Annotated in this window: 52 protein-coding genes, 1 other RNA gene, 1 pseudogene and 2 riboswitches (1 of these 56 running past the window's edge); of the genes and pseudogenes, 13 read left to right on the forward strand and 41 right to left on the reverse strand. The window is 54.3% G+C overall.

The genetic code is table 11. The annotated features are described in order from the left end of the window. Positions 1-285 precede the first annotated feature (285 nt). The 15 genes from DQX05_RS22470 to rpoE form a co-directional block, all read right to left on the reverse strand. Entirely contained in the window at positions 286-549 is a 264-nt protein-coding gene (locus tag DQX05_RS22470) for a pro-sigmaK processing inhibitor BofA family protein (protein ID WP_119795688.1), read from the reverse strand. Beyond that, positions 550-822: a DUF2508 family protein gene (locus DQX05_RS22475; RefSeq protein ID WP_119795689.1), complete on the reverse strand. Its 273-nt coding sequence runs from the start codon at positions 820-822 to the stop codon at positions 550-552. 155 nt (positions 823-977) lie between these two features. Next, positions 978-1,577 (reverse strand): recombination mediator RecR, encoded by a 600-nt coding sequence (gene recR, locus DQX05_RS22480; protein ID WP_119795690.1) that lies wholly within the window; start codon positions 1,575-1,577, stop codon positions 978-980. A 228-nt stretch (positions 1,578-1,805) separates the two neighbouring features. Further along, positions 1,806-2,117, reverse strand: coding sequence for a YbaB/EbfC family nucleoid-associated protein (locus DQX05_RS22485; protein WP_119795691.1), 312 nt, complete (start codon positions 2,115-2,117; stop codon positions 1,806-1,808). Between the two features lie 37 nt (positions 2,118-2,154). After that, a complete protein-coding gene (gene dnaX / locus DQX05_RS22490) occupies positions 2,155-3,924 on the reverse strand; it encodes a DNA polymerase III subunit gamma/tau (RefSeq protein ID WP_119795692.1) in 1,770 nt (589 codons plus the stop codon). Positions 3,925-4,052: 128 nt separating this feature from the next. After that, on the reverse strand, positions 4,053-5,201 hold the full coding sequence (locus DQX05_RS22495; protein ID WP_119795693.1) for an ATP-binding protein: 1,149 nt from the start codon (positions 5,199-5,201) through the stop codon (positions 4,053-4,055). Positions 5,202-5,380: 179 nt separating this feature from the next. Further along, positions 5,381-5,648, reverse strand: an RNA gene (gene ffs, locus DQX05_RS22500) — signal recognition particle sRNA large type. A gap of 43 nt (positions 5,649-5,691) precedes the next feature. Beyond that, positions 5,692-6,327: a hypothetical protein gene (locus DQX05_RS22505; RefSeq protein ID WP_119795694.1), complete on the reverse strand. Its 636-nt coding sequence runs from the start codon at positions 6,325-6,327 to the stop codon at positions 5,692-5,694. A 275-nt stretch (positions 6,328-6,602) separates the two neighbouring features. Further along, on the reverse strand, positions 6,603-6,800 hold the full coding sequence (rpmE, locus tag DQX05_RS22515; protein ID WP_005545715.1) for a 50S ribosomal protein L31: 198 nt from the start codon (positions 6,798-6,800) through the stop codon (positions 6,603-6,605). A 167-nt stretch (positions 6,801-6,967) separates the two neighbouring features. Continuing rightward, positions 6,968-8,260: a transcription termination factor Rho gene (gene rho / locus DQX05_RS22520; RefSeq protein ID WP_087441096.1), complete on the reverse strand. Its 1,293-nt coding sequence runs from the start codon at positions 8,258-8,260 to the stop codon at positions 6,968-6,970. Between the two features lie 289 nt (positions 8,261-8,549). Continuing rightward, positions 8,550-9,803 (reverse strand): UDP-N-acetylglucosamine 1-carboxyvinyltransferase, encoded by a 1,254-nt coding sequence (locus DQX05_RS22525; RefSeq protein ID WP_006679008.1) that lies wholly within the window; start codon positions 9,801-9,803, stop codon positions 8,550-8,552. A gap of 156 nt (positions 9,804-9,959) precedes the next feature. After that, positions 9,960-10,814: a class II fructose-1,6-bisphosphate aldolase gene (gene fba / locus DQX05_RS22530; RefSeq protein WP_119795696.1), complete on the reverse strand. Its 855-nt coding sequence runs from the start codon at positions 10,812-10,814 to the stop codon at positions 9,960-9,962. A gap of 247 nt (positions 10,815-11,061) precedes the next feature. Further along, positions 11,062-11,463 (reverse strand): response regulator, encoded by a 402-nt coding sequence (locus tag DQX05_RS22535; RefSeq protein WP_006679006.1) that lies wholly within the window; start codon positions 11,461-11,463, stop codon positions 11,062-11,064. Positions 11,464-11,679: 216 nt separating this feature from the next. Beyond that, complete coding sequence (locus DQX05_RS22540) at positions 11,680-13,281, reverse strand: CTP synthase (protein WP_119795697.1); 1,602 nt, start codon at positions 13,279-13,281, stop codon at positions 11,680-11,682. A 531-nt stretch (positions 13,282-13,812) separates the two neighbouring features. Beyond that, the gene (gene rpoE / locus DQX05_RS22545; RefSeq protein WP_119795698.1) at positions 13,813-14,358 is read right to left on the reverse strand and encodes a DNA-directed RNA polymerase subunit delta; all 546 of its coding nucleotides are present in this window, start codon (positions 14,356-14,358) and stop codon (positions 13,813-13,815) included. A 387-nt stretch (positions 14,359-14,745) separates the two neighbouring features. On the opposite strand from rpoE, the gene DQX05_RS22550 reads away from it, so the two are divergent. Beyond that, positions 14,746-15,900, forward strand: coding sequence for a S8 family peptidase (locus tag DQX05_RS22550; protein ID WP_119795699.1), 1,155 nt, complete (start codon positions 14,746-14,748; stop codon positions 15,898-15,900). 51 nt (positions 15,901-15,951) lie between these two features. Further along, positions 15,952-16,128 carry a hypothetical protein gene (locus tag DQX05_RS31045; RefSeq protein WP_182914875.1) on the forward strand — a complete coding sequence of 59 codons (177 nt, stop codon included), beginning with the start codon at positions 15,952-15,954 and terminating at the stop codon, positions 16,126-16,128. 94 nt (positions 16,129-16,222) lie between these two features. On the opposite strand, the gene tenA is transcribed toward DQX05_RS31045, so the two are convergent. The 6 genes from tenA to DQX05_RS22580 all read right to left on the reverse strand — a co-directional run bounded on the left by tenA (position 16,223) and on the right by DQX05_RS22580 (position 24,054). Further along, positions 16,223-16,915: a thiaminase II gene (gene tenA, locus DQX05_RS22555; RefSeq protein ID WP_119795742.1), complete on the reverse strand. Its 693-nt coding sequence runs from the start codon at positions 16,913-16,915 to the stop codon at positions 16,223-16,225. A 128-nt stretch (positions 16,916-17,043) separates the two neighbouring features. Continuing rightward, positions 17,044-17,148, reverse strand: a riboswitch (TPP riboswitch). A gap of 116 nt (positions 17,149-17,264) precedes the next feature. Further along, a complete protein-coding gene (gene cstA / locus DQX05_RS22560; protein WP_119795700.1) occupies positions 17,265-19,061 on the reverse strand; it encodes a carbon starvation protein CstA in 1,797 nt (598 codons plus the stop codon). Between the two features lie 126 nt (positions 19,062-19,187). Then, positions 19,188-19,940: a LytR/AlgR family response regulator transcription factor gene (locus DQX05_RS22565; protein ID WP_119795701.1), complete on the reverse strand. Its 753-nt coding sequence runs from the start codon at positions 19,938-19,940 to the stop codon at positions 19,188-19,190. Continuing rightward, positions 19,934-21,703, reverse strand: a complete 1,770-nt coding sequence (locus DQX05_RS22570; protein WP_119795702.1) for a sensor histidine kinase — start codon at positions 21,701-21,703, stop codon at positions 19,934-19,936. Before DQX05_RS22570 ends, DQX05_RS22565 begins: the two co-directional genes overlap by 7 nt. A 157-nt stretch (positions 21,704-21,860) precedes the next feature. Next, entirely contained in the window at positions 21,861-23,540 is a 1,680-nt protein-coding gene (gene argS / locus DQX05_RS22575; protein WP_119795703.1) for an arginine--tRNA ligase, read from the reverse strand. Between the two features lie 22 nt (positions 23,541-23,562). Beyond that, a complete protein-coding gene (locus DQX05_RS22580) occupies positions 23,563-24,054 on the reverse strand; it encodes a YwiB family protein (protein WP_119795704.1) in 492 nt (163 codons plus the stop codon). A gap of 600 nt (positions 24,055-24,654) precedes the next feature. Between DQX05_RS22580 and DQX05_RS22585 the strand changes: the two genes are divergently transcribed. The 4 genes from DQX05_RS22585 to DQX05_RS22600 all read left to right on the forward strand — a co-directional run bounded on the left by DQX05_RS22585 (position 24,655) and on the right by DQX05_RS22600 (position 27,868). Next, the gene (locus tag DQX05_RS22585) at positions 24,655-25,188 is read left to right on the forward strand and encodes an ankyrin repeat domain-containing protein (protein ID WP_259392179.1); all 534 of its coding nucleotides are present in this window, start codon (positions 24,655-24,657) and stop codon (positions 25,186-25,188) included. Between the two features lie 72 nt (positions 25,189-25,260). Then, positions 25,261-26,481, forward strand: coding sequence for an amidohydrolase (locus tag DQX05_RS22590; RefSeq protein WP_119795706.1), 1,221 nt, complete (start codon positions 25,261-25,263; stop codon positions 26,479-26,481). Positions 26,482-26,510: 29 nt separating this feature from the next. Further along, positions 26,511-27,014 (forward strand): nucleoside deaminase, encoded by a 504-nt coding sequence (locus DQX05_RS22595; RefSeq protein WP_119795743.1) that lies wholly within the window; start codon positions 26,511-26,513, stop codon positions 27,012-27,014. Next, entirely contained in the window at positions 27,005-27,868 is an 864-nt protein-coding gene (locus DQX05_RS22600) for a LysR family transcriptional regulator (protein ID WP_119795707.1), read from the forward strand. The genes DQX05_RS22595 and DQX05_RS22600 overlap by 10 nt, the downstream gene beginning before the upstream one ends. A gap of 412 nt (positions 27,869-28,280) precedes the next feature. On the opposite strand, the gene speB is transcribed toward DQX05_RS22600, so the two are convergent. Continuing rightward, the gene (speB, locus tag DQX05_RS22605; RefSeq protein ID WP_119795708.1) at positions 28,281-29,150 is read right to left on the reverse strand and encodes an agmatinase; all 870 of its coding nucleotides are present in this window, start codon (positions 29,148-29,150) and stop codon (positions 28,281-28,283) included. A gap of 36 nt (positions 29,151-29,186) precedes the next feature. Then, positions 29,187-30,014, reverse strand: a complete 828-nt coding sequence (speE, locus tag DQX05_RS22610) for a polyamine aminopropyltransferase (RefSeq protein ID WP_087441078.1) — start codon at positions 30,012-30,014, stop codon at positions 29,187-29,189. 401 nt (positions 30,015-30,415) lie between these two features. On the opposite strand from speE, the gene DQX05_RS22615 reads away from it, so the two are divergent. Together DQX05_RS22615 and DQX05_RS31050 are read left to right on the forward strand one after the other, a co-directional pair. Continuing rightward, positions 30,416-32,470 (forward strand): transglycosylase domain-containing protein, encoded by a 2,055-nt coding sequence (locus DQX05_RS22615; RefSeq protein WP_119795709.1) that lies wholly within the window; start codon positions 30,416-30,418, stop codon positions 32,468-32,470. Next, the gene (locus DQX05_RS31050) at positions 32,437-32,592 is read left to right on the forward strand and encodes a hypothetical protein (RefSeq protein WP_182914876.1); all 156 of its coding nucleotides are present in this window, start codon (positions 32,437-32,439) and stop codon (positions 32,590-32,592) included. The genes DQX05_RS22615 and DQX05_RS31050 overlap by 34 nt, the downstream gene beginning before the upstream one ends. A 20-nt stretch (positions 32,593-32,612) precedes the next feature. Here DQX05_RS31050 and DQX05_RS22620 read toward each other — a convergent pair whose 3' ends face one another. From DQX05_RS22620 to DQX05_RS22630, 4 genes are all read right to left on the reverse strand, one after another. Beyond that, complete coding sequence (locus DQX05_RS22620) at positions 32,613-33,824, reverse strand: CynX/NimT family MFS transporter (RefSeq protein ID WP_259392180.1); 1,212 nt, start codon at positions 33,822-33,824, stop codon at positions 32,613-32,615. A gap of 124 nt (positions 33,825-33,948) precedes the next feature. Continuing rightward, positions 33,949-34,626 (reverse strand): FadR/GntR family transcriptional regulator, encoded by a 678-nt coding sequence (locus tag DQX05_RS22625; RefSeq protein WP_119795711.1) that lies wholly within the window; start codon positions 34,624-34,626, stop codon positions 33,949-33,951. Between the two features lie 502 nt (positions 34,627-35,128). Beyond that, positions 35,129-35,356 (reverse strand): hypothetical protein, encoded by a 228-nt coding sequence (locus tag DQX05_RS30390; protein ID WP_147385225.1) that lies wholly within the window; start codon positions 35,354-35,356, stop codon positions 35,129-35,131. 488 nt (positions 35,357-35,844) lie between these two features. Next, positions 35,845-36,345: a YwhD family protein gene (locus DQX05_RS22630; RefSeq protein WP_119795712.1), complete on the reverse strand. Its 501-nt coding sequence runs from the start codon at positions 36,343-36,345 to the stop codon at positions 35,845-35,847. A gap of 138 nt (positions 36,346-36,483) precedes the next feature. Here DQX05_RS22630 and DQX05_RS22635 point away from each other — a divergent pair, with 138 nt between their 5' ends. The 3 genes from DQX05_RS22635 to DQX05_RS22645 all read left to right on the forward strand — a co-directional run bounded on the left by DQX05_RS22635 (position 36,484) and on the right by DQX05_RS22645 (position 40,141). Then, positions 36,484-38,460 (forward strand): M1 family metallopeptidase, encoded by a 1,977-nt coding sequence (locus DQX05_RS22635; protein ID WP_119795713.1) that lies wholly within the window; start codon positions 36,484-36,486, stop codon positions 38,458-38,460. 5 nt (positions 38,461-38,465) lie between these two features. After that, a complete protein-coding gene (locus DQX05_RS22640) occupies positions 38,466-39,287 on the forward strand; it encodes a carbamoyl transferase (RefSeq protein WP_119795714.1) in 822 nt (273 codons plus the stop codon). 230 nt (positions 39,288-39,517) lie between these two features. Next, positions 39,518-39,664: riboswitch (cyclic di-AMP (ydaO/yuaA leader) on the forward strand. Between the two features lie 3 nt (positions 39,665-39,667). Then, the gene (locus DQX05_RS22645; RefSeq protein WP_119795715.1) at positions 39,668-40,141 is read left to right on the forward strand and encodes a C40 family peptidase; all 474 of its coding nucleotides are present in this window, start codon (positions 39,668-39,670) and stop codon (positions 40,139-40,141) included. A gap of 340 nt (positions 40,142-40,481) precedes the next feature. Here DQX05_RS22645 and DQX05_RS22650 read toward each other — a convergent pair whose 3' ends face one another. The 9 genes and pseudogenes from DQX05_RS22650 to DQX05_RS22700 form a co-directional block, all read right to left on the reverse strand. Next, entirely contained in the window at positions 40,482-40,889 is a 408-nt protein-coding gene (locus tag DQX05_RS22650; protein ID WP_119795716.1) for a serine protease, read from the reverse strand. A 103-nt stretch (positions 40,890-40,992) separates the two neighbouring features. After that, positions 40,993-42,039, reverse strand: coding sequence for a DUF4097 family beta strand repeat-containing protein (locus DQX05_RS22655; RefSeq protein ID WP_119795717.1), 1,047 nt, complete (start codon positions 42,037-42,039; stop codon positions 40,993-40,995). Between the two features lie 1,220 nt (positions 42,040-43,259). Then, entirely contained in the window at positions 43,260-44,042 is a 783-nt protein-coding gene (locus tag DQX05_RS22665) for an exodeoxyribonuclease III (protein ID WP_119795719.1), read from the reverse strand. Positions 44,043-44,301: 259 nt separating this feature from the next. Beyond that, entirely contained in the window at positions 44,302-45,411 is a 1,110-nt protein-coding gene (locus tag DQX05_RS22670; protein WP_119795720.1) for a PsbP-related protein, read from the reverse strand. A gap of 675 nt (positions 45,412-46,086) precedes the next feature. Then, on the reverse strand, positions 46,087-46,425 hold the full coding sequence (gene ytxJ, locus DQX05_RS22675) for a bacillithiol system redox-active protein YtxJ (RefSeq protein ID WP_119795721.1): 339 nt from the start codon (positions 46,423-46,425) through the stop codon (positions 46,087-46,089). A gap of 776 nt (positions 46,426-47,201) precedes the next feature. Further along, positions 47,202-47,858, reverse strand: coding sequence for a DUF2306 domain-containing protein (locus DQX05_RS22685; protein ID WP_119795722.1), 657 nt, complete (start codon positions 47,856-47,858; stop codon positions 47,202-47,204). 271 nt (positions 47,859-48,129) lie between these two features. Continuing rightward, positions 48,130-49,112: pseudogene (locus tag DQX05_RS22690) on the reverse strand (iron-hydroxamate ABC transporter substrate-binding protein). Positions 49,113-49,857: 745 nt separating this feature from the next. Next, positions 49,858-51,393, reverse strand: a complete 1,536-nt coding sequence (locus tag DQX05_RS22695; protein ID WP_220483241.1) for an RNA-directed DNA polymerase — start codon at positions 51,391-51,393, stop codon at positions 49,858-49,860. A 375-nt stretch (positions 51,394-51,768) separates the two neighbouring features. After that, on the reverse strand, positions 51,769-52,623 hold the full coding sequence (locus tag DQX05_RS22700) for a sulfurtransferase (protein ID WP_119795724.1): 855 nt from the start codon (positions 52,621-52,623) through the stop codon (positions 51,769-51,771). A 326-nt stretch (positions 52,624-52,949) separates the two neighbouring features. Between DQX05_RS22700 and DQX05_RS22705 the strand changes: the two genes are divergently transcribed. After that, a complete protein-coding gene (locus DQX05_RS22705; RefSeq protein WP_119795745.1) occupies positions 52,950-53,399 on the forward strand; it encodes a GNAT family N-acetyltransferase in 450 nt (149 codons plus the stop codon). Between the two features lie 33 nt (positions 53,400-53,432). Here the strand turns inward: DQX05_RS22705 and DQX05_RS22710 are convergent, their stop codons facing one another. The 5 genes from DQX05_RS22710 to DQX05_RS22730 form a co-directional block, all read right to left on the reverse strand. Beyond that, positions 53,433-53,732: a hypothetical protein gene (locus DQX05_RS22710; protein ID WP_119795725.1), complete on the reverse strand. Its 300-nt coding sequence runs from the start codon at positions 53,730-53,732 to the stop codon at positions 53,433-53,435. 152 nt (positions 53,733-53,884) lie between these two features. After that, complete coding sequence (locus DQX05_RS22715) at positions 53,885-54,682, reverse strand: energy-coupling factor ABC transporter ATP-binding protein (RefSeq protein WP_119795746.1); 798 nt, start codon at positions 54,680-54,682, stop codon at positions 53,885-53,887. A 1-nt stretch (position 54,683) separates the two neighbouring features. Beyond that, positions 54,684-55,583, reverse strand: coding sequence for an energy-coupling factor ABC transporter ATP-binding protein (locus tag DQX05_RS22720; RefSeq protein WP_119795726.1), 900 nt, complete (start codon positions 55,581-55,583; stop codon positions 54,684-54,686). Continuing rightward, entirely contained in the window at positions 55,580-56,347 is a 768-nt protein-coding gene (locus DQX05_RS22725) for an energy-coupling factor transporter transmembrane component T family protein (protein WP_119795727.1), read from the reverse strand. The genes DQX05_RS22720 and DQX05_RS22725 overlap by 4 nt, the downstream gene beginning before the upstream one ends. Before the next feature lie 34 nt (positions 56,348-56,381). Continuing rightward, positions 56,382-56,981 (reverse strand): ECF transporter S component, encoded by a 600-nt coding sequence (locus tag DQX05_RS22730; RefSeq protein WP_119795747.1) that lies wholly within the window; start codon positions 56,979-56,981, stop codon positions 56,382-56,384. 592 nt (positions 56,982-57,573) lie between these two features. Between DQX05_RS22730 and motA the strand changes: the two genes are divergently transcribed. Further along, positions 57,574-57,671, forward strand: the 5' portion of a protein-coding gene (gene motA / locus DQX05_RS22735; protein ID WP_119795728.1) for a flagellar motor stator protein MotA. It continues 691 nt past the right edge of the window; 98 of the gene's 789 nt are visible here — the first part of the coding sequence; it begins with the start codon at positions 57,574-57,576; the stop codon falls past the right edge of the window.

Genomic DNA, 57,671 nt, shown 5'->3' on the forward strand with positions numbered 1-57,671 from the left:
GTCAATATGACCTCTTGCACAAACATCACTCGTTGTTCAGTTTTCAAAGAACAATTTTTCGCTCAAAAGCCGTCTATAAAGCTTCTAAAAGCCTTTATATTATTCTCTTTCGCGTCGTCGTTGCGTTCAGCAGCGACTTTTATAATATATCACATTCGAGCATTCTTCGTCAAGCATTTTCTTAAATCTTTTTTTCGATGTCTTTCGACATCTATCATCTGCTTGCCTCGGTCTCTCGAAGCGACGCTTATTAATGTATCACATAGGAATACAGCAAGTCAATAACTAAATCATAACCATTTTCAAGAAAATAATCGCCGCCAAACCGGGCACTCCAAGCAACCCGACCGTAGATAACGTGAACGGGTTGACAGGCACATATACGTCAGCAGCCAAGCTGGTCGCATTCACGATATATAGAAGCACGAAGGCCGCTGTGCCATGGAGGAGGAAGCTCAAGATTCCCCGCCAGGCGACTCGTTGGCGCAGCAAGACGAACAGCAGCGCAGCCGCCGATACGATGAGTACGCCAATCATCATCCATTTCATTTACGCCCACCCTTTCCCCAGCTCTAGCGCATGCAGCTTATCCCGTTTTGCTTTTTTGATTAACATCCCCACTCGCTTCTCGGCAGCCTCCAGCGTAAAGATCGCATAGTCGACCTCATCTTCACCGACTGCATACTGGAATCGGACATGGGCCCGTTCCCATTCCCGAAGTGCCCGTCTAATGTCATCCATCAGCTCTTCATGCTCGATCGCCTCCGCAACTTCCTGCTTTTGGACCTTGGAGAACCAACGCTTGATCGTCAGCCATCGCACGTTCCGTCCCTCCCCACTCCTTGGTATAACTAAGGTTATGGGAATCTGGACAAGACTAGAACCGAAAATGCTGACAAAAAGCCCCTGGCTGAATGCCAGGGGCTGAGATCGCTTATGCTATGATTATGCGCAGCCACAATGTTCGACGCATGAAGTTATTGAATTTCCCGCCGTCCCTCCAGCGCTTTGGACAGCGTTACTTCATCGGCATACTCCAGGTCGCCGCCAACCGGCAAGCCGTGGGCAATGCGCGTCACTCGGATACCGAAAGGCTTCACCAGGCGAGATATATACATCGCCGTCGCCTCTCCTTCGATATTCGGATTCGTGGCCAAGATCAATTCCTTAACCCGCTCATCGCTTAGCCGCTTCAACAATTCGGATAGACGGATATCCTCCGGCCCAATTCCCTCCATCGGAGAGATTGCGCCCTGCAGTACATGATAATACCCCTGGAACTCCTTCGTGCGCTCCATGGCCACCAGATCCTTCGTCTCCTGCACGACGCAGATTACGGACGAATCCCGGGTCTTATCCTGACAGATCCGGCACGGATCCGAATCGGTTATATTGCAGCATACCGAGCAGTATTGCAGATTGCGCTTCACGTTGACCAATGCTTTGGCGAAATCGATAACATCATCTTCAGGCATGCGGATGACATGGAACGCAAGGCGGGCAGCCGTCTTGGGCCCGATGCCCGGCAAGCGGGAAAATGCCTCGATCAACTTCGCGATCGGTTCTGGATAATACAAGGCTGCCTCTCCTTTTCAATGGCATAGGATGCAGACGCCGCTTCTCGCGAACCGGCTATCCGCGTGACAGACTCCGCAAAATCGAAATCTCCGTTCCTATAGGGCATATTCAAAAAGACCGGTTTTCAGCACGAAAGAGTGCAACAACTCAAAGCGGATTTCTGAATGTCCTCTACAATAAACAGAAGGGCATATACCGAATGGTATATGCCGAACATGTCGCCTTACTTAGAACAAGCCAGGAATTTTCATACCGCCTGTAAATTTGGCCATATCGTCATTTGCCAAATCTTCTGCTTTGGTCAGCGCGTCATTGACGGCGGTAATCACGAGATCTTGAAGCATTTCGATATCTTCCGGATCAACGACTTCTGGCTTAAGCGTAATGCTAAGCACTTTCTTGTGGCCGTTCACTTCAACGGTAACTGCCCCGCCGCCGGAGGTTCCAACTATTTTCTTGTCAGCCAGCTGCTCCTGGGCCTTCAGCATTTGCTCTTGCATCTTTTTAACCTGCTTCATCATTTGATTCATATTGTTCATCGCTGTAATTTCTCCTTTTTTACATAGAATAATATAATTACTCTTTTATGACAACGAGGTCTTCTCCGAACATGTGGAGTGCCTCGTCAATCCAAGGTTCTTGCGCCGGTTCCGCTTCGGAACCTTCCGGCTCCAGCCGGAACGCCGGCTCTTCCTTCTCTCCGGCAGACTTCTCCGCCGCCTCTTCCCAATCCTTCAGCATCATCGTATCGAGCTGATACGGCTTGCCGAACACTTCGGACAAGACGCGCTCAATCACCTGCTTGTTGTTGGGCTTCTCGGTCGTATCCCGGTGAATCGTATTTTTGAAGGCGACCAGCACCCGATCATCCAGTGCCGATACCGGCTCCCCATTGACAAGCCAAGCATGAATCGTGACGCCGGCTTCCTTCACCCGCTGCAGCGCCTGCCCCCAATTGGAGCGGATGCGGTTCGAGTCAGCGGAATCCTTCGAGGCCGTATACCGTTCGAAGTGAGGCGGCTGCTTCGCCATCCGCGATACCCGCGCAGGCGCTCTGGTGGCCGCTGGGGTCCGTTCGGCTTGTCCGCCGTCTGCCCGCCCATCCGGTATTCTCGCCTTCGCCAATTCATTCAGCTTCGCTTCTAATGACGCAACTTGACGCTGTAATTGTTGCACGACGGAAGAAGATCCCACCGCATCGGAACGATCGGCCTGCCGTTCAGCCGTTCCCGCCTCCGGTTGGCTGCTCAGCGCCCCCGGTTGGTTCTGCACGGCTAACTGCAGCAAGGCTACCTCGAATAACGTTTGCGGTTGCACCGCATATTTCATGTCTGTCTGATACCGGTTCAATGTGTCGATAATCTGGAACAGGCTCGCCGCTTCAAAAGCATCGGCCAGCTCCCGGAACGCTTCCACACGCGTCAGCCGATCCGTCAGCCCTTCTCCGTCCGGCACCATCTTCATCATCAACAGATCCCGGAAAAAGTAGAGCAGACTCTCCATGCACTTGTCCGCGCTCTTCCCTTCCTGCATCATCGATTCCACCGTGGCCAGCACGGATCCTACATCCCCTGCTTGAACGGCACGGGCGATATCCGCGAACTGTTCCTCCGGTATGCCGCCGGTGATGTCAAGGACTTGCCGATAGTCAAGACGTCCATCGGTGAAGGATGCCGCCTGATCGAGCAGGCTGATCGCATCGCGCATGCCGCCATCCGACAGCTTCGCGATATAGGTCAGACTGTCCCGGTCTGCCTCAATCGCCTCATCCCTGCACACTTGCTCCAGTCGGGCAACCTGTTCTTCTAGCGTCACTCTGCGGAAATCAAACCGCTGGCACCGGGAGATGATAGTCGCCGGCAGGCGGTGAGGTTCCGTCGTAGCTAGAATGAACATGACATGGGCAGGAGGTTCCTCCAGCGTCTTGAGCAGCGCGTTGAAGGCCTCCGTCGTCAGCATGTGAACCTCATCAATAATATACACTTTGTGGCGGACCTCGGAAGGCGCGTATTTGACCTTTTCCCGAAGATCGCGAATTTCTTCTACGCCCCGGTTGGATGCGGCGTCAATCTCGACGACATCCATGACCGCACCGGCGGTGATGCGCCGGCAGGCTTCGCATTCATTGCAGGGCTCTGGACCGGGTCCCTGTTCGCAGTTGACCGCTTTGGCCATGACCTTCGCAGCAGTGGTCTTGCCGGTTCCCCGGGGGCCACTGAAAAGGTAGGCATGCGAAAATCGCCGCTCACGCAGCGAGTTTTGCAATGTCTGAATGATATGCTGTTGTCCGACCATGTCACCGAATGACTGTGGCCGCCAAGCGCGATACAATGCAATATGTCCCATGCTGTAACCTCGAGAGCGTTTTTCTTATTATACTATATCACAAATTGTAAAAAAACAGCCATTCCCTCTCTTTGGCAATCAGGAAAACGGCTGTTCATGACTCCTATTATGTTCGAAAATCCCAGCGTTTATGGCAAAGGGAATGGGAAGTAGAGGGTGAATGTCGTGCCATAGCCTTTGCTCGATACCCGTATCGAACCGCCCAGATCATGAATAATGCGCTGGCAGACAGACAATCCTAGACCTGTGCCGTTCGCCTTGGTCGTGAAGAACGGATCGAAAATTTTGTCGATAATGTAACACGGGATGCCCGGACCCGAATCATGAATGTCGATCAGCACCCGCTTGCTCTCGTCATCCCGTCTTGCCGTCACATTCAACACGCCGCCTTCGCTCATCGCCTCGATACCGTTTTTGGCAATATTAATGAACACCTGCTTGAGCAGCTCGCGGTCACCGATGACCAGAGGCAGCGGCTCGTCCGCCTTGTAGTTGACTTGAACCGCATGGAGAACCGCCTCATTCTGAATGATAGGCAGAATCTCGCCCAGCACCTGGTGGAGATTCACCCGCTCTATCGTAAGATGCTTCGGCTTGCTCAGCAACAGGAACTCGCCGACCAACTCGTTAATCCGGTTAATCTCGGTCAGCATAATATCGGTGTAATGCACTTCCTTGATCATGCCATGCTCGTTGAGCTTCTTCTTGAACATTTGCAGGAAGCCCTTGATTGAGGTTAGCGGGTTGCGTATCTCATGAGCCGTGCCGGCTGCGATCTGGCCGATCATGGCCAGCCTGTCGCTCCGCTGCACTTGCTCTTCCAGCGAGCGCAGATTAGACACATCCTTGAACAACACGTAAGCCCCAACAATCTGGCCCTGGTCATCCCGCAGCACGTTCGAGTCCATCAGCAGATCATAGCGATCCGATCCATTGGTCCAGGGGACGGCATGATTATGTGTGACGACACCTTCCAGAAGCGACCGCTGCACAAGATGATATTCGGTCGGCATCTCGCCGAACAGGTCATTGACCCGGCGATGCAGCACTTCAGGCTTCACCCATCCGAGAATCCGGCATGCCATATCGCTAATATCCACCAGGCGGAACTGGACATCGAGAAGCAGGATGCCCAGATTGACGTCCTTCAAAAAAGCACCCGCAAACTGCTGCAGCAAATTCAGCTTCCCTTGCTCCTGATCCTGGCCCTCTGTCGATCCGGCAGAGGAGAGGGAACACGCTTGCTGAGAACCAAGAGACTGATTCAATTCCGTCATAGGCTCACCTCATCGTATTATTGCGCCCATCTCTACCGCTCCCTGATGATGCCGGGAGATACCTATAGTATTCCGTAAACGCAAAAAAAATCCTGCCTTATTATTAATATTTGAGCATATATTCATAAATGGAGAACAAAAAACACCGATTCGCTCGGTGTTGGATATTCGATATGGAACCGTGCACCTGTTATTGATAATTGTGATCCGAGCGGCACCCTCGTCTTACAGCTCAGGTCAGGCTTCCCTCCGGCACATGAAAAACCCTACTTATGGCTGCTTCCTTCCGGACCTGACCAGATTCATAGGTATCCATTGCGAAGGACCCGGCCGTCAACACCAAAGACGAATACCAAGCCTCACATCAACAAAACCTCTAACAGGAATTCAACCTCGCTATAGCGGATTGCGAGTTACAGGGCACCGCTACCTCCCCGTCTAGCACGGCATAACTTAGTATAGACGATCTGTGCCGAAAGTGCAACCAAAGTCAATTGTTTACAGCTTTCCGGCCCTCCGCCGGTTCATTCTCCGCATCGGCTTCGACATCTCTGAAGCCCCATAATACCAGCGTTCCGGCTGTGTTAATGAAGCCGTACAGCGCATATGCGCCTATATGCGTGTTGTCCAGCGGATACCCGCGCAGGATGGCACAGGTAACCAGCACCATCCACGCTGTCCCGAATACGATCCAGAACGGGCTCAAGCTCAGTCTGCGGCCGATGAACAGCAGATAGAGACAACCGAAGCCGATAATGATGCTGTACGCGACAAGCAGGCTCAGCCATGCCAGGGCCGGATTCGCGTCCGTCTGCTCCAGCCAGCCCCATGCCAGAAACGCCCCCTTGGCCAGCGCAAGCAATCCGTAGATGACGCCCCATATGACGAGCGCTCCTGCCATGGATAGCAGGCTCTCGGCTGCGAGACTGGAGAGCTTCGTCTCATGCGGGGGATGACTGCTACGTTCCGCCTGTGCCCAGGCTTGGTAGCGCCGCTTCCCCCATATTTCTACGGCGGGGGCCAAGAGCAGCATCGCTCCCGCCGCGAGAAGCAGCGTGGGGGACAGATCGCCGCGCAAGAGCCGGAGGAGATATCCTAAGCCGAATCCGAACAGCTTCTCGGCCATGATGTCACTCCTCCCCCGGTGCGGAGAGCCCGGCCTCGAAGTCAAGATTTACCGGGGCGGCAGGCAGGGACTATCCGATCTCCGGCAGCATATCGGTAACCGGGAGGTCTCGTCTACCTCATGGGGGCAGAGCCCGGTTATGAGCCAACCCGGCGGAGCGGTCTGCGGAGCCCGCAGCGGGTTGGACGGCTGCGCAGCGTCATCATATACATCGCGTCTGCATAAAAAAATAAACCCCCTCGCCGTCACCAGCAAGAGAGTCTAGATTTAACGTATTACATGCCATATTTCTTCTTAAATCTATCCACACGACCGCCTGCATCAAGAAACTTCTGTTTGCCTGTGAAGAACGGATGGCAAGCCGAGCATACCTCTACCTTCAGGTTTTCCTTAACCGAACCTGTTTCGAACGTATTGCCGCATGCGCAAGTTACCGTTGTAATGTGGTATTTTGGTTGAATCGCTTCTTTCATTCGAATTCACCTTCTTTCCGCCCTGAGCCCTTTGCGTGCCCAGAGTTATATAGAACAATAATGAATTATAGCACGGCCCGCCCAACTGCGCAACCAGAAAGTAGCGCATCGGGAAGAGCCCTCGCGTCTGTCGAGCAGCCCGGCGAAGCTATCTCAGCCGCTCTCTATCAGCTGACTGAAGTGCTCCGGGTGCGGCGCGTCGGCGTCGGCGTGTTGCCGTTCGTATCCAAGGTAGCCAAGAATTCCGTGTTCGTTTTCGTATCACGCAGCTTCTTCAGGAACTGATCGATGAACTCCGGCGTTTCGTTCATATTTTTCCGAATCATCCACAGCTTGTCGAGCTCTTCCTTCGACAGCAGCATCTCCTCCCGGCGGGTCCCGGAGCGTCGGATATCGATGGCCGGGAAAATACGGCGTTCCGCCAGTTTGCGATCCAGATGCAACTCCATGTTCCCTGTGCCTTTGAATTCCTCATAGATGATATCATCCATGCGCGACCCGGTCTCGACCAGAGCCGTCGCCAGAATGGTCAGGCTGCCGCCTTCCTCGATGTTGCGCGCCGAACCGAAGAATCGCTTCGGACGATGGAAGGAAGCCGGATCGATACCGCCCGACAGCGTCCGGCCCGATGGCGGAATAACCAGGTTATACGCCCGAGCCAGCCGGGTAATGCTGTCCAGCAGGATGACTACGTCCTTCTTGTGCTCTACGAGACGAAGGGCACGCTCAAGCACCAGCTCAGCGACCTTGATATGATTTTCGGGCACTTCATCGAATGTGGATGCCACGACTTCGCCCTTAACGGAACGCTGCATGTCGGTTACTTCTTCCGGGCGCTCGTCGATCAGAAGCACGAACAGCTCAATTTCAGGATTATTCTCCGAGATGCTGTTCGCGATTTCTTTTAAGAGAAGCGTCTTCCCGGCCTTAGGCGGTGCGACGATCAAGCCGCGCTGTCCCAAGCCGACAGGAGCAATCAAATCCATAATCCGTGTTGAAATGCGGGATGGGGAAGTTTCGAGCACCAGCTTCTTCTGCGGATAAAGAGGAGTTAATGCAGGGAAGTGCAGCCGTTGCGCGGCATCTTCTGGATTTTCGCCATTCACGGCATTGATCTGCAGCAGACCGAAGTAGCGCTCGTTCTCTTTCGGAGGACGGCACTTGCCTGAGACGACATCCCCCGTTCTCAGATCGAATCTACGAATTTGGGACTGCGAGATATAAATATCCTCCGCGCTCGGCAAATAGTTGATCGGACGGAGGAAGCCGAAGCCTTCCGGCAAAATGTCAAGAACGCCCTCCATGAACATGTAGCCGCCCTGCTCCGCTTGCGCGCGTAAAATCGCGAAAATCAATTCTTTTTTCTTCAATTGACCGTAGCCCGGAATTTGGAACTCCTTCGCCAGCTTGTACAATTCGGTCAACTTCTTCGTTTCCAAATCGGAAATTTGTAAATCCATGAATACAACTCCTATTCTGTTATAAAATGCGGACAATGTCGTATCAATAAGTCCATTTCCCTTATTCAACTCGGGAATACAGCAGTTGTTCTTTTATCTATGTCATTGTATTGATGGGCTGTTTCACCGGAAAGAAATCGTGGACGGAATGAAGATGAGAAGATGGTGGGCCAGAGGCAGCCAATTCTTCGTCATAGGTTGATATATCGTAGAAATAGAAATCTTGTTCTGTATGGATTGTGCCCATATCAATCTATTATTAACCTATCTTTACCCCAACAGAATCGATTTATTCCACCTGACGCCATACATCGGCGCCAAGATTGCGCAAATTGGACACGAGATGATCATACCCGCGGTCGATAAATTCCACTCCTGAAATCTCCGTGACATCGGTATCTACCGTTAAGCCGGCAATGACGAGCGCGGCACCGGCACGCAGATCGGAAGCTCGCACCTTCGCCGCATTCAGCTTCGTGCCTTCGATCACGGCGGTTCGCCCTTCAACCCGTATTTTGGCTCCCATGCGGGCCAGCTCCGGGACATGCTTGAAGCGGCTGCTGTATACGAGATCCGTCAGCATGCTCACCCCTTTGGCTTGCGTCAGCAAGCTGGTCATCGGGGACTGGAGATCCGTCGGAAATCCGGGATAGACAAGCGCCTTCACATCGATGCTGTTGTATTCGGGCTGGCCGATAACGCGAAGCGACTCATCGCCCTCAATAACGCGCACGCCCATTTCTTCCAGCTTCGCCGTAAGGGCTTCCAGATGTTTTGGAATAACATTGTCGATCAGAATATCGCCGCAGGTGGCCGCAGCCGCAATCATATACGTTCCCGCCTGAATGCGGTCCGGAATAATCGAGTGCGTGCAGCCGCGCAGGCTGTCCACGCCTTCAATGCGGATCGTCTCCGTGCCCGCTCCCTTGATGCGGGCGCCCATCGCATTAAGCAGTGTGGCAACATCTATAATTTCAGGCTCTTTGGCCGCATTTTCAATAATCGTAGTGCCCTTGGCGCGTGAGGCCGCAAGCATAATGTTAATGGTCGCCCCTACACTGACGACATCCAAATAGATTTTGGCGCCGCGAAGTTCCCGCGCGTAAATATGGACGGAGCCGTGATCGTTCGTCACCGTCGCGCCCAGAGCTTCAAAGCCTTTGATATGCTGATCGATCGGGCGAGGCTCGAAATTGCAGCCGCCCGGCATGCCGATGGTCGCTTCGCCGAACCGGCCCAGAAGCGCGCCCATCATATAGTAGGAGGCACGCAGTTTTTTAACGGGTCCATTGTGCATCGGTACCGAAATCATCCGCGACGGATCGATGCGCAGACAGGAACCTTCCCAGCTAACCTGTCCGCCAAGCTCCGTCAAGATCTCCATATAAGTGGCGACATCGCTCAGTTCGGGCAAATTATCCAGTACGACTTCCGTCTCCGCAAGGATTGCTGCAGGAATAAGCGCTACCGCGCTATTTTTGGCACCGCTGATTTGCACGGCACCCCGAAGCGGCCGACCGCCGCTAATCATTAACTTCTCCATGACAAGCCAGTTCCTCCCATGCGTTGCTGACAACCCCGATAGCCGGCGACATCCGGCTTATATCGGCTCCCCATAATGCAAAAAGGGAAGAACACCGGCGAACCGGTGCTATTCCCGCATTCGTAAACGTAAGTATTAACTATGGAATTGCGCTTGTTACGCCTGGTTGTTGCTGCCGAACAAGCGAATTTTGCCGCGAACGACTTCCACCATCGCTTTACGAGCTGGAGTCAAATACTTACGAGGGTCGATAACATCGGCATCCTTCGCCAACGCTTCGCGAATCGCTGCCGTACAAGCAACTTGGTTCTCGGTGTTCACGTTGATTTTGCCGGCACCTGCCGCGATTGCTTTGCGGATGGATTCGTCTGGCACCCCGGAACCGCCATGAAGCACAACCGGTACAGGAATTTTGGAAGCTACCGCTTCAATGATATCGTAATGAAGTTTTGGCTCGCCTTTGTACATGCCGTGAGCTGTACCTACCGCAATCGCCAGCGCGTCAACGCCCGTTTCTTCATAGAAACGGATTGCTTCATCCGAGTTAGCCAGCTGTGCGGATGCTTCATCCACTTCCAGGTCGTCTTCGACCCCGCCGATAGTTCCCAATTCGCCCTCGACGGATACGCCCATCGCATGAGCCGCTTTAACGACTTCCTTCGTCAAGCGAATGTTGTCTTCGTATGCATGATGGGATCCGTCGAACATGACGGATGAGAATCCTGCACGGATACAAGCCATAGCGACTTCAAATGTGCTGCCGTGGTCAAGATGCAAAGCGATTGGCAAGCCGGATTTCTTCGCAGCCGCTTGCGCCATGGCAACCGTATATTCCATTCCCATGTAACGCAACGCCCCTTCGGATACACCGAAAATAATTGGGGCATTCTCTTCCATAGCTGCTTCCGTAATGGCTTGTGTGAATTCTAGGTTGTTAATGTTGAATTGGCCCACCGCAAATTTGCCCGCTTTTGCTTGTGGCAGGAATTCGTTCATCGAAACTAATGGCATGGTCTCCATCCTCCTAAGAAGTTGTCTGTGTCTGTATTTCTTGTAGTTAGCCGACATCCAGTACGGTGTTATTATATCACATTTGCCCGTAAAAAAGTAAACAACCTCTTGACAAACCCTGCCTCTTCAAGACTGCCGTCAGACCGCCATTTCCACGCCTCGTCATTCATCCGTCCCCGCAAAACAAAGAAGCCGGGTGTCAGCGCCCAGCATCGTTCAAACCTATGTCATTGCCTTGTCTGTCGGGTCATGTCGTCATATTCGCCGGGTTCGCCGCCGAATGGTCCTGTTGAAGCGTCATGTTCACCGCCACTCTCATCTCATCAATGTCGAACGGCTTCGTAAAATGCATGATCGCGCCGAGATCGGTCGCTTCCTTGATCATATCCAGCTCTCCGTAGGCTGTCATCATAATCACTTTCATCTGCGGCTCCATCTTCTTAATCTGCTTCAAAATTTCCAAGCCGTCCATGCCTGGAATCTTCATGTCCAGCAAGACAATATCCGGAGATTCCTCACGCACGATGTTCAATGCAATCTTCCCGTTGGAAGCCTGGTAAGTCGAGTACCCTTCACTGCTGAACACTTCCATCAGAAGAACTCGAATACCGTTTTGATCATCGACTATCAATACTTTCTTCTTATCCAACTGGTACCCCTCCCATCGTGTAACACGAGCGAGTGCATCCGCTAAGACAGGCGTCGCCTCGTATGAACATGCTTTTTTTTCCAAAGCAAGAATAATGGTACTTATTCGCCTTGATATATTAAAATCCTGCTTGAAATACGGAAAAACATGAACTTCCCCCTTACGAAGTGCAAAAATAGGCGGAAATCCCCATAATGGGAATTTCCGCCTGGTTCATTATCCGCGGTGTGCCACTGCCGCCCGGACAAACTCCCGGAACAGCGGCTGCGGGCGATTCGGACGGGATGTGAATTCCGGATGGAATTGCACCGCCAGGAACCATGGATGATCGGCCAACTCCACGATCTCGACCAGCCGCCCGTCCGGAGACGTGCCGCTGAACTTCAGCCCGGCGCGCTCCATCGCTTCACGGTATTCATTGTTGAATTCATAACGGTGACGATGGCGTTCATACACCAGCTCGTCCTGATAGCTTGCCATCGCAAGCGAATCTTCCTGAAGCTTGCACGGATACAGTCCCAGACGCATTGTTCCGCCCAGATCCTCGATGTCCTTCTGTTCCGGAAGCAGGTCGATGACCGGGTAATCGGTCGACGGATTGATCTCCGAGCTGTTCGCGCCCGTCATGCCCAGCACGGAACGGGCATATTCGATAACCGCCACCTGCATGCCGAGGCAAATGCCGAAGAACGGAATCTTCTGCTCGCGCGCATAGCGGATCGCGGATACCTTGCCTTCAATGCCCCGATCCCCGAAGCCGCCCGGTACCAGAATGCCGTGGACACCTTCGAGATGCTCCCGAGCATTCTCATCCGTAATCTCCTCCGCATTGACCCAGCGGATGTTCACTTCCGTATTCGCATCGAACCCTGCGTGCGCCAATGCTTCGACGACAGACAGATACGCATCGTGCAGAGCGACATATTTGCCTACGATCGCAATCTCTACTTGTCCCTGAAGCTGCTTCACTCGATCGACGAGCTTGATCCACTCGGTCATATCCGGCTGCTGCGTCTCCAGCTTCAAATGATTGACGACAATATCATCCATGCCTTGATCGCGAAGCATCAGCGGCACTTCATACAAAGTGGACGCATCGCGGCATTCCACGACGGCATTGGCATCGATATCGCAGAAGAGCGCGATCTTGCGCTTCAAGTCCTCGGACAAAGCGTGCTCCGTCCGGCATACGAGCATGTTCGGCTGTATCCCGATGCTCCGCAGCTCCTTCACGCTGTGCTGTGTCGGCTTCGTCTTCACTTCGCCGGCAGCCTTGATGTATGGAATCAGAGTGACATGGATGTACATGACGTTGTCGCGGCCCACATCGCTCTTAATCTGGCGGATGGCTTCCAGGAACGGAAGGCTCTCGATGTCGCCGACGGTGCCGCCGATCTCGGTAATAACCACGTCGGAACCGGCTTCCTTGCCGGCGCGGAAGACGCGCTCCTTGATCTCATTCGTAATATGCGGAATCACTTGAACGGTGCCGCCCAGGTATTCACCGCGGCGCTCTTTGGAGATGACCGAAGAATAAACCTTGCCGGTCGTAACATTGCTGTTCTTCGACAAGTTGATGTCGATGAAGCGCTCGTAGTGTCCGAGATCGAGATCGGTCTCTGCTCCGTCATCGGTAACGAACACTTCGCCATGCTGATACGGGCTCATTGTACCCGGATCTACGTTAATATAGGGGTCGAACTTCTGGATCGTAACCTTCAGCCCCCGATTCTTCAGCAATCTTCCCAGGGACGCTGCGGTGATCCCTTTGCCTAGAGAAGATACAACGCCGCCCGTCACAAAAATATACTTTGCCACTGGTGAAACCCTCCTATGATCAAATGCATACAAGACATGTTCTCGGGAGGCTTTGACTCTTGAGTCAGGGTTCGAAGAAATCACATACTGCCTGATGTTATCGTAACCCATTTGCACGAGAAAAATTGATGAAAAAATGTCAATAAAAAATAAAAAAGTGACTCCCGTAGTGTCACGGGGCACTTTCATCTTTTAGCGTCAAACAACCTATTCAATTACAAACAAATCAAAAGCCCATATGCTAGTTTACTCTGTAGGACATGCCGTGTCAAGGGAACGTTTACGGATTTTCCAGCTAATTGATCAGGGTGCCGTCCCGATCCAGTTACACCCATCGGTAGGAGGGGATTTCCGCCGCTTCCAGGCGGCAGCGGCCAGCTCCGGCAAGCGGGACAAGAAGCATGACAAGCCGCGCGAGAGAGCGGTTCCATTAAAAAACCGTTTGCTTATCTTCCCGCCGAAGCGCCTCCAGGGAGATCGCTCGGGAATCATAAGCAAACGGTCCGTCACAGCCATAGGAGCGGATTCCGATTACCGATCTTTATCCTCGTCCATATCCGGCTCTTCTTCCTCGTCAGGGTTGTCTTCATCGATCTCTTCCTCATCGATCATGACTTCCTCTTCTACTTCGGCCTCTTCTTCTTCATCCACAAACATTTCTTCATCGTCTTCGCTCTCTTCGTCCACGAAGCCGAAGTCTTCCTCATTGTTGTAGCTGTCGTCCTCTTCGACGAAGATATCGTCATCCTCCAGATCATCGTCGTCATCATTAATGATGCGAGGACGCTTCGTGCCCATCGACTCTTCCGAGCGATCGACAGGATACCAGCGCTTCAAGCCCCAGAGATTGTTCCCTACGCACGCGAAGCGGCCATCAATGTTGATTTCCGTATATAACTGTGCAATGACATCATTAATTTGCTCTTCGCTAAGTCCGCGAAGCTTCGCAACTTCATTCATCAGATCACGGTAGTAGAAAGGCGTGTTGGCTGCTTTCAGTACGAGGAAAGCAATATCCACCATCGGCATTTCTTGCACTTTGTCGGGATCTAACTTCAATTCCAACGGGGTGCTCATAAGGACACATCCTCTCTCAAAGGTTCAAACGGATAGTTACGATCATATCCAGTTTCACACCTAAGTAAAACCGATTTTCCATGAAAAAGCAAGTTTATCCGACGCGGACAAAAAAATGCCACATGTCTGTCCACTTCCCCTGCCGTAAATGGAATAAAGAAACGCGAAGGGCATCCCTTCGCGTTCGACTGTATCCGCACCACAGACAGGTTTACACCTCGTCTACCGTGTGCAAAGCCCCTCGCCGGCTCTTCTTCATCCTATGTCTGCAGCCGCCTTTTGACACGGAAGAAGGCCTAACTTTCGCAAAAAAGGCAGCTACCCCAGTCCACCATCTTCCCCTTGGCATACGATACCCCACAAGGAATTGTCGGGAGGGACTCGACATTGGATATGACGGCCTTATTGCACATGTTGCTTCAACAGATGTCCTTAAGCGGACGCCCTGCGGCGAAGCAGTTGATTCGCTTCCACCAGCCGGAACGGTTCGTTGCATTCAGTCAGGCGCTCCGCAGGCTTCGCCGGAATCGGCCCGAGCTCCAGCATATCCGCGAACTTCCGCTCATCCGCGCCTGGAGCTGTCCGGTTCCTGAATCGGTCGCACAGCTGCTGTCACGGTATCCGAACGAGTTCACGATAGAGGACGACGCGTTGATCGCGATTCAAGCCGCTTCTCACAGGCCGGTCTCCTGGGAGCGGGGCATTCCGTGGGGCGTACGGCAGATCAAGGCTCCGCAGGCATGGGGATCCACCACCGGGCACCGCGTACATATCGGCGTGATTGACACCGGCGCCGATTACCGCCATCCCGATCTCCGCCAGTCACTGATGCGCGGAGTCAACTTCGTTCACCGCGGCATGCCGCCTTATGATGACAATGGTCATGGCACCCATATTGCGGGCACGATAGCTGCGGCCAATCAAATGTACGGCATTATCGGCGTGGCTCCCCGCGCCCTGATCCATCCCGTAAAATCATTTGATGAGAACGGTGCTGCTTATGTGTCTGATATTATCAATGGCATTGAATGGTGCGTCCGCAACGGGATGCACATCATCAATATGAGCTTCGGTATGAAATCCCGCAGCAAGTCGCTGCTGCAAGCGGTGACCCAGGCCTATCAATCCGGGGTCACCGTCGTCGCTTCATCCGGGAACGACGCGAAGCGGAAGTCTGTCGATTACCCGGCCCGCTATTCCCAGACGATCTCGGTCGGGGCGACCGACCGCTTCCGGCGGATTGCGCCGTTCAGCAATCGGGGACAATTCGTGGACATTTACGCTCCCGGCGAGAAGATCGTATCCTCCTGGATTAAGGGCCAATACCATGAGATGAGCGGCACCTCGATGGCGACCTCGCACATCAGCGGTGCGATCGCGCTGCTGCTGGCCGTGCGTCCGCGCTTGAAGCCGGGCGAGATCAAGGCCTTGCTCCGGCGGACGGCGAATCCGATCCGCAGCCGCAAGACCCGGAACGTCCAGGCCAAGGTGCCCGGAGAGGTAGACGTTGTCCGCCTGCTGAAGGAAGCCGAGCGGCTGTAGCCCATCGCCTATGCCTTATCCTTGGACGTTGCTGGAAGCGAGCGGCCTTGGATGGGCCATGCGCATACAATTGCCGCGAACTGGCCTGATGGGCTGCCGAGCAGGCGTGCGCCGCCCCCTGGAGATAAAGCGCGCGAGCAACTGCTCCCGGAGAGGCTGTTCCTGTTCCAGGCGGGAGACATACTAACGAGCCTGCGGGATATTTTTGTTCTGCTTGTCATTACATGAATCTTCTTCCCGTTGGTCACGACCGTATTCGTCATATGATGAGCGAGGGGCAGCCGTTCCTTACTGTTGCGAGAAGCGGCCGCCCAGCTTGGATTCACGCCCGTGCTGCTTCCGCAATCGGCGCCGGCCAGTCCTCTATCGTATAGGCCATATCCCAGAACAGATATTCCAACTGGCAGCTGGTCACAAAATGCTCCTCCAGCCGCTGCTTGCGCGCCGCGGGTAAAGACTCTGCCCACTCATCTAGCAGTCGGCGCAGCTGCATCGTAATCCCGCTCTCCCGCTCTCCATAAAAATGCATCCATTCATAGAACGGATGGGATGGATCCGGCTTCACTTCCTCCAGCAGCTTGCGGCCGATTTCCGTGTACGTCCACGGGCAGGGCAGCAATGCCGCCACGATATCTTCCCGCGTTCCCCCATGGGCGACCGTTAGCATATGGTTGACATAGTGATTTGCTGAAGGGGCCAAGGCATAGCCCTGCAGCTCTTCGTACGTCACGCCGGCGACGTCGCAAAAATTTTGATGCGGATGGGTCTCGCTGTCCAAAATAAATGAAATTTGCTCGTTAAAAAGAGCCATCGCGGCGCGGTGGTCGCATTTGGAGATCGCAATCCCGTATACCCGAATAAAGGCGTTCAAGTATTCAAAATCTTGCTTGACATAGTGAATAAGCTGTTCCTTCGCTAACGTTCCTTCCGCGATGCCCCGAACGAAAGGATGGGCAAAAATCGCCGTAAAAATCGGATCCGCCGTACGCCGGAGTTCTTCGGTAAAGCATGCCATAGTCAGCACCTCCGCCACATTTTTGAGGAAATCCAAACCAGGGGCGCCGGCGCGGCCATACAAAAAAGCCGCCCCGAAATGGAGCGGCTTCGCCAAGTCTTCATAAAAAGAGCATGAATTCGAACCTGTGAAGGCCGTCTCCACTTTCCTACGCCGGTATTAACCGGATCAGGTTCAAAGGGTCCAAGCATGTCTTGTCTCAGCCGCCTTGCACGGCTCCCCTAGCGGATTTCGTATAAAGTTCCTTATCATGTCCTACTTTAGCTGTGATTGCCAATCTTGTCAAACTATTCTTACTGATTTATGCCTGCGCGCCGAAGCGTCTGCCGGACAAGCGCTCCTATACCGTTCATGTCATGCTAAGCGGTTCGAGATTCGCCCGCGGCCCGTTCCACAGTTCAAGCCACTTCTTGATCGCCGATACCATGATGATGATGCCGAGCACCAGCATAATGATGGACAGTGTGGCGTTCAATACGCTATACCCGGAAGCTGCCGGGTTAAGATACACGTTCTTGACCATCCAGTAGCCCGCATAGTTAACCGTGACGAACAAATATGCGAGCGGGATGAGGCAGGTCAGCATATACCTCCGCTTATCCGCTATCTTCAGAATAACTGTCGCGCCAATAATAAGTCCGATCGAGGCCATCAGCTGGTTGGAGACTCCGAAGAGCGCCCAGACCGAGCCGATATCTCCCGAGTAGAGCAAGTATCCCCACATGAGACAAGCCAAGGCGCTAGCGAAGATGGAGCCCGGTACCCAGTCCACCTGCTTCAGCGGCTTATAGATGTCGCCGAAGAAGTCCTGAATCAGATAGCGAGCCACCCGTGTGCCGGCATCAATTGCCGTCAGAATGAACACCGCCTCGAACATAATGACGAACTGGAAGAAGTAGGACGACAAGTGGCTGAACCACGGTATCTTGGTAAAAATGTACGTCATCCCAACGGCCAAGGTAACGGCTCCGCCTGTCCGTCCTTCCAGATCAAGGCCGATCTGCTGCGCCAGCTCCGGCAGATGCACGGTCGACATCCCGAGCGTCTTGAACACTTCCGGCGTTGAATTAATTGCGAAATAGTCAGCCGGTTGAAGCGCCGCCGCCGCAATAAGCGCCATAATTCCAACCAGCGATTCGACAAGCATCGCGCCGAAGCCGACCACCTTGATGTCGCTCCAGCGGTTGATCATCTTCGGCGTCGTGCCCGAGCCGACGAAGGCGTGGAAGCCGGAGATGGCTCCGCAGGCAATCGTGATCGAGATGAACGGCCAGACCGGACCGGCCAGTATCGGGCCGCCTCCATTCACGAACTCTGTGACGGCCGGGAACGGGATTGCCGGATTAATAATGAAGACGCCGAGGATAAGGGCGATGAAGACGCCGATCTTCATGAAGCTGCTCAGGTAGTCCCGCGGCGCCAGCAGCAGCCAGACGGGCAAGGCGGCAGCGAAGAACGCATAGATGGGCAGCAGGATCGCCAGCGTACTTGAGTCCAGCGTCAGCCAGTCTCCTAGGACGGTGCCTTGGATCTGGGGTCCGAGAAATACACCGGCCATGAGCAGAATGAAGCCGACGGTGGACGCAAGCTTCAGATTCCCCGTCTTCTTGTAGAACAAGCCGACGCCCATCGCGATCGGAATCGTAATCCCGACGGCGAAGGTGCCCCATGGGTTATGCTCCAATGCGTGGAGCACGACCATCGAGAGCCCGGCCATCGTAATTGTAATGATGAAGAGCATGGCCAGGCCAGTACAGAAGCCGGCTACCGGACCGAGCTCGTCCTTCGCGACCTCGGAGAGCGACTTGCCCTGCTTGCGCATCGAGGCGAATAAGACGACGGCATCATGCACCGCGCCGCCGATGACCGCGCCGATAAGCAGCCACAGCAGGCCGGGCAGGTATCCGAACTGCGCCGCCAGTATCGGCCCGACGAGCGGCCCTGCCGCCGCGATCGCGGCGAAATGATGACCGAAGGTGACCCATTTGTTGGTGGGGACATAATCTTTGCCGTCATTCAGTTCATGGGCCGGGGTCGGCTTGGAATCGTCGAGCTTCAGCACCTTGGCCGCCATGAACGTTCCATACAGCCGGTATGCGATCATCAGGATACATATCGATCCAATCACAATCGTTACCGCATTCATGTGAACCACTCCCTGCATTCGTATTGGAGTCATCATACAATATGAAAGCTTCTCAGCTTCGTTTTCATGACAGAATGCGATAGATGCCGCTTCAACTGCAAAAAGGAACCTTCGAAATGCAAACGATTACATACCGAGCAGCTGCTTCAACTCCTTCATATAGGTGCGGCTGACCGGAATGCGGGATCCATCCTGCATCTGAAGATGGAAGGTCGAATGGAACCACGGCTGAATCTCTACGATGCGATCCAGATGGACGAGAAACGCCCGGTGCACGCGGACGATGGAAGGATGATTCAGCTTCCGCTCCAGCTGGGTCAGTGATTCCCCAACCTTATACTTCCGCTCGGTCGTCGCAATGACCGTCTTCCCCTCTTCGAATCCGAGGTAGACGATATCGCCGACATGCAGCACGATGATTCGTTCGTCGACCGTGATGGCCAGACGCTCCTGCCGCTCCCTCTCCGCCATCCCGGCCCGGGCGGCGGCTGGTGCCGAAGGCGGCAAGCTCTCCCGCTCATGGAGGCGCAGCAGCTTGCGGATCGTCTGCTGCACCCGCTGCTCGTCGAACGGCTTCAATATATAGTCGGCGGCGTTCAGCTCGAACGCCTTCAGCGCAAATTCATCATACGCGGTAGCGAACACGACATCAGGCGGTGCTTCCAGCTCCCGGAGCCGGCCGGCGATATCGAGCCCGCTCTCTTCCTGCAGCTCAATATCGAGGAAGACCACATCCGGCTGCACCACAGCCACTCCCGCCAAGGCATCCTCCAACGTGTCCGCTTCGCCGACAACCTCCACCTGCCTCGTCCTTCTCAGCAAATAAATCAGCTCATCTCTTGCCAACGGCTCGTCATCGACGACAAAGGCTTTCAGCATGACGCTTCCCTCCATTCATGGAACTGAATCGGCACGGCAATCATTACCGTCGTCCCATATCCAGGCTCGCTGTCTATCCGGAAAGAGGCCTGCTTGCCGTATATCTCGGCCATTCGCTTCCGGATGTTGTACAGCGCCGTTCCGGTGCCCTCCGCGGAATCGACGGCCTGCTTGCCGAGCGTCCCCTGGATATCCTTCGATATGCCCTGTCCGTTGTCCCGTGTCAGCAGAATCATCTGTTCGCCTTCCCGGTACGCTTGCAGGGTCACGCTCCCGCAGGGCGGAGCCGCGCCACGAGGGAAGGCATGCCGCACGGCATTCTCGACGAGAGGCTGCAGCGTGAACGGCGGCACGAGCACATCCTCCAGCTCCGGATCGATATCGGTCGAGACAGTATACTTGTCCGGAAAGCGCGCCTGCTCCAAGGACAAATACGCTTCCACATGCTCCAATTCTTTGTGCAGCGGGATGAGCATCGTCCGTGCGCCCTGCAGATTGCTGCGGAAGAAGATGCTGAGCTGCTGCAGCAGATCGCGGGCCTTCTCCGGATCGGTCCGGCACAGCACCGAGATCGTGTTGAATGCATTGAAAAGAAAATGCGGATGAATCTGGGCCTGAAGCGCCTTAATCTCCGCATCGCGGAGCAGCTTGCTCTGCAGCTCCGCCTCGGCTAGCTCCAGTTGGGTGGAGAAAAGCTTGCTTAGCCCTTCCCCCAGCTCCTGCTCGACCTGATCGAGCTGCGTGGAGCGGGCGAAATACAGCTTCAAGGTGCCTACGGTCCGGTGATGCACCTTGAGCGGCAGCACGAGGGCCGCCTGCAGGACACAGTCTGTATTGAGGCAGTGGATTTCCTCTCGCGATTTCGCCATATGAATCCGCCCTTCCTTCATCACCGTCTGCGTAAGCTGGGTCGAGATCGGCTGGAGCGGCACATGATGATCAGACCCTGCCCCGACATGAGCCAGTATCTGATGCTCATTCGTGATCGAGATGGCGTCCGCATTCGTCTCCTTCAAGATAATTAGAGCCGCTTCCCGGCAGGAATGGGCGTTCAACCCTTGGCGGAAATAAGGCAGCGTCTGATCCGCGATGTAGAGCGCCTGATGGGTCTGCAAAGCGCGGGTCCGTTCCTCTTCCTGAAAAATCGACTGGATAATCAGCATGAAGAGCAGCGTGCCGAAGCCGTTGACGACAATCATGGGCACGCTGATCATTTTGACCAGCTCCAGCGCATGGCTCCAAGGCTCGGCCGCCAACAAAATAATGCCCATCTGCGCCCCCTCCATTAATATGCCGATGAGGGCTGCATGCCAAGCGGCATAACGGTTCTGAATGCGGAAGCGCTTACCGATCAGGCCGGTGACTATGCCAGCCATTATCGTCGAGATACCGCAGGCGAAGGCGGTGTATCCACCAAGCATCAGCCGGTGAATCCCCGCGAGCAGGCCGACGCCTGTCCCGACCAGAGGCCCGCCGAGCAGCCCGCCGATGGCCACCCCCATAATGCGCGTATTGGCGAGCGCGCTGTCACCATCGACGCCGGCGCTCCACGCCTGGGTCGAAATGAGATTGTCATGAATCTGGACGGCGGTGTAATTGCTTACAATTCCGAATGCGCCGAAGACGACGATCAGCATCAGCTTCGCGGCAATGCCATGCTCGTTCTGAATAATCTGCCGGAACGACTTCATCCGTGACAGCACAAACGCGATAATCAGCAATATACCGACCCGCTCCAGCATTAACGGAAGCAGGTGAACCATGGGCCTCACCTTCTCTTATGATGATTGTGCTTCTATTATACCTGAGAACCGGAAATAGACGATGGAGAATCATGCTATTCCACGCACGGCAGAAAAGCCGGGCCCGACAGGCGGGAACCGGCTCAATCGCGTGTTACTATTCGTCTTCGTCGCTGCCTTACATCCGTTCCGGAGCGGATACGCCGACCAGACGGAGCACATTGGCCAGCACGGTGCGCACTGCGCCCAGCAAGGCCAGGCGGGCCTGGGTCTGCTCCGCATCCTCGGTAATAACGCGCTCCGCCTTGTAGTAGCTGTGGAAGAGAGACGCCAATTCATAGACGTAGCGGATGAGGCGGTGCGGCGCATAATCGCGCGCGGCGACTGCAATCTCTTCCGGCAGCTCGCCCATCTTGCGAAGCAGGTCGTACTCATGCTCCGCGGTCAGCTTCGCCAGATGAATCTCCGCCAGCGGCTTCAGGGCGATTCCCTGCTCCTCCGCTTGGCGGAAGATGCTGCAAATCCGCGCGTGCGCATATTGCACGTAGTAGACCGGGTTCTCATTGGAGGTCGAGATCGCCAGATCCATGTCGAAATCAAGATGCGAGTCCATGGAACGCATCGTGAAGAAATAGCGAATGGCGTCGACGCCGACTTCATCCATCAGATCCTGCATCGTTACGGCTTTGCCCGTACGCTTGGACATTTTCACCTTCTCACCGTCCTGATACAGGCTGACCATCTGGGCGATCAACACGATAAGCTTGTCCGGATCGTTGCCCAGCGCTTCCATGGCGGCCTTCATCCGCGGAATATAACCGTGATGGTCCGCTCCCCAAATGTTGATGATCTGATCGTACCCGCGATCATACTTATCCATATGATAGGCCACATCCGGCGTCAAATACGTGTATGAGCCGTCATTTTTGATCAGCACGCGATCTTTATCATCGCCGAACTCAGTCGTGCGCAGCCATGTCGCGCCTTCATGCTCATACACCTTGCCGCGCGCCTTCAACGCATCCAGCGCCTTGATCACTTCGCCGTTCTCATACAGCGAGGTCTCGCTGAACCAGACGTCGAACGGTACGCCGAAGCGTCCGAGATCGCGCTTGATCTTATCCAGCTCCTTCTCCAAGCCATAGCTGCGGAAAAACGTCAGTCGCTCGGCATCCGCCAGGTTCAGCAGCCGATCCCCTTCCTTCTCGATGAGCTCCTGCGCGAAGCCCTTGATATCTTCGCCGTAATAGCCGTCCTCCGGCATTTCCGCTTCCTGCCCGAGCGCCTGCTTGTACCGGCATTCGATCGACTTCGCCAGATTGTTGACCTGATTGCCTGCATCATTAATGTAATACTCGCGCGTCATCTCATAGCCGGCGAAATCAAGCAAATTGCAGAGCGCGTCGCCGACGGCCGCCCCGCGGGCATGGCCCAGGTGAAGGCTCCCCGTCGGATTGGCGCTGACGAACTCCACCTGGATGCGCTGTCCGGCGCCCATGCCGATCCGTCCGTAATTGTCGCCCTGCTCGCTGACTTCGCGGATAACATCATGGAGATAGGACCGGTCCATCCGGAAATTGATGAAGCCCGGACCTGCAATCTCCGCGCTCTGGATCGAAGCCGCCGACAGATCCAGATTCTCCACGATAGCCTCCGCGATCTGGCGCGGATTGCGCTTGGCAATGCGAGTCAACTGCATAGCCGCATTCGTCGCCAGGTCGCCGTGCGACTTATCCTTCGGCACCTCGATGACGAAGGCCGGAAGCTCCGATTGCTCTGCCAGTCCAGCCTTGACGACAGCTTGTTCGATCGCCGCTTTGACAGACTCGTTCATTTTTTCCATTACACTCATGCTCATGTAACCTGCTCCTCCTAGTGCTTCAGCGGGCCTCGGCCCGTATCTGTAGTTGAAAATAACCGGCTCGCTCTTCTTCCATATATAGCGTATAGGACCATGACGCCGTCCAGGCGTGCAGCCTTCCGGCTTCATCCTGCTCGTATACGGGCGGCTTCCAGTCCGATGTCTCCGTGACGACGGAGAACCGCATGCCGCTTACTTGATAGTAGCCTCCGCCCCGCCCGTCCTTGACGAAGGACAGCTCCGAGTTCACGCTGCCCCGGCGCATCAGCTTGCCGCCGTGCTCGCCCGCTTTGAAGGTGACGGAGGTCTCCAGCGGATCCCCCCCGGCATGTCCGGCTGCCCCGGGCCCGACCGGACGCTCCGTGTCGGAAGCCGATTCCTTGTACAGCAGATAGAAGCTGCTGCCTTTCCGGTACAGCTGGCCATCCGCATAGAAAACGGTAACCTCGCCATCCTGCCGGCTCTCTATGGCGATGCGGACGCACTCGGCTCCTGTGTGATCATTGCTCATCTGATTCAACCTCAATCCCTGATGTGCATCATCTCTTCATCTTATCACTTCATTATCCGGTATGCGTGCTTCTTTTGCAACATGGAATGAGACGGCTTATTTCACAGCGGAGGCGTTCGAGCCGGCATCAATGCGGTCTGTTCCCTACGCATCTTCCGGGTGCATCCCAAGTGGTGACACCTGCTGCGGTCATATGGAAGAGGCAGGCTGCCAGCGGATGGAACAGGGAGTGAACCGCAAGCTTCATTCCTGATTCACTTCCCGATACGGGCCATATATAGACTCCCTCGCCAGCTCTCTCCGTAAGGAGATGCGCTTTTTCTTGATATTGAACGCTAGCGCTACTGGCTTGCGGGATCCGGCAGGAACGCCGGCTTCGATAAAGAAGTGGAGTTGCCTTCATAGGCGGCTTCTTTTTGCGTTGTGAAGGGCTCGATTTGCGCACCCTATATATATGGAAAACATATCGAAAATGAATGAAATATATATTTTTCATATAGATGTGCCAATGATACGATGGCATCAATACGATCTTCGCAGGCAGTGGGGTCTGGCGCTCCCTGCCATGACATCCTAGGATTAGGCTGATTTATCGGCCGGTTGGACGCTTCCGGACGCACCGCCGTTCTGGCTGCCGTGAACGGGCGGGATGCGGACACCGCCCGTGCGCTGATTGATCTCGGAGCTGACGTGAACAAGCAGGATCAGCGCTGCGACAACCCACTCTTGCACGCAGGCGCCGAAGGGCTTCTCGACATGGTCCGCCTGCTACTGAAGGCGGGGGCCGACACCCACCGGACGAACCGCTTCGGGGGCACTGCGCTCATTCCGGCTGCGGAACGCGGCCATATCGCTGTCGTTGAAGAGCTGCTGACCCATTCGGATGTGGATGTCAATCATATCAATAACTTAGGTTGGACCGCGCTGCTGGAAGCCATTATTCTAAGCGACGGCGGGTCCACCCACCAGCGCATCGTCAAGCTACTGCTCGATCACGGAGCCGATCCCCGCATTGCGGACAAGGATGGCGTGACTCCGCTCGAGCATGCCGCAAAGCGGCGTTATCGCGAGATCGAGAAGCTCCTTGCCGAAGCGATTCCGCGAGCCGGCAAGCCGGAGCGGCCGTCACGATGACGGTCCCGCATCGTCCGGAGCCTGCGGCATCCTGTTCATCCCCATATCCTCAATATGAAAGGAAGGGTTCTTATGTATAGCGAATACTGGCTGACACATGTCCGGTTAGAGACCGGCTACACGAGGGAAGAGGGGCACATTACGGGCACCTCGGCATCCTTGTTCCATATCCGCGTCAAGGACGGAATCATGGAGGAGATTCGTCCTGCGGCATCTCTTCCGGCTGACCCGCTGCCGCGGATCGATGCGCAGGGACTGCTCCTGCTGCCGCCCTTCCGCGAGATGCATATTCATCTGGACAAAACCTATTATGGCGGGCCATGGAAAGCGGTCCGGCCGGTCTCGAGCATCTTCGAGCGGATTGAGGAGGAGCGCCGCCTGCTGGTAGAGCAAGCTCCCTATGTCAGCGAGCGGGCGGCGCAAATTCTCGACTTGATTCTGCGCCACGGCTCCACTCATCTCCGGGCTCACGTCAATATCGACCCGGTCTCCGAGCTTCGTAATCTGGAGATGTGTCTGGAGGTGCTGGAAGGTTATCGCGGCATGCTCACGTATGAGATCGTCGGATTCACCCAACACGGGCTGCTCCGCTCCAACGTAGCCGGATTGCTCCGGCAGGCGGCCCGCAGCGGCGCAGGCCTCATCGGCTCGGTCGATCCGCATTCGGTGGATGGCGATATGCAGCAGTCGCTCACTACGCTGATGGACATTGCCGTCGAGACGAATACGGGCATCGACATTCATGTCCACGATGGCGGGGAGCATGGCTTGGCCACTCTGCATCATCTGGCGGATCTCACCGAGGATGCCGGCTGGCAGGGCCGCGTCGCCGTGAGCCATTCCTTCGCCTTCGCCAGCGCCTCATCGGAAGAAGCTGCAGAGCTGGCCGGCCGGTTCGCCGCACTCGGGATCGCGGTCCATTCGACCGTACCAATCGGGCGGCGCGTCATGCCTCTGCCGATGCTGAAGGAACGAGGCGTTCCTGTCGGGCTCGGCACGGACAGCCTGACCGATCATTGGTCGCCGTTCGGCACCGGCGATATGCTGGAGAAGGCGGGACGGCTGGCGGAGCTGTACGGTTACTCGCATGAGCATGGGCTGTCTCAGGCGCTCGGCTATATTACCGGCGGAGTTACCCCGCTGAATCCGGATGGGCAGCAAGTCTGGCCGAAGGCAGGCGTTCCGGCAAGCGGCGTGCTCGTTACCGCGAGCTGCTCCGCCGAGGCGGTGGCCCGCAAGAGCATACGACAAGCCGTGCTGCACGAGGGCCGGATCGTGGCGGGGTCGCTATGATTGGCCCGCATCGACAGGAACGGCCAGCGATGAGTCATCAGGCATTCATCGAACAGGCCGTCCGCCTGGCTTACGAGCATACCGTCTTCCGGGGAGGGAAGCCATTCGGGGCAGTCCTCGTCCGCGAAGGCCAGGTCATCGCCACAGCCGTAAATGAGGTGCTGACGAGCCATGACCCGACTGATCATGCGGAAATGCGCGCCATCCGCGACGCCTGCCGGCAGCTGGGTACCCCCGATCTGTCCGGCTGCGTGCTTTACGCCAGCGGCGAGCCATGCCCGATGTGCCTGAGCGCAGCCTATCTGGCCAAGCTGCCCGTCATCTATTACGCCTACGGCCAGGCGGACGCCGAGGTCGCCGGGCTGGGCATGAGCTGGCTGTATAAGCAGCTCGCCCTGCCGGCGGAGGCGAGAACGCTCCGGATCGTGGCCCAGCGGGCGACACCGAAGCGGACTCGCCGTATACCGCCTGGATGCGCCGCCAGGCCGACGAGAACAGCGGATAATGACAAGGGGGAGCAGATATGGATGTAAGGCAGCTTCGCTATTTCATCGCCATCGCGGAGGAACGGACCATTACGGCGGCGGCCCGGCGGCTTCATATCGCTCAGCCGCCTCTCAGCCAGCAGCTGAAGGCGCTGGAACGGGAGCTGGGGGTGCAATTGATCTGCCGCAGCCGCAAAGGGCTGGAGCTGACCGAGGCGGGTCAAGCCCTCTATCGGCACGCGGCAATGTTATTGAAGCAGATGGAGGAAGCCGAGCAGATCGTACGGGATATTGGAGGCGGCACACAAGGGACGCTTAAAATCGGCGTCAACACGCTGTCCGATCGCCGCCTGCCGGATTGGCTCCGCGCCTTCCGGGCGTCCCGTCCCGACATGAGATACAAGATTCACCAGAACGACTCGCGCCAGCTGTGCAAGCTGGTGAAGGAACGGGATATTGAACTCGCCCTGATCCGGCTTCCGCTCGATCTGCCTGAGTTCTGCGTTCACCCCTTTCCCGCAGAGCCGTTCTATTTCCTGGCCGGCCGTTCCTTCCAGCCCCCGCGTCCGGAACTGACGCTGCAGGACATAGCTTCCGCTCCGCTCCTGCTGCCCAGCACGGAAGGGCTGGGAGTCTACCAGGTGATTATGGATGCGTTCCGCCAGCGACGTCTCGAAGCCCACATCCTCGGGGAATGCTCCGACATTTGGTTATTGATGGAGCTCGTCTCCACCGGCTTCGGCATGAGCATCGTGCCGCTGTCCGTACAAGGCCGCTGGACGGAGGAGAACATTCAAGCATTCCCTCTTCCCGAGATTAGCGGCGCTTCGGCTCTAATCTGGCTGAAGGAGCATCATTTGTCCCAAGCGGCGCTGAAGTTCATCGAGATCGTGTCGCGATAAAGGGGTTGGGAGCAAGTAAGAGTGAATGCCCGTGAGTGGCAGTCTTACTTGCTCTTACATTTTCATAGTACTCAAGCAACGCGTCATTCCTATGAGAACTCATCGTAAATGCCCCTTCACCTGCTCCTGCATCATTTTGGTCCAAGATTTCCATAAGTGCCCGTTGGAAATGGAGAACTCCTTCGCAATATCGACCCTTTCTTCCCCTCATTCCAATCCCGTCATTGTCCATGCAAGTGAGAGCTTCGTTCATATCTTGGTGGGGCAAAAAAACCGGTGAATAGTAAGAAACGCTTTACCGGCCCTTATCAAGGACGGAAAGCGCTTCTGTGACCAAAATCCCCCTCCATTCGCCTCACCGCGCCAACGTCGGCAGAGATGCTGGAGGGGGATTAACGTGATGCGATCGATGCTACTTCACGAAGCCAAGCAGCATCTCGCGGATAATCTTGCTGGCCGTAATCGGCGTCTGCTCGGTCGGGTCATAGATCGGCGCGACTTCCACGAGGTCGCAGCCGACGATGTTCGCCTCCGAACGGGCGATGAGATGCACCGCTTCAAGCAGTTCCTTGGACGTGATGCCGCCCGCTTCCGCCGTGCCAGTGCCCGGCGCGCAGCTCGGATCGAGCACGTCGATGTCGATCGTGACGTAGACCGGACGTCCTGCCAGCTCCGGCAGCACGCTCTTGAGCGGCGCAGCCACATCGAACGGATGGAAGTTGATGTTCTCGCGGGCATAGGTCCACTCCTCGCGGGAGCCGGAACGGATGCCGAATTGATAGATGTTCTTGCCGCCCATCAATTCCGCCGCCTTGCGGATCGGGGTCGAGTGCGACAGCGGCTCGCCTTCATACTGCTCGCGCAGGTCAGCATGCGCATCGATATGGAGAATCGCCAGATCCGGATACTTCTTATACACTTCCTGGATAACCGGCCAGGAGACGAGATGTTCGCCGCCCAAGCCGACCGGGAACTTGCCGTCCGCCAGCAGCTTGCTTACGAACTCCCCGATGATGTCCAGGCTCTTCGCCGCGTTGCCGAACGGCAGCAGCAGATCTCCGGCATCGAAATAGTTCAGCTCCTCAATGCTCTTGTCGAGATAGGGGCTGTACTCCTCCAGCCCGATTGAAGCCTCGCGGACGCGGGCCGGGCCGAAGCGAGATCCCGGGCGGAACGATACCGTGTAATCCATCGGCATGCCGTAAATGACCGCCTTGGCGCTCTCATAATCTTCCGAACTGTAGATGAACACGTTGCCCGAATATTTTTGATCCAATTTCATAGGTATGCTCCTCCTCGCTGCAGCCTGCCTTACGGCTTACTTGCAGAGATCCTCGACGAATTTCGGCAATACGAAGGCGGCGTGATGCAGACGCGGCGAGTAGTACTTCGTCTCCATCTCCGGAATACTCGCTTCCTCCACCTTCAGCGGATCATGCTTCTTGCTGCCCATCGTGAACGTCCACATGCCGCTCGGATAGGTCGGAATGTTCGCTGCGTAGACGCGGACGATCGGGAAAATCTCCTTCACGTCCCGGCTCACCTTCTGAATCAGATCGGCCTTGAACCAAGGATTGTCCGTCTGTGCGACGAACAGACCGTCATCCTTCAACGCATCGTAGATGCCTTGATAGAAGCCGCGTTCGAACAATGGAGCTGCAGGACCAACCGGCTCGGTAGAATCGACCATAATGACGTCGTACTCGTTCTTGCTGTTCAATATATGCATATATCCGTCATTCACCTGTACTTCAACCCGCGGGTTATCCAGCTCGCAGGCGATTTCCGGAAGATATTTTTTCGAATATTCGATTACTTTGCCGTCGATATCGACGAGAACGGCCTTCTCCACCGAAGGATGCTTCATAATCTCGCGTATCACTCCGCCGTCTCCTCCGCCGACGACAAGCACTTTCTTGGGATTGGGATGCGTTGCGAGAGCCGGGTGCGCCACCATTTCATGGTAGACGAATTCATCCTTCACCGTAGTCATTACCATGCCGTCCAATACGAGCATTCGTCCGAATTCTTCGGTATCCAGCATGACCAAATGCTGAAACGGCGTCTGTTCATTCACGTAGGTCTCGCGAATCTTCGCCGTAATGCCAAAGCTCTCCGTCTGCTTCTCTGTAAACCACAATTCCATAGGAATCAACCTTCTTTCTTATCGGTAATGGTATCGTTGGTCCCTGCCGAAATGCTCGTAATGGTTCCCATGTGTACATTCGTAACACTTCATCTACATATCGCACCAAGCTGCTCAGTGTATAAATAGACCAATTGTATTATACGCGAGTCACCTCGTCTTAGCAAAATAAAAAAACAGCCGGCAAGCAATCCTGGCACGGCGCCGATCGGACATCCGATTCTCCCCTTTTTGCCCCGTCTCCTGTGTCCCCGAATACGGAAGAAGCCCTGCTCCCGGCTGCGCTGAGGCAGCCGATTTTTTAGCTTGCCAGGAATAAGCCATTCTATTCTTTTCCATACTGAGAAATAACGTGAATGGATGTCGAACGGACGGGATATCGGGGATAAGGAGGAGTCATAATGGATCGACGCCGCACATCAACCAAGAAGCGCAAGCGGCTACGCTTGCTGCTCATCAGCTCCAGCGCCGCCTTCGTCATGGCGATCGGCGTGGCTGCCTCCGTGCTCGGTTACCTCTATGTAAGCGATCTGCCCGTCACCGCGACGGAGCAGGCCTCGCGGATTCTCGACGGCCAAGGCCAGCCGCTGACGACACTGTCCCCGGGCCAGAAGCAGCAGATACAAGTCCCCTTGAAGGATATGGCCGAGGATCTGGTCCGCGCGACGCTGGCTACGGAGGATCGGCAGTTCTATCACCATCCGGGGATCGACGTGAAGGGAGTCGCACGGGCAGTGCTCGTCAATCTGGAGAACATGTCCACGCGGCAAGGAGCCAGCACATTGACCCAGCAGCTGGCCCGCAATCTGTATTTGAGCCATGAACGGACATGGAAGCGTAAGGTGAAGGAAGCGCTGTATGCAATGCAACTGGAGATGAAGTACACCAAGGACGAGATTCTCGAGAAGTATCTGAATCAAATCTATTACGGGCACGGGGCCTACGGGATCGAAGCAGCGGCACAGCTCTACTTCGACAAGTCGGCCCACGATCTGACCTTGGCCGAGAGCGCCATGCTGGCGGGCATTCCGCGCGGCCCTGTCTATTATTCTCCCTTCCTGCAAATGAAAAATGCGAAGGATCGGCAAAAGACCGTGCTGAACGGCATGGTCGAGACCGGATATATCTCGCAGGAGGCGGCCGACAAAGCCTACCATGAGATGCTGACCTTCCGGCCGCAGACGGAACGGCCGGACACACTCGTCGCCCCCTACTTCCGCGACTATGTGCGGCGGGAGCTCACCGATCTGGGCATCCCGGAAGTGGAGATCGACGGCGGCGGCCTGCTCGTCTATACGACGCTTGACGCCCGGGCGCAGCAGACGGCAGAGGATGCAGTGGCGAAGCAAATACCGGCGGAAGGAGATCTGCAGGCAGCTCTTATCGCTATCGATCCTCGCAACGGGTACATCAAAGCGATGGTCGGCGGCAAAAACTACCGCCTCAATCAATACAACCGCGTCTTCGCGGATACGCGCCAGCCGGGCTCGGCCTTCAAGCCGATTGTCTATCTGGCCGCCCTGGAGAAGAAGGCGATCACGGCGGCGACCCATTTCGTGAGCGAGCCGACGGCTTTTCCTTATGACGACGGGCGGCAAGTATACCGGCCGAGAAACTATGGCGGCAAGTACCATGGCGACATCGATCTTCGCCAGGCGATTGCCGCCTCCGATAACATTTATGCGGTTCATACGATGCTGCAGATCGGTCCCGACAAGGTCATCTCGCTAGCGCGGCGGCTCGGCATCGAAGGATCGATGAAGCCGCTCCCGTCCTTGGCGCTGGGGACCTATCCGGTCAGTCCGTTCGACATGGCCGCCGCCTACGGCGTCTTCAGCAATGAGGGCAGGCGGGTCATCCCGCGCGCGATCCTGAAGGTTACGGATCAGGCGGGCCGCATATTGTACGAAGCGCCGCCGGTGGAGGCGGAGCAGGTTGTGAACCCGGCGGAAGCTTATGTGCTCACCAGTCTGATGGAGAGCGTATTCGAAGCGGGCGGGACCGGCAACCGCGTCTCGCCGGTCATCAAGCGCCCCGTAGCCGGGAAGACCGGCACGACCGATGCCGACGCCTGGATCGTCGGCTACACCCCGGAGCTGTCGACCGCGGTATGGGTCGGCTACGATCGGGGCAAGAACATCTCGCTAACTGAATCGCACAAGGCCGCACCGATCTTCGCCGAGTTCATGGAGAAGGCACTGCACAGCGTGCCGCCCAAAATTTTTACGGTGCCGGATGATGTGGTCAGCCTCTATATTGATCCGGATTCCGGACAGCTTGCTGGTGAAGAATGTCCCGGCAAACGGCTTGAGACCTTCGTCAAAGGAACCGAGCCGACAGAATGGTGCGGCCTGCATCGTTCAGCGAAGCCGGAGGCCGGACCGGACAAGCCGGACGAGAAGGAGCCGGAGAAGCGCTCGTGGTGGCAGCACTTCAAGCGCTGGTGGACTGGATGAGGAATCAGGTGCTCATGCCGGAGGTATCGGACGACAAAAACAGCCGGACCGCTGGCGCCGCTCCTCCTGAAGAGCGGCGCCGGCATCCGGCTGCTGTGGCTGTATCGTCCGCAGCGGGATAGGCCCGGGAAGCGGCTGCTGCTTAATCGATATACCGGTTCCGCCCCGCTCCCAGGCCGGCGACGACCATGATGGAGGATGTGCCGAGCAAGGCGATGACTGGCCACGTCCAGGCCGCTGTCACATCATGCAGCGCCCCGAGGCATATCGGGCCTAGCGCCGCCAGCGCATAGCCCATTGATTGGGACATGCCGGACAGCGCCGCCGCTTGCGTCGCATTTCTGGCGCGAAGCGCGATGAAGGTCAGCGCCAGGCTGATGCAGATGCTCTGCCCAATTCCCATCAAGATAACCGCAACGGTCACAATGGCGGCGTTATCGATTAGCAAGCCGGCATAGCCGGCCATGCCGATAAGCGCCCCAGCGGCGGCCACGAGCCGTTGATCCTTCAATCGTTCCGCAATCGCCGGAACCAGGAAGTTGAACGGAATGCCGGTCAACTGCATGACCGACAGCATCCAGCCGGCATTGACGGGAGACCAGCCGTGACTGAGGAGAATCTCCGGCAGCCAGGCGACGGACACATAATAATTGAAGGATTGGAAGCCCATATAGATCGTAACCTGCCAGGCCAGACCGGACTTCCATACATTCGCGGTCTTGCCGGAGCCGGTACGCTTCGCGCCACCCCCGCTCCGTGCCTGGGAGGACCAAGCCATCGGCAGCCAGATCAGCAGGCCGAGCAGCGACAGCGCGGCCCACACCAGGAGCGTGTTCCGCCATCCCCAGCCCGCGCCCTGAGACAGCGGGACACTGATGCCCGCGGCAATTGAGGCGAAGATGCTCATCGTCATGCTGTACAGGCCGGTCATGAAGCCGACCCGGTTGATGAAGTTCTGCTTCACGATGCTAGGCAGCAGGACGTTGCACACGGCGATCCCGATGCCGACGCCCGCGGTTCCGACGAAGAGCAGCGGAACGGAATCGAAGGCGCGAAGCCCGATCCCGATCGTCATGAGCGCCAGCGTCGCGACCAGCGTGCGCTCTGTCCCGTATCGGCGCGCCAGCGAAGGCGCGAACGGGGACAGCACGGCGAAGCCAATAAGCGGTATCGTCGTAAGCCAGCCGACGGCCCCGTTCGACAAGCCGGTATCATCGCGAATGAAGCCGATGAGCGGTCCCACCGAAGCGATGGCAGCGCGCATGTTCGCGCCTACAAGCACAATCCCCAATAAGAGCATCACTAATGTTTTATTTGACGGAACCGGTTGTTCTGCCTGCAGTGCGGGTCTCACTATGCATCTCTCCCTCTTTTTTATCTCTAATTTATCTGTTTCTATCTACTTCTCTACATGTGTACGTTATGTGTAAGCCGAATAGGCATCCATAGGCATCTATCTGCCGGTCAACCATTCATTCTCATTCGGAAATTTCGAAGTTCAGCTCCAGCAGTTGGCGTACGAGCTGCTGCGCCGCGTTCCCGTCCTGCCGCTCGATCACGTCGACCAGTTCCTCGTGGAAGCAGGCCATCTTCTCCCGCTGCGGGCTGCGCTTGACGAACAGATCCACCGATTGCCGCACCGCATCCGCGATACTGCTGTATAAGTTGACCAAGAGCTGATTATGCGTCGCCGTCGCCAAGGCCAAGTGAAACTGATAATCATAACGGACATAAGCATCATCGTCCCCGATGCGGTACGATTCGCTCATCAGGCCAAGCCAGCGGCGCATCGCTTCCAGATCCGTATCCGTACGCCTCTCCGCGGCCAGCCTCGCGATCTCCCGCTCCAGACAGAAGCGGACCTCGGCCGCCTCCCTTCTATCCGCCTTCATCAATTGATGATGGAGGATCGCATTCAAGCTGCTCTTGGAGCAGACGTACGTTCCGTCTCCCTGCCGCGCCTCCAGCACCCCGACATGAATAAGCGACTTCACCGCTTCCCGAATGCTGTTGCGGCTCACATTGAACACTTGCATCAGCTCGGGCTCAGGGGGGATACGGCTCCCCAATGGCCATGACTCCGATTGAATCAATTGCTCAATCTGTTCGATGACCTGCTCTACTAGGGTTTGTTTCTTAACCGGACGAAGCTCCACTATACTCCTCCTCAGATCGTAAACATAGGATGATTGGATGTTTGTATGTAATCATACAGGTGGCCGAGAATAATTGTCAATCAAATTTTAAGTGTCCCGGCTCCGCATCTCTGGGCTTCCGATCGGCCCCCCATCACATTCCAGGGAAACACCAAATGAGGCAAAAGGATGCTGGCGCTTGCCAGTCCGCTCGGACTTAGCCGCTTAAGCCATGTGATTGTAAACATACAGCTAATGCGCTGCGGCCCGGAAAAAAGCTGCAATCATACAGTTTCTTCACTGAACCTCCTTGAATGAAAAGAAGATCCTGCGAATATCAGGCTGTTGAGAAAGCCCGAGGGATTTTGTGGCACTTCATTTTTTGTGTGGTGGATCTCGTCTCTCAGTAGAAAAATCGATTTAAAACGCTATGGGTGCCAAGTTTTGAGTAGGAAAATGGACAATCTCCACCCCTTCGTAAAAAACAGGGGGGTTCCAACGGCCTGAAAACTGCACGATTTCCTCAGACACGTCTATCCGGTAAGCGAAATCCGCAAAACTGCACGATTTCTCCAGACACGCCTATTCGGTAAGCGAAATCCTGCGCAAATACAGCAATTCGATACGGACGACTTTTACCAGAAAGGGAATCCTGCAAAACTGCAGGAATTTCACCCGTTTCGCTTCGGCTTGAAGCAAAAGGGCCTAAAATGATGTAGATTTGCAGCAATTCCTCGGGATGTGGACTCATTGAGCCGAAATTCCTGTAAAATAGCAGCAATTCCCTCCACACGTTCAAGCCCCAGGAGGCAACGATGCCTCCAGAAGGCAATGATGCTTCCTGAAGGCGATGATGCCCCCAGGATCCGACGCGGTCTCTTGGATCCCGTAAAATCAGGCCGTTGAGAAGCCTATGGGAATTTTCTCCATTTCATTTTTTATATAGTGGAGCTCGTTTCTCAGTAGAAAAAATTCTGAGTGCCAAGTTTTAATTATGTAAATGGACATCTCCACCCCTTCGTAAAAAATAGGGGTTTTCCAACGGCCTGATAATTGCAGGATTCTTGCCTAACGGAGAGATACGGAGTAGAAATGCTGCAGTCATGCAGGATCTGCTCAGGTGCTTCAGCAAGCAGGGCAGCGCGTCGCCTTCGCCGCAGCACACAAAAAGACCTGTTCCCTCAAGCATGCAGGGACACAGGTCTTCTTCATGTAACATCATTCTTCATCGTTGGGTTACTATGCCAGCTTCGACTTCAACTCATCCGATGAGCGCTCCCACCATTCCGCATTATGCGTCAACAGCAACTCGCGCAGCGCTGCCTTCTCTTCCGCGTCGAGTCCGTCCACGATGACACGGCGCTTCATCGCGTAATCCATATTATTCACATGGTCGGCGAGAATCTTCCAGCCGCGTCTTGCCTCCGTATCGATGAGCATCTCGCAGGCGGTGACTCCGCCATAGGATGTTCCTTCCGCCGTCCGATCAACCGCGACCCACACAATCCAGCAGCGGCGGCCATTCGGCACGTCCTCGCGGTTCGGCGAGAACTTGATGCCCCGCTCTACCTTGCTCTTCGCATGCATGGCACCCATATCGATGTATGCCCGGCCTTCGTCAATAATAACCGGAGATACGTTGTTCAAATCGATGCTGCCGGCGCCAAATCCTTTATGCTTAGTGCCGCTCACGACATTGAGCGCGAGAGGCTTCTTCATCTTCTTATCGGAAGATTCCATTCCGCACACTCCTTCCTCACCCGATGCTCCTGACTGCGGAGAGGCCGGGTATCAAAATCATTTTCATTTTAGCTAATATTCCGCAAAAAGCCAACATATACATGCCATAGATGCTTGTCAACGGGAGGTAAGAATCGTATGACCCGACGCAAAAATTATCGCCCACTGCTCTGGATCACCGCACTTCTCATCGTAAGCTCGATCTTGTATGTCCGCTTCTGGCCTTCTGAGTCGGTCCCTTCCCTCGGTTCAGACATGCCGAAGAACATCGGGATGGAGCCCGTTACTCCCCAGAATATCGAGTCTCCGGCTGCAGAAGTGCTCAGTGAACGAATCGCTGAATATCATATCAATGTCAGATTGGACGAGTCCGCTCATCTGCTGCAAGCCGCCCAGACCGTAACGTGGCTCAATCCGGGCAAAAAAACGGTGAACGAGCTCTACTTCCATCTATATCCGAATGCATTCGAGTCCCCGGATACGACCTTCATGCGGGAGTCGGGCGGCAGGCTGCGGGAAGATGCCATGCCGGCGGACGGATACGGCGGCATAAGCTTGATGGCGCTGGATACGACCGCCGGTCTATCCTTAATGAACCGGATTGAGTATGTCCAGCCCGATGACGGCAATGCCAAGGATAAGACGCTTATGAAAATTCGGCTTCCTCAGCCGATCAAGAGCTACGAAAGGATTACGCTCACCATGAAATTCGAAGTGAAGCTGCCCAAAGTTTTCGCCCGCATGGGGTATGCGGAGGATTTCGTCATGGCCGGCCAATGGTTCCCCAAAGTGGCTGCTTATGAGAAGGTCGGCGTAAGAGGCCGTTCGTCAGAAGGCTGGAATCTGCACCAATACCACGGCAATTCCGAATTTTACGCCAATTTTGGCATTTACAGCGTCAAGATTGAGGTTCCCGACACGTATACCGTCGCAGCGACCGGCTTCCCTACGAAGACGCCGGTATTGGTTAACGGCCGCAAGACGTATCAGTTCTATGCGGATGATGTTCATGATTTCGGGTGGGCCGCCTCGCCGAACTTCATCTATGTAGAGGAACCATTCTCAGCGCCAAATGTGCCGGGCGTGCGCATCAAGCTCTATCTCGATCCGAAGCATGAGAATTTGAAGGAACGATATCTGTATGCGGCGAAGGCCGCGCTCTCCAAGTTCAGCGAATGGTACGGCTCATATCCGTATTCGACCTTGTCCATCGTCGTGCCGCCCAAGGCGGCCAACGGCGCAGGCGGGATGGAATACCCTACGCTTATCACCGCCTTCGGTGCGGAAGATGACAGTCCGGGCTACAATCTGGAACGAACCGTCGTTCATGAGATTGGCCACCAATACTTCTACGGGCTGCTCGCCTCCAATGAATTCGAGGAAGCGTGGCTGGACGAGGGCTTCACCTCCTATGCCGAAGACAAGCTGATGGAGCATGAATTCGGGGTCGCACCGAATCTTGCCGTGGAAGGGAGCTACATGACTGACCCGGCTCCGCTCAAGCTGGCAGCGTGGGAATACAAAGACCACAGACATTATGCCGAAAATGTGTACATGCGTTCCAAGTTAGTCCTGCTCGCCATCGAGAAGCAGGTCGGCGAAAAGACGATGCACCGTATCATGCGGACGTACACACAGAAGTACCGCTTCAAGCATCCGACGACCGCAGATTTCCAGCGTGTCGTCGAGCAGGTCACCAAGCGGAAATGGACTGATTTCTTCAATCAATATGTGTATGGGAACCAGATGGCGGACTTCGCTGTCGAGGGGATCGATACCCGCGTTCTGGACAACGAGGGAGCCCCCCGCTACGAGGCCACGGTTCACATCGTGAAGAAGGGCGCCGATTATCCGAGCGTGCCGATTATATTCCACTTCGCGGACGGCACCAGCACCCGCAAGGTGTGGGACGGAGACGGTGAACGGATGCAATACCGGCTCAACCATACGGCGCCGCTGGACTGGGTCATGATCGACCCGCTCTATACGATTGTCGTGGAGAATAAGCATATCAACAATTATATGAAGGCGCATGTGGAGGAGCCCGTCCGCACCCGCGTCAATCTATCCATCGTCAAATTGCTTGAAATGATCTCGAGCACAGTGGGGTGGTGAATCGAATGAAAGCCTATATGAGCCATGGTCTGTCCTGGGTGAAGGAGCATATCTATATCGCAGTCATCCTCTTCTTATATCAATTATTATGGGGCTTCTTCGTCTATCGCTTCATTGACGGCGCGGTGCTCCCCGTTCTGCAGCGGTACCCCGATCCCGCGCCGACTGAGATGACGGCACGGCTGTTCCTGGCAGAGAGCCAGTTCATTCTGATGAAGACGAACGATTACTTGCCCTTTCTGTGGACGTTGGCCGCCTTTGTCTTCATCCGTCTGCTGCTGACGCCATTCATTCGAGCGGGCGTATTCTATTCCATGGCCCGGCAATCCGGGTCGGGGCTTGCCTTTTTCGAGGGAATCAAATCGATCTGGAAGCCGATGCTGCTCCTCTACTGGCTCGAGACGGTGCTTATCGCGCTTCCTGCCTACTGGCTCGTCCCGCATGCCGTGCGCCAGTTCGCCGATCGTCCGACGCTGGCGGCCGTGATGACTGACACCGTGCCTTACGCTGCCTTGTGGCTGCTTGGTGCATGGGTGGTCCGCCAGTTGTTCCTGTCGATGCAATTCGGGGCCGCCTCGGAGCTCTCTATCCTGCATGCCCTCCTGCAAGGAATTCGACGCATGGCTCCGCTGCTGGGCTTGTCTGCCATATTCGCCGCCATCGCCCTGCTGACCGGTCTTCTGTTCACTGCGGCGGCCATGTTCTGGACGGGACTGACGGCGCTCATTCTGCAGCAGGCGTTCCCTGCTGTCCGCACGCTGCTCCAGTTATGGGGATTGTCCTCCCGTTATTCGGTATGGCAGCAATCGGGAACGGAAGAAAAATAAGACGAGAGAAAGAGGCTATTTCTATCCGATAGAAACTCCTGAATTTCAAAAAACTTGTCCATTTCGTCACGTCGTGGCGATCCGGGCAAGTTTTTTTGGTATTTATGGACAAAAAGTATTTGTCAAAGCGAAAAAGGTCTGTTACAATAAATCGTAGATTTATTACAACTTTGTCATGAAAGCGGCAAGATCTCTTGCATTTTTGTTACATATCATTGAACCTGAATCTTAGACAAAGGATGCCGAATTTCCGGATGGCCGGAAAGCGGGGGAACCAGTTTTTTGGGTGAATTGATCTCTTTCGCTTCGATCAGAGATCATAGGGGACCTTCAACCGAACCCTCCAGCTAACCTCGCAGGCAAGGAAGGGGCTTTATCATTTGAAGAAGAAGCTGGTAACTGCTGCATTGGGCCTTAGCCTCCTGATCACTTTCAGTGCAGAGAGCGCTTTTGCAGCCACGAAGATGGATTCTACAATTGACGATTTGATGGGTATTTCTTACATGTATGGCGGTTCGACAACCAGTGGCTTCGACTGTTCTGGCTTCACGAAGTACGTATTCGACAAATTCAACATCGATCTGCCGCGTTCGTCTTCTACCCAATTCGAAGTTGGCGATAAGGTTAGCAAGAGCGATCTTCGTCCTGGCGATTTGGTCTTTTTTGACACCAGCGGCGGCAATGGCGTATCGCATGTCGGCATCTACGTCGGAGACGGCAAGTTCGCCCATGCTTCGACGAACAAAGGCACGCGCATTGATGAGTTGAGCATGGATTATTATGAGAAGCGTTATGTTGGTGCCCGCCGCGTCATGAGCGAGAAGGAATACGCCACCTACGCTACAGAAGAATAGTACCGCAATCATTTATATGTTGGTTACCTAACCCGATGGGAAGCGAATATTCGCTGCTTATCGGGTTTTTACATTGCCCTGCAGAAGAAGATCGATCTGGACTTTAAATCATATGCTCGCGGCTCAAGACACGTTCTGGTCATTATCACTAGAGAAAAGATTCTATCAATGATTTACCCCGTTTGTCCTCATTGAAAACTCGCTTTGAATCCAGATGAGTCAGCCACCCGCTTCCTGTAAGAATGGATGCAGACTGCCTTGTCAAGCAAGGCAGTCTGCATCGGGCCGAACAGAGCTCTTGGTTACTCTCCTATTCGTCTATCTTCAGCATGACTGGCAATCATTCGCCATGACGTTCCATATTGCGATGTTTCTCGTGGAACAATCTGCCTTCCTTGCCCAACTTTTCCCTCAACTCTTGTCGAATCTGCTTGCTGGTCTTGCCTTCCGTCGCAATGCCATGCTTCTTCGCAAGCAGCTGTATTTTTTTCTCGTGCAGCGATTTCATCTGCTGGCGCAATTCTTGCATCTGCGTCTTAATCTGCTCCAATTCCTTATCCGTATCGGCCTCTTCCCGGGAACTGCCCTTGTCCGCCGCGTTCGCCGGCTGTACAATATCCGACACGACCTGTCCGAAAGGCTGCCATTGGGCCGCTTCGTTGGCGCTTCCCGCTTCTGCCGCGGCGGGAGAGGCAAGCAGCAGAAGCATGAGGGTCGTCCATGCTGCTACGGCTGGAGTCCGCTTCATGAGTATCCACCTCCTTATGCCGAAGTTGGTACTAGTATGTTCATCCAACCTGAAACAAAACTGAAAAGAAACTAAAACTTTGTTCATGTCGAATCGGAAGCGCCTAGTTGCCCAGTGTAAATTCTCCGGAAAGAGTGCGAACCTTCAGCATTGTTCCACCATTGCCGAATGCGCCCCGTAGCATATGGTCATTCTTGTCCTGCTCCTCGTAGCGCATGCCGTCCCAACGGATGCGACCGCTGCCCGAGCCTCCGCTGAAGTCCACGGCCAAGTCTGACGGCTCCTTGGTCAGGCTGACTGTGACATTGCCGCTGGACGCCTGCAAATCCGCATCGTACCGCAGTTCATCCGCTTCAATCGTAATGTTGCCGGAGCCCGATTCGCCGTTCAGCTTTGCATGTCCGTCCGATAATCTCGCATTTCCGCTGCTCGTACGGAAGTTCAACACGCTGGACTCATATTTCTCCACTCGAAGGTTGCCGGAGGAAGCAATGGCTTCCATCTCAACCGCTTCGATATCTTGGATGCGGATATTGCCGCTCTTCGTCTGAACCGTGAATGACTCGGCATGGATGTCCCCCGTCGTAATATCTCCCGATCCGGCCTGCAGCGCGGCAGTCCGTGCCTCGATTCCGTTCATGCGGATGTTGCCGCTTCCCGTAATTACTTCCATTAAAGCGCTGTTGAGACGTTCCGCTTCCACATTGCCGCTCCCTACCGCGACTTGAAGCCCATTCCACTGCTGTTCCGGCAGTTCCACCGTCAGCTTGACATCGAAAATGTGAACGCCGAAATTCACGCCGTCAGGCAGCTGAACGCTCAATTGAAGCGTATCACCTTGCGGGGTCACCTTCAGGTCAATGTTGCCCGCATCATTGTTGCTGACCCGGCCATGCAAGCGGGCGACAATATCGTCCGTGCTGCTGGACATCAGCTGCACATCTACGCTTCCTGTCTCGACGGCTACATTTTTAATCCCGCCCGCATCAACCGATTTCTCGATATGTACCTCCTTGGTCGCCGTGTTGAGCAGACTGTCTCCCGCTTGGGAGAGCCATTCGCCAGACTTATCCGCCATAGCAGGATTGAACATGAACACGACTCCGATGATTCCGGCAATGATCAACAATACCCCGATAGCTTTTCTCATATCTCTTCTCCTATAATCGCCCGATTTTACAGATGAACACGCGGTCCGCCTGATTAGTCTGCTTCAGTATATCACGCTGCGCCACATCCATCTCCGGTCCGACGAAGTAAACGAAACCCGACTTAGGTCCAGTTCATGGAAAGACTTGGGCTGCGGATAAACGATTTAGGTATGACAATTTTATCCTCCATGTCGGTCCATCTCCAGTGAGAAAGGTTGGGAAATCGAAGGGCGCCAATCGGTATGCGGCGCTTGGGTGCGGGGCAGGGTCGTATGCCGGTTAATTCTGCCCCTCCCTGCGATCATAGTTCGACTGGGGAAGCCAGGTGCCGTAAATATAATCCCGAATTTCCTGCACCGTGTACGCCGCGGCCCATATGCCTTGAACTCCGCATAGGTCCCTGCCGGAAGCTCCATATGAACATATCCGGGCCCTAATTGGCCGGCATCGATGCCGGGCTGGACCTCCTCCCCGACGACGAATGTAAGCTCGCCGGTGTCCTCGAACTTACAGGACACGCCGAACGCCATGTTGGGCGGCGATACCAGCAATGTGCAGCTCTTCTTGGAGATGTTCTTCAATATACTCGATGTCCGCTTGAATTCTTCGATAGTCGTTCATCTCATCCCCTGCCCTCCGTTCGTTCTTCTACTGTCATTATGCCGGATTTCGGTGCCGATTTTTTGATAATCCGTGCGATGTCCCAGGGCTCAAATGGAGTTCGTATGTTCGGCTGAAGCTGCCTTGTTCGGCTAGTTGCGGGCTTGTGATTCGAGTGTGGACCGGGACCGCAAGTAAACATGGCCACATCCGTTTTCGGACAAGCTGATCTCCGCTTCTCCCCGGATGTTGACGCCAGGAGCATGCCCCGTGGGCTCAACTGGCAAAAAATCCGGCAAAAACGCATCTTTTTACCGCCATCGTTTTAACTAAGAAGAGAATCCTGCAAATCTACATCAATTACAGGTCATTTCTACCCATAGTGTAAGATTGATCGAGAAAAGCTGCCGCTGTGCAGGAATTCTACCGGATTCGTCATCAAAGCGAGAAATTGCTGTAAATTCGCAGGAATTCAGCCGGGAATGATACGAGGTTCATATTCCTCGGTATGAATCAAGGCTGCTCGACATGCTTCATAGGACTGCGGCAGCAGCATCGCAAGCACTCCGGCATGCAAAAAACCGCAGCTTCAAGCTGCGGCACATCTGTAATATCAGATTTATGAACGCTTCGACGCTTCCGCCGGGATATCCTCCATCTCCAGAATGACGGGGCAGTGATCGCTGCCGATAATAGCCGCATCAATCTTCGCGTCCTCGATATATTCATTCAAGCGGGCAGAGACAAGGAAATAGTCAATGCGCCAGCCGATATTCCGTTCCCGTACCTTCGGCATGAACGACCACCAGGTAAAAGCATCCGTCCGGTCCGGATAGCGATGCCGGAACGTATCGGTGAATCCGGCATCCAGCAGCCGGGTCATCTTGTCCCGCTCTTCCGGAGTGAAGCCGGAGTTGCCTTGGTTCGACTTCGCATTTTTCAGATCGATCTCTTGATGAGCCACGTTCAAATCACCGCATACGATAACCGGCTTCCGCGCATCCAGCTCCCGCAAATAACGGCGGAAGCGTTCCTCCCACTCCAGCCGGTATTCCAGCCGGGACAGATCCCGCTTCGCATTGGGCGTATATACGGTAACAAGGTAAAAAGACTCGAATTCCAGCGTAATCATCCGCCCCTCCGGTTCGCTGTCCTCCTCCATGCCGTATCGTACCGAAAGAGGCTCGATTCTCGTAAAGACGGCGGTGCCAGAGTACCCTTTTTTCTCCGCATAATTCCAGTATTGCCAGTACTGCTCGCCCAGCTCCAGGCAGATCTGTCCCTCCTGAAGCTTGGTCTCCTGCACGCAAAAAATATCGGCATCACTTGCCTTGAAGTAATCGATAAATCCTTTATTGACACAGGCCCGCAGGCCATTGACGTTCCACGAAATCAGCTTCATCCCCATAATCTCCTTACTATAGACACGTTTTGTTACTGCTAGTGTATCATAGTTGGCCTGCTCGAAGGGAGAGCTCGATAGACCTCCACGATCTTGAAAAAATTTATCCGCATTTGGAGTCTCCGGTTGAATTTATGGGGATCGTGATGGATTTTTTCGTTAGAAGGATAGCGAAAAACTCACCATGCTGATGCAAAAAGGCCGGGAATCTCCTTGCGGAGAAACCCGGTCATCCGATTCGCCACCTCACAGGCAACAGTTAGGAATCGTGCTCCTTATAGGAAGCCGCAGCCTCGATGAAGCGCTCACGCTTTTGCTCGATGTTCGACTGAGTTGTCCAGAAGATTACCTGCGTGAACTGCTGCGGCGATTCAATCAGCGTAATGAGCATCGCGATTTTTTCTTTGTCCTCCGAGACGCCCTGGATCTCGAACTGCAAGGCAGGCAAGCCGTTGATGCTCACGCTCTTCGGCTCTTCTACAGCCCCCCCTGATGCGAACTCGCTATAGTTATACTCATATAGCAGATCATAGTAGTCTTCCAGGGTCTGGATATCTCCCATCTCCTCGCGATCGTCAGGGATGACGATGACGTATTCATTGCCCGCTGGATAGAAGGCGGAAATCTCGGCATCTTCGTTCAACGGATATTCCATCCAATTGGCCGTCAGCGTCAGTTCCATCCGGCTGTCGGAGCTTTTAATCACTTTCGGCTTTGCCGGGGCTGTGGCCGCCGCTTCCGAATCGCTTGCTTTCAGCACCTTGAATGTCTGCGTGCCCTGTTCGAATTCTTCCTTGTATTTGTCGAACTTGGATGCCTTTGTCCAAAATACGATTTGGTAGAAATTATCCCCCTTCTCCACTGTCGTAACAAGATAATGAACTTTCTCTTTGGTGCCGTTTTTGTTGATGCCGCGGAATTCCAACTGCTTGGCTGCGTCAGAGCCGACGGAGGTCTCCCGGTTCTCAATGACTTCCATATCATCCAACGTTATCGCATCAGCACTGCTGATGGTCCGATCGACAATATCGTCTACCGTTGCCCCTTCCTCCAGATCGGCCTTCGACGTCCTGCTCACGAGGGCGAACCTGTTATTGCTTCGATGATACGCAGCGAACTGCGCCATATTGTTGAGCTCATCATTCTGTCTCCAGGTGCTCGGCAAGGTCAGCTGCATAGTCCCGTCAAGGCTGGTGAACGCGGTACCCTTTGGTTTCGACTTCTCCGCGGTTTGCTGAACTGCCGTACTATCTGCTCCCTCCTGCTTGCTATCCGAGTCACCTAGCGACCCGTTACCGTTGCCGCATCCGGTGACCAGCATGGACCCGATGACTACCGCCATTCCGATTTTGTGCCACTGCCATTTCATCGTTTCTCTTTTACCCTCTTTCTCTCTATGCGAGTGCTATACTAGGATGGAATGAAGATCCACAATTTCCCTTCCTTGATGATCATCGGCGACTCCCCAAGATTTCTTTAGGAGCAAGGGTTGTTTCCGAATCGGGCACTACTAAGGCGTATGGCAATTTCTTGTACATATTGATATTAGAAATGCCGCGACGACTAAGAAGGTGATGTGGAATGAAAAATAAAGATACTTGTTCTTTTCGTCTTGCTTGTGATTGTAATTCGGGCTGTACTGAAAACAGGGCAAAAGAAATGGAGTAAAGCAAGCAGGTACTAGAGGATAGTCTGGAGGAGCTTTTGACTTTGAAATACGGAGGTAATGTCAAAAATCTTCACGGCTTAGATGTGAATATCTTGGAAACATCCTGCTTCGTAACCTATCTTTTTGAAAAAGACAGTGTGAACTGGCATGCTGTGTATGCTGAAAAAATGCCCGATGACAACTATGAGCCTGGCTTTCTCCATGGAACGAAACGTACGAATCATGACCCGCTTAGCATCTATAATATCGTTAGCAATACAATATCGGACATAAAAGAATTCCTATCGTCACGGGAAGCATTAATGATCATCGTGTCAACGGACAAGAGCCCGCCCCGGGTCATCCGGAACGGGCTCTATTTTTTTCATGGCCGTTCTAATCCAATACCGCTGCCATGTGCTCGGTCGTTACCGCCCAATGGGAAGCCGTCCAGTATTTTTGCTTGCCTTTGACATAAATGATTTGCGGCGACTCATGCTTCACATCGAGATCCTCGGCAATCTGATTGGAGACGGGGCGGGACTCGATCACCTTGACGAGAACATAATCAATATTGCCGTTCGGATCGCCCTGTAGATACTGCTCGTACTCGTTCAGCGCATTCTCGCTTACGGGACAGGTGGTGCTGTGCTTCAGCACGACAACCCCGCGCTCCGCCGATTGCGCCAACAGCTCTGCCCACTCGTCTGCTGTCGTAATCTCTTTCCATTCCATCGTTCGTTCGCTCCTTTACCGTAGTCTTGCTGACCCTACCGACTGGTTTTGTGTATTATAGACCTTTTATCACAAATTGCAGATATTCGCAAGGCTCATCGTATGAGAGACAGTCCGACTGAGCCATCCCACATGCACGGCATGGGTGATCCAAAGCGGGATGACGGCCTGCCCGGAGCGCCTCGCCAAGCAAGCGAAACATCTGGCATAATACACGCTATTCCGCATCCTCATCGTAAGAGGCGGGAACGGAATGCTCAGCATCAACGGGGTTCAGCTATGAGCTGTCCCGGGGAAGGGCGGTGCTATGCGACGCCGGGATCCCACTGGAGCTGCAGCCGAAGATTCTGCACTGCAGGGAACCGCGATCGTCTGGGAGATCGGTTCCCATGCGGCATATTGCTTCGGCAGCAGCTTCGGGCGTGGATGCCACATCCTCTACGAGGATCTCGGCTTCCGTCCTCCCTCGCGGCTGCTGGAGCTGGACATCGCGGCCCGAGGATATATAGAAGCCGACATCGAATCGATCCCGTCAGCGTTCCTGGTATTACGATCCGCTCGCTGTACTTGCCCAGACCGAAGAACTGGCCGGCTGGCTGGCCACTCAACCTGCTCATTAAGTGCAGGCAGGGATCGAACCGTGTCTCGGAAAAAACCGCAGCCCGGGGGTCCCCGGGCTGTTCGGCTTGCTATTCAGGTGAGTTCGTCCGCTTGATCTTCCTATCGTGGCCGTCAGCCTTACTATGGACGAATTGCCGGGCCCCGCCCCTGCTCGCTTATGCCGCCTCGGAGCGATTGAAGTCAATAGGAGATCGGCCAATCCGGCGTATCACGATCTCCGCCAACCCGAAGAGCAGCAGGATCGTAGCATAGACGGCGGCCGTGTAGCTGGCCGGATACGGCAAGCCCAATCCATCATGGAGCGCAAATGTAAGGAGATGAATGGTCAGGTTCGTGAAGCAAAAGACGTAGCTGCGAATCATCCATGCCCGGTGCCGGATCATCTGTTTCTTTTTTATGTTCACGATCGCCATCACCGTAATGAACATCCAGATCATATTCAACAGATTGAAGGCAATGCTCGCGGGCTTCCCTCCTGTCGCATGCGGAGCCATGTAGCCTGAAGTAAGCACCACCGCGAAAACGGATATCACGTACAGATAGCCGTTGATTCGATGGAAGAGCCGATATTTTCTCAGCAGCGTATGTATGAAGTTAACCGCTCCCCCCAGGATCGCCAGGCAGGCGAATGCCACATGGACCTTCATCACCGGCAACCAGACGTGGGTGTTAATGGGACGGGCTGAATTGGATTTGCGTCTCAAAAATGCAGCGGCTTGCGGATCGTGAAGGTAATTGATATACAAGACGTATATGACGTAACCGGCAAGGACAGCCAGCAGAGACCAAGTAAAAAATCTTCGTTTCGTCATCTATTCATACCTCGCTCGAATCAAATTAGGGCGGCATTAACAGTCTGCTGACAGGAAAGTTCCGTCTTGTTCACTTTACCATCTGCCAGAAGGGATTCCCGAAAGGATCAGGATCATGCGCAAAGGGGCTGTCCAAGTCGGGAAGATCAGACCTGCTACAATAAGCAGCGCCAATACCAAGCTTTCCATAGAAACAAAGAAGATGACTCCCGATGAATTCAGAAGCCATCTTTTGTAAGCTTAGCAAGATAAGTCTTTATCGTCCAGCCGCTTATTTACCGAGAAAGCTGTGAATGAAGAACTCAAGCTGATAATCCAGGCTTAGCGGATCGTTAAAGTAGAACGTCTTCGCGTTGACCTCGAATACACGATTGTTTTTGACTGCCGGAATGTTCTTGTATGCCTCGGTATTTTGGAATGAGTTGTCCTCATCTGCATTTTTGCTAAAAATCACGTAATCGCCAAAATAATCCTTCAGCACTTCCGTCGACAAGGCAAAATAGCCGTCCTTGCTCGTTGCCTCCCTAACCTTCTCCGGCATAGAAAGCCCAAATTCCGTATAGAGAATTTCGGTGCCGCGGCCAAAGTTCTCGCCATAAACATAGAGCTGCTTGTAGAAGGTCTCGATGACCGAAACCATGGCATCGGAGCCGATCTTCGCCTTGATATCTTCTCCGGCTGTTTTGGTTCTCGCTTTAAAAGCGTCGACCCAAGCTTGCGCTTCCTTTTCCTTGTTCAACAATTTCCCGATTTCTAGCTGCTGCGTTAAGTAATCGACTTTACCATACGTATAAGTGACAGTAGGTGCGATTTGTTTGAGTTTGTCGATGTTCTTAATGTCTGAAGGCCCAATGATAAGATCCGGCTCCAGTTCGATGATCTTCTCAAGGCTATCTTCCGACACGGCCTCAACGTCTTTCAGCCGCTCTTCGAACCTCGGGTTGTCCTTGGACATCTCATCAACCCCAACCACGGGCACCTCAAGCGCCATCACGTTGCCCGTTAAAAATCGGGTAAGCACCACGACGCGCTGCGGATTCGCCGGAACCTCGATCGGACCGTTCTCGGCCTGGTATGTCAACGTGCTGGCTTCTGAGGCGGCCGCGCCCGATGAAGATGCCGTATCTGCCGATTCGGCCGAGGCTGGCTTGCAGACGGATTGCCCGCCTTGTCGGCGTTGTTCGTTGGGTTGCTGCCGCAAGCGCTCAGAAGCAGCGTAAGGGTCAGGACGAACGGTATGAGTAACTTTTTCATTAGATGAGACTCTCCCTTATCAAGTGCCATGTACATCGCGAATGAGTTGCTAGTGATTTGAAACTTCATAAAAGATTGATAATGATTATCAATTTCGCCGAAGATTATAAAACCCTGGGGAATAGGTGTCAATAGCTCGGGTTGTTATAATACGAACAGCTTGAATCTCCCGTTACAGGAGATATTACAATACGGGCCGGAGGTGCATCGATTTACATTCTAACCGTGAAGCGGCTACACAACCACAACAAAATATGATGCCGATACCGCGGCGAAGGACGGAACCTATTCGATCGGGGAAGTGGCCAAAATAAACTGGATGTTAAAGACAACAGATAATATTTCAACAATTCTCATAAGTATGGAACCACCTCATTTACCGCTTGCTGTGGGCTAATTCCAACGAAATAACCTCCTGTAAGGGAACATAGAAGCCTTATTTTTCAGTTCATCCGAGAGTCAGACCGAACCGGCGCCGATTGGCGGGCCATACGAAAAAGCAGACTCCTCGTGTTGCAAAACCCGCCTGTAACGCGCTTTACGACACTCAGAGCCTGCCATCTCTTTTTGATAACGACAGAACTGCTATTCGATTGTTCTGCTTCTGCGTTTAATATGGCCCTCCCAGTTCTTACTGCTTCCCCCGTAGCAATTCACATCTAATCCAATCGCTCCCGCTATCGAACGACCAGAAGTTCACAAGTGTTCTGAATTGTTGGCGAGGATAATATTTATTTGCACTGACTTATATATTTTTAGCCCACTTTATAAGTACACTATCAAAAGGCCTTTGATGAGTTAAACTATTTAAAAAGAACCTTTTTTCATCTTTAGGAAGTCCAGAAACTCCATATATAAACGCCATCTTTTGCCAGGGATCCATGCTTTGATAATTTTCTTTTTGCTCACGTAACCAATCATAAGCAGAGTTTTGATATGCCGCAAGTAATATTTCTCTTCTAGCAAAAGGCTCACTTACAGGGAATTTATTAACTAGATACGAAAAATGATTAATGTATTCATTCTTCGTAAACAAACTTAATATAGATAATCGGAAAAATTCATTATGCACTACTTCCTGAGAATCGAGAAGTTTCAATAGTTGTTCTCCAATATAAACCCATTGTTCTGCACTGATGGATTGAATGGAAGCAAGATATGCACATATATTTGCAAAACATGGACTCAGTTGCGATATATTACTAAGTGAAATCTCAATTGCACCTGGATGACCAATTTGAGCCAACCTTCTATAAAACCACCTAAGTCGTATGTAATCTACTTCTTTTTGATCGATGTATTCTCGGATAATCTTACCAATTATTTGGTCAGTAAGCGATTCCCAGTCTTCTTTTGAGATCTCGCTATATGTAATAGTTCTATAAGGATCGCCATTAGAGTATTTTCTTATTAATTTGAGAATTTTATCTTCATCTTTATTGATTGGTCGGTCCTCAATCATTTCATTACATAAATGTCTAAAATCATTAGAACTATATACTTTGGTCTTGTGTCGTTGCAACATCAATCGTTGCTGTTTGTCCAAAATGGATGCTATTTTAGCAAGAGCAATTTTGGCGGATTGTGATGAGTCGCAGAACACTAAAATATCATCAGCATATCTAAGAAAATCTATTCCTTGCGTATGTAGGCTATTGTCTATTGGTATCATTGCCGCTTCAGCTAAAAGATGAACAGCATGAGGGCCAATTGGAATACCTCTGGATACATTCGCTGTAGTAGAGTTAAGCAACTTAATAATCCACTTTGTCTCCTGATTTGGAAATCCAGATTCATGTAACTGATTTTCAACAATATGGTGGTATATTTGATTATAATAGTCTGCAATGTCGCAGTATAATACAAATTCATATGTGCGGCTCTTTTCATATGCAGTTTTCCAAAAATCATTCCATGCCGTTTTTGATGAGTATAGACCATGACTTATATCTGGAGAAAATCTATAACTATATACAATGTTATTATGCAATCTCCTAGCTTCGATCCCAGATCCAAATTGATGAATTATCGAGGTAAGTATAATGCTATCTTGTGGATCTAATTGTGTAGCTTGTCGGTAAGAAATCTCGTCTTTGGGAACAATAAATCTTCTACAGGCTCCGGGAGTAAACTGTGTTAAATCTTTGCCTTCAATCAGCGCTACAAAATCATCAATATAGCTGGATATTGCGTTAATCTCTAGAATTCTAGGAAACAAGTCTCCATCTGAGTGATTTTGAATAAAGTCTATTGCCCAATTTATAGAGTCTTTAGTCAACATTATAGCAATTATTCCCTCCAATATTTTTCTTCAACAATCACAGAGAGGATTAAAAACTTAAATCCACTATATCATTCCAATAAACCCATTGTATAGAGAGCGGATTGTTGACTGACCATTGTTGACTTTATCCGTCTCATCATACCCCTATATAAAAGGGATACTTTTAAAACTTTAAAACCTCAGCAGAGGCACTGTTCATGGTCACAATTCCTTCAGTGTCGGGCGCATAATACTTTGTTACTATTAAATGCTCTTTCCCCCATAGTCGTTGACTCCCTGTTGATTTAGAGCATAAAAAATACACCTCCCAAGCTACCATAGGATGAGGCGATGTACCTCATCCCTAATACTCTGTATTGTGTCTTTCCGTCCTTATTCTTCTCCAGTCGCAATCTCGTTTTCCGGATACGAACTCCAATCGCTCCAGCTCCCTGCATACAAGCGGACCTGCGGGTAGCCGAGCTCATGCAGCGCCAGCACATTCGGACAGGCGCTGACCCCGGAGCCGCAGTAGACGATGACCTCGCGTCCGGCTTCCAGCGCTTCCACGACAGCAGCGAGCTGCTCCCGGCGCTGCGCTTCCAGCTTCCAGGCGCCGCGCTCATCGACATTTTCCTTCCAGAACTGATTGATCGCCCCTGGAATATGTCCCGCCTTCGCATCGATTGGCTCGGTCTCGCCCCGATAGCGTGCCGCGTCGCGCGAATCGACGAGCAGCACATCCGGCCGGTCCAGCTTCTCCCGGACCTCCTCCATGCGCGCCAGCATCTCTGTGCGAACCTCCGGGGCGAAGGATGCCGGCACGACAACCTGCTGCGCATCGGTAACCGGGTACCCGGCGTCCTTCCAAGCCGTGAAGCCCTCCTCCATCACATGGACGGCGTCATGGCCGAGCCAGCGCAGCATCCACCACAGCCGCGAGGCATACATCCCGCCCTGATCATCATAGACGACGACCCGGCTGCCGTTACTGATGCCAGCGCGGCCGAGCCGTTCCGCCAGCACGTCCGGATCAGGCAGCGGATGGCGGCCGCCATGGGCTTCGACCGGCGCCGATAGGTCCGTGTTCAGATCAAGATAGACGGCGCCCGGAATATGGGAGGAAGTATAGTCTTCTCTCCCGGCCTCAGGCCATCCAAGGTCGAAGCGGCAATCGACGATTACGATATCGGGCTCATACATACGGGCTAACAGCCATTGCTTGGATACAAGAATTGGTCCACTCATAGAGCGCCTCCTTAGTCGTGTACTGCTTATGCATAGTGTATCACAGAGACCGGACCGCCGGTTATCGCTTGCGCGGCGCAATTATCCCTTACAGCCCCGCTTGCCGGCCGCCGGCCAGCTGACTGACAATTGAATCTGTATCCCTCATTGTCAAGCCGATGCAAACATGCGAAAATAGCAACTAAGAAAAATCAAGCAACAGAATGCACAATCTGGAACCGACGCCGCATCGTTCGGTATCTCCTGTTGAGGAAGTGATTGCATTGCCGGCTTCTTACCGCCATTCTTCGTCCCGTTCGCCGCGGCTGCCCTTCCGGGTGCGCCCGATGACCGAGGAGGACGGTGCCCATATCTGCTCATGGACATATGAGCCGCCTTATCAACTGTATGGATTCCTCCCGTGGGAGCAAATGAAGGCCCTCGAAGTCGAGTTCGGCGATGCCCGCATCCGAAGCGAGCAATATTTATCGGTTACGGATGCCGATGGGGAGCTGTTCGGGTTCGCGCAGTTCTTCCCTCTGCTCGGCGTGACCCGTCTCGGCCTAGGGATGCGCCCCGATCGACTTGGGCAAGGATATGGCGTGCCCTTCGTTCTGGCGATCGTCGCAGAAGCCCGGCGGCGCCATCCCGTCGATATGATCGATCTGGAAGTGCTGACTTGGAATGAACGTGCCATCCGCACGTACCGGCGCGCCGGATTCCGCATCACCGATACGTACACACGGCAGACGCCGACCGGGCCTGGCGAGTTCTACTGCATGGTCTATCACTCGTAATCGCGGCCCGCGCTCATTCGAGTGCGGGTCGAATCAGGTCAAGGCGACACGGGCTACCGTCGCACTGTCGACGACGACCTCGATTAGATGGAATTCGGGGTCATACTGCACGCTTCCGCTGCCGATGAACAGCAGCCGCTCCTGGCCAAGCCCGTAAAACACATCATCCGCGAGCGCCTCCAGCACTTCGTGCCGCTCCTGCTCCCCCAGTGCATCCCATTCCTCCTGCCCCATGTCGAAGAACTGATAACCGTCCGGGATTAATGCAATGGCCGCAACCAGATCCTCCAAAATATCTTTATACGGTCTTCCGTAAGCAACGCCCATATTCATGCTGCCCCTTTCTGCCCACGCTTGTCTGTTTACCTCGTATTGTAGCATAGGTGAGCCAGCTTTCTCGAACCCGGAAGCAGCCAAAAGACCTGTGCAACCATCCGGGCATGCACAGGTCTCTTCACTTCAAATGATACCATCCGACATCGAAATCAACGCTTAGCGGACATCGCTGCGATAAGCTCCTCTGCCGTTAAGACCGTATCGGGAAGCCCCCACCGCTTCCCGAGCTGCGTCGCATACGGCGTATCGAGACAGGCTTCGCGAAGAATCTCCTGTCGGGAGAACACATGACGCGTCTCGTCGTCCATCAGCATACGGCCCCGGTTCATGACAATGGTCCGTTCGAAATGAACCGCGGCGAAGTCCATATCATGCAATATCGCCAGCACAAGCTTGCCCTGCTGCTTCAACTGCTCGATAATGCCGCCAATCCGGCGCTTGCCCGCATCGTCCTGCGCGATGGTCGGCTCGTCCAGAATAAGAATATCCGTATCCATGGCGACAATCGAGGCGATGCTCACCAGCTTCTTCTCGGACAAGCCGAGATCGTGGGGATTCATCTGCCCGTGCGCGGTCAGCCCGACCATGTCCAGCGCCGCCATAGCCCGCTCCTTCGCCTCGGCCGGGCTCCGCTTCAGGTTGAGCGGCCCGAACATGACCTCATCCAGGACGGTGCGCTTGCATATCTGATCGTTCGGATTCTGGAAGACAAGCCCGATTCGGCCAGCCAATCCGGCGACCGTCGCTTCCTTCGTCCTTATCCCGCACACCGTTATTTCGCCGGCCGTCGGCTTCAGCAGCCCTTTGAGCAGCTTGACCAGCGTCGTTTTGCCAGCGCCGTTCTGCCCGATGACCGCCGTCGCCCGCGTATCGAAGTCCAGCGTGACATCATGCAGCACCGGCTGCCCCGGGGCATATTCGAAATGCACATTCCGGATGCGAATCATCTCACTCATCCCGCTTCCCCTCTCCCGTGCCTGCCGCTTGGCCGTCGCCGCTCTTCCCGCCGTACACCGCCGTATAAGCCTCGGCCGCCTCCTCCAGGGTCACCGGATATGTATCTTTGCCCGGGGAGCGCAGCCCGAGCTCGCGGCATACCTGCGTATAGACAGGAGGCTTGACCCCGTATTCCGTCAGATCGGCTCGGGAGAACAGGCGGGACGGCGTATCCATGCCGATTAGGCTCCCTTCGTACAGAAGAGCGATCCGGTTCGCGTACGCGGCGAGCTTCTCCGTCTTATGCTCCGCCAGAATGACCGTCATTCCCTCCCGGCTCAGGCTCTGGATGGCCTGGAACACTTCCTCCGAGCCCTGCGGGTCGAGCTGCGAGGTCGGCTCATCCAGCACGATGACCTGAGGCCGCATCGCAATGACGCAGGCGATGGCCATCCGCTGCATCTGGCCCCCGGACAGGTCGAACGGCTGCCGATCCTTGTACTCGTACATATCGAGCAAATAAAGCGCATGATCGATGCGCTCGATCATCTCGTCCCGCTTCACGCCCAGCTGCTCCAAGCCGAAGGCAACCTCCTCGTACACCGTCAGCTTCGCTCCGGTCACCTGCGTGAACGGATTCTGGAACACGATGCCAACATGGCGTATCATCTCATCCACGCCGCTCTCCGCGACATCGGAGCCTGCGATAGATACGCTGCCTCCGTATGCCCCCCTATAAAAATGCGGCACCAGGCCCGTAAGCGCTTGGCAGAAGGTCGTCTTCCCCGCTCCATTGGGCCCGATAACCCCGATGAACTCCCCGGCCTCCACCGTCAGCGAGATATCATTCAGCGCCAGCTTCTCCGTGGACGGATAGCGGTACTTGAGATGTTCCACTTCAATCAGATTCATGCGAACATCCTCCATAGAAGAGCGGCAGCGACGATGGCGAGCATCGCCAGCCGCAGATTGCCGCTATGCCGGTACCGCTTCTCTTCATTCAGAAATGTTTTGCGCCCGGGCACATTGAAGCCTCTCGCCTGCAGCGCCAGCGTGCGCTCCTTCGTATCCAGGAGCGAACTGAGTACAACCGGGCCAATAAGCGGAAGGAACGCCTTGATGCGCGTCATCAATCTTCCTTCCGTCTCTACGCCCCTCGAACGCTGTGCGTCGGTAATCGTGCCGACGGTCGCCATCATCTGCGGAATGATCTGGAACACGGAGTTCAGCACATAGCCGATGCGGGGCGACAAGCCTTTGCGGACGAGGGCTTCCACCAGATCGGACGGCTTCGTCGTCAGGACGAGGATGAGGAAGGCTCCAACGATGTTCAAGGCACGGAAGCTGATGCCGAGGGCGAACAGCAAGCCTTCCTTATAGAACGGCCATCTCCCGACCGTGAACAGTACCGTCTCATTGCCGACATGGAAAAACCCCTGGATAATGACCACCGTCACCAGCACGAAGCCGACGAAGCCCATGACCGTCAGCCCCCGCCGGAACACTCCCCCTGCAGCGAGCAGCCCGAAGCTGATTAGCATGCAGACCCAGGCGGCATGGAGGGAGGGTACAATGATGGGAATCGCGATGGCCGTCGCGATATAGGCCAGCTTCGTTATCGGATCGATGCGATGGATGGCCGAGTCTCTTTCCACGTACAAGCTCATAGATTTCATGCATATCCCACCTTTGCCAACCACTTGCGGACGGTTACAGCTTCTCGATATCTCCGCTATTCTTGTACATATTCATTAGACTGTTCGGCAGCACGCGGTATATCCCGTAAGCGACAAGAACGGTAATGAGCTTATCCGGCAGATCGACGACCAGCTCATCCAGGAAGGAAGCGAGCCAGACCGATTGGGTCCCTTGCAGCACATAACCGAATACGATATCGCCCCAGACATTGCCCGTCTGGCCGCCCCAGAACGCTACATTAAGCGGGGTGGAGATGACCACGGCCGTCAATCCTACGGCCAGACCAATGACGGCCGCCTTGCCCCAGCTCGAGATCCAGCCCTTATGCGCCATAATCCCGGCGACCAGGCCGATAAAGACGCTTGTCAAAGCGTAGACGAACGATATCGGATCCATCGTGAGGCCGTAAATGATATTGTTGATGAGTCCGGACAGCCCGCCGATTACCGGACCCGCCAGCATACTGGCCAGGACGGTCCCGATCGCGTCGAGCCATAGCGGCAGCTTGAGCACGCCGGCGAACAATTTGCCGATGTAGTTAATGCCGACCGCGACCGGGATCAGCACAAGCGCCGCGGTTGAGAACGACCATATGCTTCTTTTCGACATCATAATCCCTCCCGAAAAATTCATCCTTCTGTTCCTTATATCCCCGGATTGCTACAACATGCCCCTCTCTGAATCTGCCTTCATAGCTGCACCGTTCCGTCAATCATGCGGCCGTTCGCGAACGTTGCTGGACTCGGCGGCAGCGGCACCGTCATCATAATCATCAAGTGTTCCCTCTGAATGCCGAATCATGCGACGTCATGTAATCATTATCATGAACGAGACAGGCAATTTCTCTCTATTCGGCAGGCATACTGCGCAGAACGAATTCCGGCGGCTTCCGCTCCCGTCTCTTTCTTCTCACTATATCTTGTTCCAGAGCAAAAGAACAGGTCTTTTGTCGGCTCGTTCCGGAAGGAATTTGTAAGGGCTTCACCCCTGGCCGCGACGGGCTTTGACGCCTGATCAAAGACGGGATGGATGCCCCTTTTTCCCTGCCTCGCGCCTGCCTTGCCTTTTCGCTGCCATTAAAAAAAGGTCCGGTTCTGCCGATAAAAAAGGTAACGTATCAAAACTTTCACGCATTCCGTTGAACGCTGTCGAATGCGGGACGCAGGAAGCACCATTAACTCATGGATGAGGTGTGTATGGAATCATGGAAAAATCAACTTTGATCGGTCTTATCTTTGGCGTCGTTTCGATTACGCTAGGGATGTACTTTAAAGGCGCGCCGCTTTCGAATTTGGCCAACCC

This window comes from Paenibacillus thiaminolyticus, assembly GCF_003591545.1.
GTDB lineage: Bacteria > Bacillota > Bacilli > Paenibacillales > Paenibacillaceae > Paenibacillus_B > Paenibacillus_B thiaminolyticus_A.

Bases quoted from the DNA above. Each gene is read 5' to 3' on its own strand.
- DQX05_RS22470 (WP_119795688.1), bottom strand. From the start codon at position 549: ATGAAATGGATGATGATTGGCGTACTCATCGTATCGGCGGCTGCGCTG.
- DQX05_RS22485 (WP_119795691.1), bottom strand. From the start codon at position 2,117: ATGAACAATATGAATCAAATGATGAAGCAGGTTAAAAAGATGCAAGAG.
- dnaX (WP_119795692.1), bottom strand. From the start codon at position 3,924: ATGGGACATATTGCATTGTATCGCGCTTGGCGGCCACAGTCATTCGGT.
- DQX05_RS22495 (WP_119795693.1), bottom strand. From the start codon at position 5,201: ATGACGGAATTGAATCAGTCTCTTGGTTCTCAGCAAGCGTGTTCCCTC.
- DQX05_RS22505 (WP_119795694.1), bottom strand. From the start codon at position 6,327: ATGGCCGAGAAGCTGTTCGGATTCGGCTTAGGATATCTCCTCCGGCTC.
- rpmE (WP_005545715.1), bottom strand. From the start codon at position 6,800: ATGAAAGAAGCGATTCAACCAAAATACCACATTACAACGGTAACTTGC.
- rho (WP_087441096.1), bottom strand. From the start codon at position 8,260: ATGGATTTACAAATTTCCGATTTGGAAACGAAGAAGTTGACCGAATTG.
- DQX05_RS22525 (WP_006679008.1), bottom strand. From the start codon at position 9,803: ATGGAGAAGTTAATGATTAGCGGCGGTCGGCCGCTTCGGGGTGCCGTG.
- fba (WP_119795696.1), bottom strand. From the start codon at position 10,814: ATGCCATTAGTTTCGATGAACGAATTCCTGCCACAAGCAAAAGCGGGC.
- rpoE (WP_119795698.1), bottom strand. From the start codon at position 14,358: ATGAGCACCCCGTTGGAATTGAAGTTAGATCCCGACAAAGTGCAAGAA.
- DQX05_RS31045 (WP_182914875.1), top strand. From the start codon at position 15,952: ATGGGCCATGCGCATACAATTGCCGCGAACTGGCCTGATGGGCTGCCG.
- tenA (WP_119795742.1), bottom strand. From the start codon at position 16,915: ATGGCATGCTTTACCGAAGAACTCCGGCGTACGGCGGATCCGATTTTT.
- cstA (WP_119795700.1), bottom strand. From the start codon at position 19,061: ATGAATGCGGTAACGATTGTGATTGGATCGATATGTATCCTGATGATC.
- DQX05_RS22565 (WP_119795701.1), bottom strand. From the start codon at position 19,940: ATGCTGAAAGCCTTTGTCGTCGATGACGAGCCGTTGGCAAGAGATGAG.
- DQX05_RS22570 (WP_119795702.1), bottom strand. From the start codon at position 21,703: ATGGTTCACCTGCTTCCGTTAATGCTGGAGCGGGTCGGTATATTGCTG.
- argS (WP_119795703.1), bottom strand. From the start codon at position 23,540: ATGAGCATGAGTGTAATGGAAAAAATGAACGAGTCTGTCAAAGCGGCG.
- DQX05_RS22580 (WP_119795704.1), bottom strand. From the start codon at position 24,054: ATGAGCAATGATCACACAGGAGCCGAGTGCGTCCGCATCGCCATAGAG.
- DQX05_RS22590 (WP_119795706.1), top strand. From the start codon at position 25,261: ATGTATAGCGAATACTGGCTGACACATGTCCGGTTAGAGACCGGCTAC.
- DQX05_RS22595 (WP_119795743.1), top strand. From the start codon at position 26,511: ATGAGTCATCAGGCATTCATCGAACAGGCCGTCCGCCTGGCTTACGAG.
- DQX05_RS22600 (WP_119795707.1), top strand. From the start codon at position 27,005: ATGGATGTAAGGCAGCTTCGCTATTTCATCGCCATCGCGGAGGAACGG.
- speB (WP_119795708.1), bottom strand. From the start codon at position 29,150: ATGAAATTGGATCAAAAATATTCGGGCAACGTGTTCATCTACAGTTCG.
- speE (WP_087441078.1), bottom strand. From the start codon at position 30,014: ATGGAATTGTGGTTTACAGAGAAGCAGACGGAGAGCTTTGGCATTACG.
- DQX05_RS22615 (WP_119795709.1), top strand. From the start codon at position 30,416: ATGGATCGACGCCGCACATCAACCAAGAAGCGCAAGCGGCTACGCTTG.
- DQX05_RS30390 (WP_147385225.1), bottom strand. From the start codon at position 35,356: ATGAGTCCACATCCCGAGGAATTGCTGCAAATCTACATCATTTTAGGC.
- DQX05_RS22630 (WP_119795712.1), bottom strand. From the start codon at position 36,345: ATGGAATCTTCCGATAAGAAGATGAAGAAGCCTCTCGCGCTCAATGTC.
- DQX05_RS22635 (WP_119795713.1), top strand. From the start codon at position 36,484: ATGACCCGACGCAAAAATTATCGCCCACTGCTCTGGATCACCGCACTT.
- DQX05_RS22640 (WP_119795714.1), top strand. From the start codon at position 38,466: ATGAAAGCCTATATGAGCCATGGTCTGTCCTGGGTGAAGGAGCATATC.
- DQX05_RS22650 (WP_119795716.1), bottom strand. From the start codon at position 40,889: ATGAAGCGGACTCCAGCCGTAGCAGCATGGACGACCCTCATGCTTCTG.
- DQX05_RS22655 (WP_119795717.1), bottom strand. From the start codon at position 42,039: ATGAGAAAAGCTATCGGGGTATTGTTGATCATTGCCGGAATCATCGGA.
- DQX05_RS22665 (WP_119795719.1), bottom strand. From the start codon at position 44,042: ATGAAGCTGATTTCGTGGAACGTCAATGGCCTGCGGGCCTGTGTCAAT.
- DQX05_RS22670 (WP_119795720.1), bottom strand. From the start codon at position 45,411: ATGAAATGGCAGTGGCACAAAATCGGAATGGCGGTAGTCATCGGGTCC.
- ytxJ (WP_119795721.1), bottom strand. From the start codon at position 46,425: ATGGAATGGAAAGAGATTACGACAGCAGACGAGTGGGCAGAGCTGTTG.
- DQX05_RS22685 (WP_119795722.1), bottom strand. From the start codon at position 47,858: ATGACGAAACGAAGATTTTTTACTTGGTCTCTGCTGGCTGTCCTTGCC.
- DQX05_RS22695 (WP_220483241.1), bottom strand. From the start codon at position 51,393: ATGTTGACTAAAGACTCTATAAATTGGGCAATAGACTTTATTCAAAAT.
- DQX05_RS22700 (WP_119795724.1), bottom strand. From the start codon at position 52,623: ATGAGTGGACCAATTCTTGTATCCAAGCAATGGCTGTTAGCCCGTATG.
- DQX05_RS22705 (WP_119795745.1), top strand. From the start codon at position 52,950: ATGACCGAGGAGGACGGTGCCCATATCTGCTCATGGACATATGAGCCG.
- DQX05_RS22710 (WP_119795725.1), bottom strand. From the start codon at position 53,732: ATGAATATGGGCGTTGCTTACGGAAGACCGTATAAAGATATTTTGGAG.
- DQX05_RS22715 (WP_119795746.1), bottom strand. From the start codon at position 54,682: ATGATTCGCATCCGGAATGTGCATTTCGAATATGCCCCGGGGCAGCCG.
- DQX05_RS22720 (WP_119795726.1), bottom strand. From the start codon at position 55,583: ATGAATCTGATTGAAGTGGAACATCTCAAGTACCGCTATCCGTCCACG.
- DQX05_RS22725 (WP_119795727.1), bottom strand. From the start codon at position 56,347: ATGAAATCTATGAGCTTGTACGTGGAAAGAGACTCGGCCATCCATCGC.
- DQX05_RS22730 (WP_119795747.1), bottom strand. From the start codon at position 56,981: ATGATGTCGAAAAGAAGCATATGGTCGTTCTCAACCGCGGCGCTTGTG.